60 protein-coding genes and 1 pseudogene (1 of these 61 running past the window's edge) are annotated in these 57,671 nt (G+C 45.0%); 48 read left to right on the top strand and 13 right to left on the bottom strand.

Annotation, left to right across the window (positions count from 1 at the left end; translation table 11 throughout):
- The 7 genes and pseudogenes from WAO38_RS08825 to WAO38_RS08795 all read left to right on the top strand — a co-directional run.
- Positions 1-468, top strand: the 3' portion of a protein-coding gene (locus WAO38_RS08825; RefSeq protein WP_422236297.1) for a FixH family protein. Its footprint begins 39 nt before the window's first position; only the last 468 of its 507 coding nucleotides appear in the window; its start codon lies off the left edge, out of view; it ends in the stop codon at positions 466-468.
- Positions 469-602: 134 nt separating this feature from the next.
- Positions 603-2,951 carry a RecB family exonuclease gene (locus WAO38_RS08820; protein WP_422236296.1) on the top strand — a complete coding sequence of 783 codons (2,349 nt, stop codon included), beginning with the start codon at positions 603-605 and terminating at the stop codon, positions 2,949-2,951.
- Complete coding sequence (locus tag WAO38_RS08815; RefSeq protein WP_422236295.1) at positions 2,941-5,643, top strand: RecB-like helicase; 2,703 nt, start codon at positions 2,941-2,943, stop codon at positions 5,641-5,643. The genes WAO38_RS08820 and WAO38_RS08815 overlap by 11 nt, the downstream gene beginning before the upstream one ends.
- Before the next feature lie 81 nt (positions 5,644-5,724).
- The gene (gene rplM / locus WAO38_RS08810; RefSeq protein WP_299929832.1) at positions 5,725-6,147 is read left to right on the top strand and encodes a 50S ribosomal protein L13; all 423 of its coding nucleotides are present in this window, start codon (positions 5,725-5,727) and stop codon (positions 6,145-6,147) included.
- 9 nt (positions 6,148-6,156) lie between these two features.
- A complete protein-coding gene (gene rpsI, locus WAO38_RS08805) occupies positions 6,157-6,546 on the top strand; it encodes a 30S ribosomal protein S9 (protein ID WP_422236292.1) in 390 nt (129 codons plus the stop codon).
- 160 nt (positions 6,547-6,706) lie between these two features.
- Positions 6,707-7,288 (top strand): annotated as a pseudogene (locus WAO38_RS08800) (methyl-accepting chemotaxis protein); the annotation flags it as partial.
- The gene (locus WAO38_RS08795) at positions 7,280-7,822 is read left to right on the top strand and encodes a CZB domain-containing protein (protein ID WP_422236302.1); all 543 of its coding nucleotides are present in this window, start codon (positions 7,280-7,282) and stop codon (positions 7,820-7,822) included. The pseudogene WAO38_RS08800 and the gene WAO38_RS08795, both read left to right, overlap by 9 nt.
- Positions 7,823-7,837: 15 nt before the next feature.
- Here WAO38_RS08795 and WAO38_RS08790 read toward each other — a convergent pair whose 3' ends face one another.
- Complete coding sequence (locus tag WAO38_RS08790; protein WP_422236290.1) at positions 7,838-9,742, bottom strand: LTA synthase family protein; 1,905 nt, start codon at positions 9,740-9,742, stop codon at positions 7,838-7,840.
- Between the two features lie 118 nt (positions 9,743-9,860).
- Here WAO38_RS08790 and WAO38_RS08785 point away from each other — a divergent pair, with 118 nt between their 5' ends.
- The 12 genes from WAO38_RS08785 to lsrK all read left to right on the top strand — a co-directional run bounded on the left by WAO38_RS08785 (position 9,861) and on the right by lsrK (position 21,264).
- Positions 9,861-11,459 (top strand): phosphoethanolamine transferase, encoded by a 1,599-nt coding sequence (locus WAO38_RS08785; RefSeq protein WP_422236288.1) that lies wholly within the window; start codon positions 9,861-9,863, stop codon positions 11,457-11,459.
- 10 nt (positions 11,460-11,469) lie between these two features.
- Positions 11,470-12,135: a phosphatase PAP2 family protein gene (locus WAO38_RS08780; protein ID WP_422236286.1), complete on the top strand. Its 666-nt coding sequence runs from the start codon at positions 11,470-11,472 to the stop codon at positions 12,133-12,135.
- Positions 12,136-12,246: 111 nt separating this feature from the next.
- A complete protein-coding gene (locus WAO38_RS08775) occupies positions 12,247-13,755 on the top strand; it encodes a peptide-binding protein (protein ID WP_422236284.1) in 1,509 nt (502 codons plus the stop codon).
- A gap of 105 nt (positions 13,756-13,860) precedes the next feature.
- Positions 13,861-14,505, top strand: coding sequence for an HAD family hydrolase (locus tag WAO38_RS08770; RefSeq protein WP_422236282.1), 645 nt, complete (start codon positions 13,861-13,863; stop codon positions 14,503-14,505).
- Positions 14,506-14,627: 122 nt separating this feature from the next.
- Entirely contained in the window at positions 14,628-15,185 is a 558-nt protein-coding gene (locus WAO38_RS08765) for a pyruvate flavodoxin oxidoreductase subunit gamma (RefSeq protein ID WP_422236280.1), read from the top strand.
- 10 nt (positions 15,186-15,195) lie between these two features.
- Complete coding sequence (locus WAO38_RS08760; RefSeq protein ID WP_422236301.1) at positions 15,196-15,612, top strand: 4Fe-4S dicluster-binding protein; 417 nt, start codon at positions 15,196-15,198, stop codon at positions 15,610-15,612.
- A complete protein-coding gene (locus tag WAO38_RS08755) occupies positions 15,612-16,832 on the top strand; it encodes a 2-oxoacid:ferredoxin oxidoreductase subunit alpha (protein ID WP_422236278.1) in 1,221 nt (406 codons plus the stop codon). The genes WAO38_RS08760 and WAO38_RS08755 overlap by 1 nt, the downstream gene beginning before the upstream one ends.
- A gap of 9 nt (positions 16,833-16,841) precedes the next feature.
- Positions 16,842-17,798, top strand: a complete 957-nt coding sequence (locus WAO38_RS08750) for a thiamine pyrophosphate-dependent enzyme (RefSeq protein ID WP_422236276.1) — start codon at positions 16,842-16,844, stop codon at positions 17,796-17,798.
- 108 nt (positions 17,799-17,906) lie between these two features.
- On the top strand, positions 17,907-18,101 hold the full coding sequence (locus WAO38_RS08745; protein ID WP_422236274.1) for a hypothetical protein: 195 nt from the start codon (positions 17,907-17,909) through the stop codon (positions 18,099-18,101).
- Positions 18,102-18,279: 178 nt separating this feature from the next.
- On the top strand, positions 18,280-18,822 hold the full coding sequence (locus WAO38_RS08740) for a DUF2202 domain-containing protein (protein ID WP_422236272.1): 543 nt from the start codon (positions 18,280-18,282) through the stop codon (positions 18,820-18,822).
- A gap of 180 nt (positions 18,823-19,002) precedes the next feature.
- Positions 19,003-19,530 (top strand): DUF2202 domain-containing protein, encoded by a 528-nt coding sequence (locus WAO38_RS08735; RefSeq protein ID WP_422236270.1) that lies wholly within the window; start codon positions 19,003-19,005, stop codon positions 19,528-19,530.
- A 198-nt stretch (positions 19,531-19,728) separates the two neighbouring features.
- Positions 19,729-21,264, top strand: a complete 1,536-nt coding sequence (gene lsrK / locus WAO38_RS08730; RefSeq protein WP_422236268.1) for an autoinducer-2 kinase — start codon at positions 19,729-19,731, stop codon at positions 21,262-21,264.
- Between the two features lie 36 nt (positions 21,265-21,300).
- Here the strand turns inward: lsrK and WAO38_RS08725 are convergent, their stop codons facing one another.
- Together WAO38_RS08725 and WAO38_RS08720 are read right to left on the bottom strand one after the other, a co-directional pair.
- A complete protein-coding gene (locus tag WAO38_RS08725; RefSeq protein WP_422236266.1) occupies positions 21,301-21,606 on the bottom strand; it encodes a putative quinol monooxygenase in 306 nt (101 codons plus the stop codon).
- A 102-nt stretch (positions 21,607-21,708) separates the two neighbouring features.
- Positions 21,709-22,881: a class II aldolase/adducin family protein gene (locus WAO38_RS08720; protein ID WP_422236264.1), complete on the bottom strand. Its 1,173-nt coding sequence runs from the start codon at positions 22,879-22,881 to the stop codon at positions 21,709-21,711.
- 96 nt (positions 22,882-22,977) lie between these two features.
- Here WAO38_RS08720 and luxS point away from each other — a divergent pair, with 96 nt between their 5' ends.
- From luxS to WAO38_RS08700, 4 genes are all read left to right on the top strand, one after another.
- Positions 22,978-23,484 carry an S-ribosylhomocysteine lyase gene (luxS, locus tag WAO38_RS08715; RefSeq protein ID WP_422236262.1) on the top strand — a complete coding sequence of 169 codons (507 nt, stop codon included), beginning with the start codon at positions 22,978-22,980 and terminating at the stop codon, positions 23,482-23,484.
- Entirely contained in the window at positions 23,484-23,786 is a 303-nt protein-coding gene (locus tag WAO38_RS08710) for a hypothetical protein (RefSeq protein WP_422236260.1), read from the top strand. Before luxS ends, WAO38_RS08710 begins: the two co-directional genes overlap by 1 nt.
- Positions 23,783-24,262, top strand: a complete 480-nt coding sequence (locus WAO38_RS08705; protein WP_422236258.1) for a hypothetical protein — start codon at positions 23,783-23,785, stop codon at positions 24,260-24,262. The genes WAO38_RS08710 and WAO38_RS08705 overlap by 4 nt, the downstream gene beginning before the upstream one ends.
- 245 nt (positions 24,263-24,507) lie before the next feature.
- Positions 24,508-24,813, top strand: a complete 306-nt coding sequence (locus tag WAO38_RS08700; RefSeq protein WP_422236256.1) for an STAS-like domain-containing protein — start codon at positions 24,508-24,510, stop codon at positions 24,811-24,813.
- On the opposite strand, the gene WAO38_RS08695 is transcribed toward WAO38_RS08700, so the two are convergent.
- A complete protein-coding gene (locus WAO38_RS08695; RefSeq protein ID WP_422236254.1) occupies positions 24,810-25,646 on the bottom strand; it encodes a hypothetical protein in 837 nt (278 codons plus the stop codon). The genes WAO38_RS08700 and WAO38_RS08695 overlap by 4 nt on opposite strands.
- Before the next feature lie 497 nt (positions 25,647-26,143).
- On the opposite strand from WAO38_RS08695, the gene WAO38_RS08690 reads away from it, so the two are divergent.
- Positions 26,144-26,305: a hypothetical protein gene (locus WAO38_RS08690; RefSeq protein ID WP_422236252.1), complete on the top strand. Its 162-nt coding sequence runs from the start codon at positions 26,144-26,146 to the stop codon at positions 26,303-26,305.
- A 92-nt stretch (positions 26,306-26,397) separates the two neighbouring features.
- A complete protein-coding gene (locus tag WAO38_RS08685) occupies positions 26,398-27,147 on the top strand; it encodes a tRNA (5-methylaminomethyl-2-thiouridine)(34)-methyltransferase MnmD (RefSeq protein WP_422236250.1) in 750 nt (249 codons plus the stop codon).
- Here the strand turns inward: WAO38_RS08685 and WAO38_RS08680 are convergent.
- The 4 genes from WAO38_RS08680 to WAO38_RS08665 are packed head-to-tail and all read right to left on the bottom strand — an operon-like array spanning position 27,122 to position 29,007.
- On the bottom strand, positions 27,122-27,433 hold the full coding sequence (locus WAO38_RS08680) for a hypothetical protein (protein ID WP_422236248.1): 312 nt from the start codon (positions 27,431-27,433) through the stop codon (positions 27,122-27,124). The genes WAO38_RS08685 and WAO38_RS08680 overlap by 26 nt on opposite strands.
- Before the next feature lie 5 nt (positions 27,434-27,438).
- Positions 27,439-28,053 carry a riboflavin synthase gene (locus WAO38_RS08675; protein ID WP_422236246.1) on the bottom strand — a complete coding sequence of 205 codons (615 nt, stop codon included), beginning with the start codon at positions 28,051-28,053 and terminating at the stop codon, positions 27,439-27,441.
- A gap of 12 nt (positions 28,054-28,065) precedes the next feature.
- Positions 28,066-28,749 (bottom strand): tetratricopeptide repeat protein, encoded by a 684-nt coding sequence (locus tag WAO38_RS08670; RefSeq protein ID WP_422236244.1) that lies wholly within the window; start codon positions 28,747-28,749, stop codon positions 28,066-28,068.
- 45 nt (positions 28,750-28,794) lie between these two features.
- Complete coding sequence (locus tag WAO38_RS08665) at positions 28,795-29,007, bottom strand: hypothetical protein (RefSeq protein ID WP_422236242.1); 213 nt, start codon at positions 29,005-29,007, stop codon at positions 28,795-28,797.
- Positions 29,008-29,110: 103 nt separating this feature from the next.
- On the opposite strand from WAO38_RS08665, the gene mnmG reads away from it, so the two are divergent.
- Positions 29,111-30,982, top strand: coding sequence for a tRNA uridine-5-carboxymethylaminomethyl(34) synthesis enzyme MnmG (gene mnmG, locus WAO38_RS08660; RefSeq protein ID WP_422236240.1), 1,872 nt, complete (start codon positions 29,111-29,113; stop codon positions 30,980-30,982).
- Positions 30,983-30,991: 9 nt separating this feature from the next.
- Here the strand turns inward: mnmG and WAO38_RS08655 are convergent, their stop codons facing one another.
- From WAO38_RS08655 to WAO38_RS08640, 4 genes are read right to left on the bottom strand one after another with little or no spacing between them, the layout of a single operon-like run.
- A complete protein-coding gene (locus tag WAO38_RS08655) occupies positions 30,992-31,495 on the bottom strand; it encodes a hypothetical protein (RefSeq protein WP_422236238.1) in 504 nt (167 codons plus the stop codon).
- Between the two features lie 16 nt (positions 31,496-31,511).
- Positions 31,512-32,246 (bottom strand): hypothetical protein, encoded by a 735-nt coding sequence (locus WAO38_RS08650; RefSeq protein ID WP_422236236.1) that lies wholly within the window; start codon positions 32,244-32,246, stop codon positions 31,512-31,514.
- The gene (locus WAO38_RS08645; RefSeq protein ID WP_422236234.1) at positions 32,243-38,923 is read right to left on the bottom strand and encodes a hemagglutinin repeat-containing protein; all 6,681 of its coding nucleotides are present in this window, start codon (positions 38,921-38,923) and stop codon (positions 32,243-32,245) included. Before WAO38_RS08645 ends, WAO38_RS08650 begins: the two co-directional genes overlap by 4 nt.
- 8 nt (positions 38,924-38,931) lie before the next feature.
- Positions 38,932-40,608, bottom strand: a complete 1,677-nt coding sequence (locus tag WAO38_RS08640; RefSeq protein WP_422236232.1) for a ShlB/FhaC/HecB family hemolysin secretion/activation protein — start codon at positions 40,606-40,608, stop codon at positions 38,932-38,934.
- Between the two features lie 400 nt (positions 40,609-41,008).
- Here WAO38_RS08640 and WAO38_RS08635 point away from each other — a divergent pair, with 400 nt between their 5' ends.
- From WAO38_RS08635 to WAO38_RS08595, 9 genes are all read left to right on the top strand, one after another.
- Complete coding sequence (locus WAO38_RS08635; protein WP_422236230.1) at positions 41,009-41,893, top strand: hypothetical protein; 885 nt, start codon at positions 41,009-41,011, stop codon at positions 41,891-41,893.
- 42 nt (positions 41,894-41,935) lie between these two features.
- Positions 41,936-42,436, top strand: coding sequence for a Rieske 2Fe-2S domain-containing protein (locus WAO38_RS08630; RefSeq protein ID WP_422236228.1), 501 nt, complete (start codon positions 41,936-41,938; stop codon positions 42,434-42,436).
- 10 nt (positions 42,437-42,446) lie between these two features.
- Positions 42,447-43,697, top strand: a complete 1,251-nt coding sequence (locus tag WAO38_RS08625; RefSeq protein ID WP_422236226.1) for a cytochrome b — start codon at positions 42,447-42,449, stop codon at positions 43,695-43,697.
- Positions 43,697-44,575, top strand: coding sequence for a c-type cytochrome (locus WAO38_RS08620; protein ID WP_422236224.1), 879 nt, complete (start codon positions 43,697-43,699; stop codon positions 44,573-44,575). Before WAO38_RS08625 ends, WAO38_RS08620 begins: the two co-directional genes overlap by 1 nt.
- 26 nt (positions 44,576-44,601) lie before the next feature.
- On the top strand, positions 44,602-44,997 hold the full coding sequence (locus WAO38_RS08615) for a hypothetical protein (protein ID WP_422236222.1): 396 nt from the start codon (positions 44,602-44,604) through the stop codon (positions 44,995-44,997).
- Positions 44,998-45,120: 123 nt separating this feature from the next.
- Complete coding sequence (moaA, locus tag WAO38_RS08610; RefSeq protein WP_422236220.1) at positions 45,121-46,086, top strand: GTP 3',8-cyclase MoaA; 966 nt, start codon at positions 45,121-45,123, stop codon at positions 46,084-46,086.
- 1 nt (position 46,087) lies between these two features.
- Positions 46,088-46,228, top strand: a complete 141-nt coding sequence (locus WAO38_RS08605) for a hypothetical protein (protein ID WP_422236218.1) — start codon at positions 46,088-46,090, stop codon at positions 46,226-46,228.
- The gene (locus WAO38_RS08600; protein ID WP_422236216.1) at positions 46,216-46,974 is read left to right on the top strand and encodes a 7-carboxy-7-deazaguanine synthase QueE; all 759 of its coding nucleotides are present in this window, start codon (positions 46,216-46,218) and stop codon (positions 46,972-46,974) included. Before WAO38_RS08605 ends, WAO38_RS08600 begins: the two co-directional genes overlap by 13 nt.
- 3 nt (positions 46,975-46,977) lie before the next feature.
- The gene (locus WAO38_RS08595; protein WP_422236214.1) at positions 46,978-47,559 is read left to right on the top strand and encodes a 6-pyruvoyl trahydropterin synthase family protein; all 582 of its coding nucleotides are present in this window, start codon (positions 46,978-46,980) and stop codon (positions 47,557-47,559) included.
- Here the strand turns inward: WAO38_RS08595 and glp are convergent.
- A complete protein-coding gene (glp, locus tag WAO38_RS08590; protein ID WP_422236212.1) occupies positions 47,556-48,773 on the bottom strand; it encodes a gephyrin-like molybdotransferase Glp in 1,218 nt (405 codons plus the stop codon). The two genes, WAO38_RS08595 and glp, sit on opposite strands and share 4 nt — an antisense overlap.
- A gap of 102 nt (positions 48,774-48,875) precedes the next feature.
- Between glp and WAO38_RS08585 the strand changes: the two genes are divergently transcribed.
- The 13 genes from WAO38_RS08585 (at position 48,876) to rpsD (ending at position 57,586) form a co-directional block, all read left to right on the top strand.
- Entirely contained in the window at positions 48,876-49,289 is a 414-nt protein-coding gene (locus tag WAO38_RS08585) for a hypothetical protein (protein ID WP_422236210.1), read from the top strand.
- Positions 49,286-49,954: a 16S rRNA (uracil(1498)-N(3))-methyltransferase gene (locus tag WAO38_RS08580; protein ID WP_422236208.1), complete on the top strand. Its 669-nt coding sequence runs from the start codon at positions 49,286-49,288 to the stop codon at positions 49,952-49,954. Before WAO38_RS08585 ends, WAO38_RS08580 begins: the two co-directional genes overlap by 4 nt.
- A 103-nt stretch (positions 49,955-50,057) precedes the next feature.
- On the top strand, positions 50,058-50,261 hold the full coding sequence (rpmE, locus tag WAO38_RS08575) for a 50S ribosomal protein L31 (protein WP_422236206.1): 204 nt from the start codon (positions 50,058-50,060) through the stop codon (positions 50,259-50,261).
- Positions 50,262-50,349: 88 nt separating this feature from the next.
- Positions 50,350-51,159 carry a 16S rRNA (cytidine(1402)-2'-O)-methyltransferase gene (gene rsmI, locus WAO38_RS08570; RefSeq protein WP_422236204.1) on the top strand — a complete coding sequence of 270 codons (810 nt, stop codon included), beginning with the start codon at positions 50,350-50,352 and terminating at the stop codon, positions 51,157-51,159.
- A 13-nt stretch (positions 51,160-51,172) separates the two neighbouring features.
- The gene (gene rlmB / locus WAO38_RS08565) at positions 51,173-51,850 is read left to right on the top strand and encodes a 23S rRNA (guanosine(2251)-2'-O)-methyltransferase RlmB (RefSeq protein WP_422236202.1); all 678 of its coding nucleotides are present in this window, start codon (positions 51,173-51,175) and stop codon (positions 51,848-51,850) included.
- On the top strand, positions 51,847-52,677 hold the full coding sequence (locus WAO38_RS08560) for a hypothetical protein (RefSeq protein ID WP_422236200.1): 831 nt from the start codon (positions 51,847-51,849) through the stop codon (positions 52,675-52,677). The genes rlmB and WAO38_RS08560 overlap by 4 nt, the downstream gene beginning before the upstream one ends.
- Before the next feature lie 10 nt (positions 52,678-52,687).
- Positions 52,688-53,317 carry a hypothetical protein gene (locus tag WAO38_RS08555; protein WP_422236198.1) on the top strand — a complete coding sequence of 210 codons (630 nt, stop codon included), beginning with the start codon at positions 52,688-52,690 and terminating at the stop codon, positions 53,315-53,317.
- A gap of 71 nt (positions 53,318-53,388) precedes the next feature.
- Positions 53,389-54,612: an LL-diaminopimelate aminotransferase gene (locus WAO38_RS08550; RefSeq protein ID WP_422236196.1), complete on the top strand. Its 1,224-nt coding sequence runs from the start codon at positions 53,389-53,391 to the stop codon at positions 54,610-54,612.
- Positions 54,609-55,868, top strand: coding sequence for a homoserine dehydrogenase (locus WAO38_RS08545; RefSeq protein WP_422236194.1), 1,260 nt, complete (start codon positions 54,609-54,611; stop codon positions 55,866-55,868). The genes WAO38_RS08550 and WAO38_RS08545 overlap by 4 nt, the downstream gene beginning before the upstream one ends.
- Positions 55,869-56,062: 194 nt before the next feature.
- Complete coding sequence (gene rpmJ, locus WAO38_RS08540; protein ID WP_422236193.1) at positions 56,063-56,176, top strand: 50S ribosomal protein L36; 114 nt, start codon at positions 56,063-56,065, stop codon at positions 56,174-56,176.
- A 2-nt stretch (positions 56,177-56,178) separates the two neighbouring features.
- The gene (rpsM, locus tag WAO38_RS08535) at positions 56,179-56,544 is read left to right on the top strand and encodes a 30S ribosomal protein S13 (RefSeq protein WP_422236191.1); all 366 of its coding nucleotides are present in this window, start codon (positions 56,179-56,181) and stop codon (positions 56,542-56,544) included.
- Between the two features lie 11 nt (positions 56,545-56,555).
- Positions 56,556-56,948 carry a 30S ribosomal protein S11 gene (gene rpsK, locus WAO38_RS08530; protein WP_015654589.1) on the top strand — a complete coding sequence of 131 codons (393 nt, stop codon included), beginning with the start codon at positions 56,556-56,558 and terminating at the stop codon, positions 56,946-56,948.
- A gap of 11 nt (positions 56,949-56,959) precedes the next feature.
- On the top strand, positions 56,960-57,586 hold the full coding sequence (gene rpsD / locus WAO38_RS08525) for a 30S ribosomal protein S4 (protein WP_422236189.1): 627 nt from the start codon (positions 56,960-56,962) through the stop codon (positions 57,584-57,586).
- Positions 57,587-57,671: the final 85 nt, after the last annotated feature.

Genomic DNA, 57,671 nt, shown 5'->3' with positions numbered 1-57,671 from the left:
GCAGTTTCTATTGCCGGTGTTATCGGTGCTTGTGTATGGACGATAAAAGTTGCACTCAATAATCCGGTCGAATTGTCCAACTACGGGATGCAAGGGTATCATGAGTATGATGCCAATGCGAACGAAATTATCAATGCTAAGATTGCCTTCGATCAAAATTACACGATTGCCTTTTTAACACCTCAGATCAGTGAAAAAGGTTCAATTCTTGAATATAAAGTGAGTGATAAATCGGGCAATGCCGTTAATGATGCAAAAGTTGACGTCATCCTCACACGTCCGGATATTAAAGAGTTCGATATGAATCTCAGTAATCCAAGCGTGGCAGAGGGGAAATATACTTTTGAGCCTGTCGATCTTCCTAAAGCGGGTCGTTGGGATATCATGGCAAAAGTCTCTGTCGGAACCCTGCAACGTTACTACAACCTCAAAGCGGATACTCGTAACCCGGTTATTTCCGAGTTTTAATCTTCATTACTATATCTTCTCCCCTTTAGGGGAAATTCACTACAATATCCATTATCCACGTTTTATAAACTGACCTATTTTTTATTGCTTAAAACAAGAACGGGTAAATGCAGCACAATTGAGGTAAATTTCGAATGAACAGAGCATGTATCGTATATCCTACCGCGCGATGTATTCGTGAAGCGGTTGCCGCTTCGCAGGAGTGTTTTCTCCCCGCTATGATGAGTATGGGAGAGTTTCTTTCGCGTGCGTATGTATCGGTCGGAAAAATAGCTCCGGATGAGGATTTACGTCTTATAGCGATGCATGAAGCGAGCGATTTTTCGGCTTTTACCGCCTTGAATATTGAACGCAATTTTTTCAGTTTTATTCAAAATTCGGAGTACCTGTTCCGTTTTTTCGAAGAGCTTTCTTCCGAAAAAGTTTCCGTTGAAACACTGCAATCCGTCGATGTGTACGGGGAGTATGAAGAGCATATCGCCATTCTCAAAAGATTACGGGAGCGCTATCGCGAGATCTGTCTACGAGAGGGATGGGCGGATAGGATATTCAGTTCGGATACGGTGACGCTTCAGAATGACTTTTTGTCTAATTTTGACACGATTACCATTGTGGTAGAGGGATATTTGAGCCGTTATGAGATTGCATTGCTGCAAGAGTGTGTAAAACTTGTCAGAGTGGACCTGCTTTATACGACAACCGCGTACAACCGCAAGATGACGGCACGGTTTGAGGAGATGGGATTTAATCTTCGGGAAGGGAAAGAATACCGTTTGTCTCTGAGCGACGCAACGATTGTCAGTGAACAGCCTCTATATCAAAATCGTGATGTTGTATGCGAAGTGTTTCATACGCGACTTGCCCAAATCGGATTTATAAAAGCCTCGGTCGAAGCGTTTGTCGAAGCGGGGATTGCTCCTGAAAAGATTGCCGTCGTATTGCCGGATGAAGGGGCGGCGCAGATGCTAAAAGAGTTTGACAGCGAAGGGAACTTCAATTTTGCGATGGGTGAACCTTTCAGCAATAGCGCTTTGTATCGGGATTTGGAGAGTATTACCCTCTATTTGGACGAGGCCAACGTCTTGAACCGTGAGCGTATACGAAATATTAAATCCGCAACAATCGATTGGTTCCGACTTCATTATCCCCAAAATTTTCATTTTTCACAGCTTGAAGCGCTATTGGAGATACTCCTTGCAGAAGAGAGGGATGATGAATCGATCGAAGTGATCCGAGATGAATTGCACCGCTTCATCCATCTGCGCGAATATCTCGAAAAGATGGATTTTAGAGCGGTATTCCGGATTTTTATGAATCGATTGCGAAATCAGACCATTGATGATACACGGGGCGGAAAAGTCACCGTAATGGGATTGCTGGAGACGCGGGGTGTAGCATTTGAGGGGGTCGTCATTATCGATTTTAATGAGGGGTATGTTCCGCATAAAAGCGAAAAAGATCTTTTTTTAAATACCAAAACACGTGAATATGCCGGATTGCCGAGCGCACATGACCGGGAATCGCTCCAAAAGCATTACTATTCCATCCTCTTTAACCGCGCCAAGAGGGTCGTAATCGGATGCGTCCAAAATGCAGAATCGGTACCGTCGCGATTTTTGCTGCAATTGGGGATTAAAAGCACGCCGTCGCTTTATCGGTACGAAGAGGTACTGTTTCCCGCCGCGAGTTTCAGCGATCGGGTTGTGGAATCGATCGAGGGGGAATACGATTTTACAGCGAAGCCGTTATCGGCGAGCGGGATTAAAACCTTTCTGACCTGCAAGAGACAATTTTATTATCGCTATATTGCCCGCCTGAAGGAGCATGAGTTGCCGCGTGATTTGTCCCAGGAACGGGATATCGGCAATGAATTGCATAATGCGCTGGAGAGACTCTATAGCGATCATGATCGGTTTGACTCTGCCGTGCAGATCAAAGAGTCGCTCCGCACGTTATGGGATGATGCAAAAGTCGATGATCCGCTGGAGCGTCATATGAAACGTCTATGGCTGGATAAACTGGAGCCTTTTTATGCACATGAGGTGTCTCGCTTTGATTCAGGGGTTCGGGTTCTCTATAACGAAAAAGAGGTCAATGTCGTCGTAGAGGGGATTACTCTGACGGGGCGAATCGACCGGATTGATGAGCATAGCGGCGAACTTGAAGTCATTGACTACAAAAGCGGCAAATATCCCGATACGGACAAAGAACCAAAAGAGGGGGATGTCGATTATCAGCTCAGCGTTTATGCCCTTTTAGCCGGAGAGCTAGGCAAAGTAAGAGGGTGCGGCTATTATGATCTGGGAAAAGGGGAATTGAAAACCGAGCAGTATCTGGAGGCCAAAACGGCTAAGCTGCGCGAATTGCTCGCTCAGATGGCGTCTCAAAAAAGCTGGGAGTGGGAGATGTGCGAGGACTTGAACCGGTGCCGCTACTGTCCGTATGTCTATATGTGTCACCGGGAGGTTATGCGTGGAATTTGAACCTTTTTTAGCCTTTGAGGCGAGTGCCGGCAGCGGCAAGACGTTCAACCTCGTCGTCCGTTATCTGAGTCTTCTGTTTATGGGAGAAAGTCCATCCTCGATTGTGGCGTTGACCTTTACCAACAAAGCGGCCAACGAGATGCTGGAGAGGGTCATCATTACGCTCGAAGAGCTGCCGCAGCGAAGTGAGCTAGCCCAAATAGCACGCCTAAGCGGGATCGACGAAGCGACGATTTTAGAAGAGCGCCCGAAGGTGCTGGAGCGTTTTTTACGTTCCGATATCCAAATCTCTACGATAGATAAATTTTTCGGCCGTATTTTACGAAAATTTGCTTTGAATGCAGGGCTGATGCCCACGTTTAAAACGATTCAAAATCACCATGAGACCAAATTGCTTGAACGGTTTTTAAACGAAGTAGAGGTGACAAAGTCGGTCGATGCGCTGGTTCATCTGTCGATTTTAAGCGATAAGCGGCTCGGCGATTTGTTTACGCTCCTCTCCGGACTCTATTCCAAATACAAAGAGCTGGATTTGGATGCGTATGAGCGGGTCAGTGTTCCGGAAGATTCGATAGCGATTGCGATGGATCTTTCTCGCGAGCTCTCAACTCTGATGCAGACGAAACCCCTCAGCGACCGCGCCCGTAAAACGATGCAGATAGAGAATTTCGAGTCGCTGCTGGAAAAAACATGGCTCACGAAGCCGAGTTTGGAGTATTGGGATTTTAAAAAAATCTATGAGCCGTATATGGATGAACTCCTCCACGGTATCCAAAAAGCGGTTGCTTCTCAGATGCGCCGTCGGGAGATCCTCTACTTCAAAGAGCTGTTTTCAATCTTGAAACTCTACATCAAGAGCCGTCAGGCCATGTCGGTGCAGAGCAATGAGCTCAGTTTTGATGACATTACCCTCAATGTCCATACTTTGCTGCGGGAGAAGCTGGAGAGCGAATTTCTCTATTTTCGGCTCGATTCCCGTCTGAAACACCTCCTTCTGGACGAGTTTCAAGATACCAGTGTGATCCAGTTCGATATTCTCCGTCCGCTGATTGAAGAGATTCGCTCCGGCGTCGGAGTAAACGAGGGGGGGAGCTTCTTTTTCGTCGGGGATGTCAAACAATCGATTTACCGTTTCCGCGGCGGGGTGAGTGCATTGTTTCACCAAGTGGCCGAATTGTTCGATGTACGGGTAGAACCGCTGCGGGTCAATTACCGTTCCCGAAGTGAGATCGTCAATTTTGTGAACAGGGCATTTGATGGGAAGATCAAAGGATATGTCCCGCAAATGTCTCCGGATGCCTATGCCGGCGGATATGTGGAAGTGATCACAACCGCTGACCTTCTGGAAACCTTAGGGGCTCGGGTAGCGTTTTTGATCGAAAAAGGGGCGGTTGCGGAAGAGATCGCGGTTTTAACGGCAACGAACAAAGACGGAAGTGCGGTAGAAGAGTATTTAAGTGCGCATGGGTATGACGTGGTGACAGAGACCACCGCGCGGCTCATAGCACAGCGGAGTGTGCGTGCGATTATTGAATATTTGCGCTATTGCTATTTCGGCGAGGAAATCTACCGCTCGAATTGTGCCGCGTTACTAGGACTGGAGAGCGGGAAAATCGAGCGCTCATCCGTCATCGAGATGGATACGGCAGTGATCGCATTTGTCCGCAGGTACAAGATCGCCGATAAAAGTGCGTTGATGTTTATCGAAGTGCTTCGGGGATATCGGGATATCGAAGAGGTGGTTTACGAGATCGATCGACTGGAGACGTCTTCACCGCAAAGCGATCTCAAGGGGATCCGTATCATGACCGTCCACAAATCAAAAGGGCTGGAGTTTGAACATGTATTGGTAATGGATCGGCTGGGGAATGCCCGTTCGCATAGCGATTCCATTGTCTATGAGTATGAGGGGGCACAGCTTCGGGGACTGCATTATCGGATAAAAGGGCGTGAAGCTCTCGACCCGGTCTATGAAAAAGCGCTGGAAACTGAAAAAAAAGCATCGGATGAAGATCAGCTCAATGCTCTCTATGTTGCCCTTACACGCGCTGTCGAATCGCTGATCGTCATAACCAAAGAGAAAAGTTCATGGTTCAGTCCCTTGGAACTGTCGGTGGCTGAGAGGGGTGTTTTGGATATCGAAGAACGTCCTGTAGAACCGGCAGTATCGCAAAAAACATTGAATTTCAAAGCGCTGCAGTTCGGACGGCAGGAAGAGACCCTCCGTACACCTAAAGAGGCGACGCATGATTATGCAGCGGTTCAATTCGGATTGGCTCTGCATTATACGTTGGAGATGATGGGTGACTTTACGTCCGTTTCACTCGATTCCGCACTGGAGTCGACGCGCAACCGCTACGGCGCAGTGCTGCAACGGGGTGCTATGGAAAAGATCCAAGGGCGTATTGGGAAGTTACTGGAAGACGAAACGTTTCGGCATCTTACGCAGGGTATATGGCGCAAAGAGCAGATGATACGCCATAAAGGCGCTCTCGGCGTCATCGATCTGTTGGTAGAGAAGAAAGACGGATGGGTGATTATCGATTACAAAAGCGGTCGTGAAGAAGAGGAAAAGCACCGTGATCAGATACGTCGCTATGTGGAGGCGATCCGCTCTTTGACCGCCGGTGAAGCAGCCGGGTATCTGTGCTATCTTTTGGAAGACGGAATAGAATGGATAGAGTGCTTATAAAAAACTTAATTTAAGCAGACTATAAGTTTATGCTGGTACAATTGCGCCACTATTTATAGAGACTTTAGAAGGAGACTCAAGATGAAATTTACTAAAATTGCTTCACCTGAGCAAATCGACCGTAAATGGGTTTTGATCGATGCAGAAGGGAAAACATTCGGTCGTTTGATGACTGATGTTGCTGCCCGTCTTCGCGGAAAAGACAAACCTTATTTTACCCCAAATGTTGACTGCGGTGACTTTGTTATTATTATCAATGCATCTAAAATCGTCATTAATGGCGGCGGAAAATTGGCTACAAAAGAATACCACACGCACAGCGGTTACTTCGGTAGCGTTAAAAGTGTAAAAATGACAGAGCTTTTGGCGACTAACCCAGAAAAACTCTTTAAACTCGCAGCTCGCGGTATGCTTCCTAAAACAAAATTAGGTCGTGCGATGTTGAAAAAACTAAAAGTCTATGCAGGTGCTGAACACCCACACTCTGCACAGATCGCTAAGTAAGGATAAACGATGGCAAAAACGTATGCAACCGGAAGAAGAAAATCTTCGATCGCTAAAGTATGGCTTGCTCCGGGTACAGGTAAAATCACTGTAAACGGTCTTTCTCTCGACGCATGGCTCGGTGGTCTTGAAGCGAAGAAATTGCGTGTTACTCAACCGCTTTCTTTGACTAAACAAGATACATCAGTCGATATTACTGCGACAACTACCGGCGGTGGTTTCTCAGGACAATCGGATGCACTTCGTCATGGTATCTCTCGTGCTCTTTGTACGTTTGATCCTGCATTCCGTGTTGTTTTGAAACCGTACGGTATGCTTACTCGTGACTCTCGTATCGTCGAGCGTAAGAAACCGGGTAAACGCAAAGCGCGTCGTTCTCCTCAATTCTCAAAACGTTAATCGTTTCCTCCTCAGGCTTTCTGGGGAGTTCTTTCCTCTTTCTCTTTATCACAATTATATAGCAATCTAAAATTATTTATTCATTTTTATTATACTTTAAGCTGCCGCTTATAAATTACCCAATAGAATCTGCGATGTTTTTAATACAAGGACTTGCAAAATGTTTTTCGGAAGTGGCCATAGGCAGATAGAGGTAGAACCTCTCAATGCAAAAATTGCAGAATATGAACGGGAAAATGAGCAACTGCGGTACGAGGTAGAGAGGCTGAAGGAAGAAAACAGCCGTTTCAATGAAAGTGCTGCCATGTCGGAACTGGTCCGTCATTTGACGGATGAATTGACCAATGCGTGCCAGCGTGATTTGACGATATTGCAAAAAGATCTTTCTGAAAATGTCAAAGAGCTTGAAGAGATTGAAGTCCTTAACAAAGACAATCATGCCAATGCAAATGAGATCAACGAAGAAATTGCAGCCCTCCTTCAAACACAGGAGGAACTGATTGGCAACATTACCGAAAACTATGGTTCGGTTTCTCAGTTGAATGAGAGTGTCGGGTCGATTTCTCAAGTGATTAACCTGATTAAAGATATTTCCGACCAAACCAATCTGCTTGCTCTGAATGCTGCAATCGAAGCGGCACGGGCTGGGGAACACGGACGCGGATTTGCCGTCGTTGCCGATGAAGTGCGAAAGCTGGCCGAGCGTACCCAGAAGGCGACTCAAGAGGTGGCCATGAGCGTGCAAAGTCTCAAACAAAATGCGGTTGAAATTCATGAACGCTCCAGTGTTATGGAGAGTATTTCATCGGTGTCGAATGAAAAGTTGGAGCGTTTTCGACTGGCATTGATGGATCTTGGCTCCCGTACAGGAGCCATCCATAACGACTCTACCGATGTCCTTTATTCTGTCTTTATGGTTCTTGTCAAGCTTGACCATCTCTTATTTAAATCAAAAGGGTATAAAAGTGTCTTTACCCTTAAAGTTGAAGAAGAATTCGCCGATCATCATCACTGCCGTTTAGGCAAATGGGCTGAGGGGGGCAAAGGGTCAGAAATATTCGGATCAACATCCAGTTTCAATAAATTAGAAATGCCGCATAAAGCAGTCCACGACAATATATTAGCCGCAATTAATTGTGTCAAATCTAATACATGTGTTCAGGAATCGGGAAATATCCGAAAATATTTTTCCAATGCGGAATCCGCAAGTCAGGAAGTTATTAAAAGTCTGGGTGATATGTTGATGGAAGAGCGTCAAAGCCGGCAAAGACTTTAGTCTCTTGTCCGGTTGCTATTTATTGGCGCGAAAGAGTTTTTTGTTATAGATATCATCCATCACGGTAACAAAAGCGAGCGCGTCTTTTTCGAGTTCGACATCGTGTTCAACAGGTTTGAGATGTTCACCTTCGTAGATAAAGGTCAATGGCTCTTTGTTAGGTTGAATAATGGCTACTTTGTTATGATCGCGCAGGGCAAAAGTATCATTGAACATCATCAGTGAAACTTGGCGCAGTTTATCACTGTAAATCGAATGTCCCAGAACAGGGTAGGTGAGATCAACACCCAGCAGATCGAGGGCTGTTGCCAAAACATCCGGCTGAGTTGCGATTTGGTCAAATTTCTGCGGTTTAAGACCATCCGTAATAATCAATGCGGGAATATGGAACATATTGACCGGTACCAAATCATCCCCGTAGACACGGATATTATGGTCGGCGACGACGACAAAGACCGTATCTTTGTAATAGGCCTCTTTTTTAGCCAATTCAAACAGTTTACCGATAGCGAAGTCGGCATATTTGACCGCATTTTTGACGCTTTTACGCGGTTCCCCTTTAATAAAATCAATTTTTCCGTCCGGCAGTTCGAACGGAGAGTGGTTCGAAGAGGAAAACATCACGCTGACGAATTTCTCCCCGTTGGCCGAGTAGGATTTAAACTTCTCATTGGCTTTTGTCACCAAATCTTCATCACTGACTCCCCAGGTACTGACAAAGGCTGGATTGCTGTAATCTTTTTGTTCGATCACTTCATCGAAGCCGTTACCCATATACCAGCTGCGCATATTGTCGAATCGCCCCTCTCCGCCATAAATAAAACATGATTTGTATCCTAAGGGTTTCAGTAACGATCCCACTGTGAAAAAATCGCTTTGGGACTTGTTTCGTTTGACGACTCCTTCCCCGGCAATCGGCAGCCATCCTGACGTCATTCCGGCAAGGCCGCGGATACTGCGGGTCCCATTGCTGAACAGGTTGGTGAATGCCAAACCTTCATGCGAAAGTCTTTCCATATTAGGTGTTACGCTTGTCTCTCCCCCGCTGAATCCGACAAACTGGCTGCCGAGCGATTCTTGGATAAAAATGACGAGATTTTTAGGTTTTGGAGCAGGAAAATGGGTTGGTTCCATGCGGCTGAAAGGAATTTCGCCTCCCAATGGAATATTGAGTTTTTCGGAAACTCTCGCATAGGCATCTTTTAAATCAATCTTGCCGTAGCTTTTGATCAGATCCCCTGATTCTTTGGTATAGCTGTAATAAGCATATCCGATGCCGTACAGGGAGTTTTTGGCGATCTCATTGGCCATCCGGTTGGTACTGTAAAGGGCATCAGAGATATTGGCGGGACGGTGTCCCAATGAGGAGCGGATACCGATAAAAAGAAGGGCCGCGATAAAAGGGAATAAAAGCATCCGTTTCCATAAGGGAGTTTGAATCGCTTGAACGAGACGCAGAGGCGAAAATCGAAGATAAGCCCAAGCTGTCATCACTAACATCAAGAATGCGGCGATGAGCTGCAGAGGATACTCTTTGAGGATCATGGACGATACCTCTTTGGGGTATTTCAGGTATTCAACAAAAAGATAGTTGGGGCGGACATCGTATTGTGCAACAAAAGGAAAAGTGGCATTTTCGACATACAGAGCTATTAATAAAAAAAAGAGGACGTAGCCGTTGATCAAACGACTGACAGCTTTAGCTGCTATTTGCGGCGTGATAGCGAGTAGAATCGCCGGAATGATCAAAATAATCGAGGTCGCCATCGTGTCGAGTTTCAACCCGTACAAAAAGGATAAAAGGGATTCAGTGAACGTAATATCGCCTAGCCGGTCAAAATAAAGACCGTATAACCCAAGCCGTCCGAGGAAAAAGAGTGCGATAAAGAGGAAATAGATTTTGAGAAGTTCTCGGGTCATGTAGTTTAATCCCTGATAAAATGATGTGAAGTTATAACACAGGATTGCTAACAGTTTGAATTAGCCGCTTATTATCTATTAGAGCTTATAATTCCGTCTTTAATATGGGAGAACATATATGTTCAATTGGTTTAGGACTCCTCGCAGTAGCTGTACAGTTACGATTGCGGTTGCATTATTTTTGGTTATTTTTGCAAACGGGGCATTTTTCAAACATGTATTGGAAGTGTATCCTCCATCCGGTGGAAATATTTTGTTTGTTCTATCCGTCGCGATTGTACTGCTGTGCGTCACGGTGATTACGCTGACCCTTCTTGGCTGGCGCAGTACACTTAAGCCGGTCCTGATCGCCGTTTTGCTGGTGACGTCGATGGCCGCGTATTTTATGGATGCTTATGACGTTGTCATCGATACGCATATGATTCAGAATATGCTGGAGACCAATGTTAAAGAATCTGCTGATCTGCTGAGTTTCAAACAGCTTCTTTATTTTATCTTGTTGGGCGTGATCCCCTCGGTGATTGTTTATAAGATACCGATCCTTCTTGTGCCGCATAAATCGACCATAATGGGCAAGGCAAAAGTGATCGGTATCGCATTGGGTATTATCGCTGTACTTATTTTTTCATTTAGTAAATATTACACTTCGTTTTTCCGGGAGCATAAACCGCTCCGCTATTATGCAAATCCTACCTTTTATCTCTATTCGCTGGAATCCTATATCCAAAAAACATTTTCTCACCCATATACCGGACTGACGCATATCGGTGAAGATGCCTCTATCACAGCCACAGGGGAACCTCGAAAGTTGATGATTCTTGTGGTCGGTGAAGCGGTACGATGGGACCATTTCGGCTTGAATGACTATTCGCGTGATACAACACCGCTGCTTCGCAAAGAGGATGTCGTTAACTTTACCCAGTTTACGTCATGCGGTACGGAGACGGCAGTCTCGGTTCCGTGTATGTTTTCCTCATTTGGACGGGAAGGTTATGAAAAAGAGAAAGCACTTCATACCGAAAATGTGTTGGATGTACTCAACCGCGCCGGAGTCAATATCCTCTGGCGTGACAATAACTCCAATTCCAAAGGGGTGGCAGATCGGGTAACGTACGAAGATTATCAGACCTCAAAAAACAATACGGTTTGCGATGAAGAGTGCCGTGATGAGGGGATGCTGTTCGGATTACAAGAATACATTGAGGCCCACCCGAAAGGGGATATCCTGATCGTACTGCATCAGATGGGCAACCATGGTCCCGCATATTACAAACGCTATACCAAAAAGTATGAAAAATTTACCCCGGTCTGCAAGACCAATCAGCTCGAGCAATGTACAACGGATGAAATTACGAATGCGTATGACAATACGATTCTTTATACCGATACGTTTTTGAGTCAGGCGATCACCCTTCTAAAGGAAAATGATGATCGTTTTGCGACCGGAATGTTTTATTTGAGTGACCATGGCGAATCGTTGGGGGAAAATGGTCTTTATTTGCACGGATTCCCCTACGCCATTGCACCCGAAGCTCAAAAACATGTTCCGGCGGTGATGTGGTTCGGTAAGCAGTTTAAAATCGATAAATCTAAAATGATGGCAAGCGCCAAGCTTCCTCAAACCCAAGATTCACTCTTCCATACTCTTTTGGGATTTATGGAGGTCAATACATCGGTTTACCAGCCGGAACTTGATTTATTGCATGTCGCCCGCTAAAAATATTGGGGTGACCGCCCTTGTATTAGCCGTGACAATCCTTTTTTTCGGGTTGAGCGGAATGGATATATGGGTTCAAAAACATTTTTATAATCCGCTGACGCATCGATGGATACTCGATAGCGATAATGCAGTTCTTCGATTTATTTTTTATGACGGGATTAAACGTCTTTTGATTATTGTTGCGGTTCTTTTGCTCTTTGGACTGATACTGGGGTGGAAACGTCCCTGGATGAAACCGTATCGGCGAGGATTGATGATTGTGGTGTTATCTTCGATTACCGTTCCTCTTTTCGTCGGTTCGTTAAAAGCGGTTACCAATATCCCCTGTCCTAAAAATCTTGATATCTTTGACGGAACCTATCCTCATACCTGTGTCTGGGAAAAATATTCAAGCGAGTTTTGTCACACAGAGAAGCAAAAGTGTTGGCCGGCAGGGCATGCAAGCGGAGGGTTTGCTCTACTGTCTCTGTTTTTTTTATTTCAAACCCGAAAAGCCAAGCTGGCAGCGGTTTACGGGGCAATGGTGATCGGCTGGAGTATGGGGACGTATAAGATGCTGATCGGAGATCATTTTTTAAGCCACACCACGATCACGATGATTCTGGCATGGCTCATAATTTTGCTGATTGCACGGACCGTTGACTATGGGATAGAAAAAGGCAAACCGGATTAGGCGGTATAGCTATCTTTGAGCTTCTATTTTTGTATGCATTGATGCATAATAGTAGCGTATTTTATATGAGTTTTTAAAATGCTATAATCCTATCAAAAAAATAGGCTGAGATTGAAATTTTTACTCCTTATTTTGCAGAGCGTATGGCTGATCGCTTCGACGCTCCACCTCAGTGCCTCCTCCAATCCCGCGCGGCTCAATCCTCTGATCGCGACCGATTCCGCAAGCTCGTCCATTGCCGGATTTTTGTTTAATTCATTGGTGAAATACGATGAGAGCGGACAGAAAATTATCGGCGATCTGGCGGAGTCGTACCGCTTTGTGACACCGACCGTCATAGAGTTTAAACTGCGTCACGGAGTGAAATGGCATGACGGAAAATCGTTCACTGCCCGTGACGTCCTGTTTACCTATGAATTGATTCAATCTCCGAAAACGATCACCCCTTATGCGTCTGATTTCAGGGTTATCAAAAAGGTGGCGGCGATCGATGATTATACGGTGCGCGTGACGTATGAAAAACCGTATTTCAAAGCATTGGAGATCTGGATGATGGGGATCGTCCCGCGTCATATCCTGAGCCGTGAAAACGATATTATGGGTTCTTCCTTCAACACGGCCCCTATTGGAACCGGACCGTATGTCCTCAAAAAACTGGAGTTTTCCAAACAGATCGTTTTGGAAGCGAACCCCCATTATTTCGAGCATCGCCCTAAAATAGATAAGATCGTATTTCATGTCATCAGTGACCCGATGACACGGTTTTTGATGCTGAAATCGGGACAAATCGACGTAGACGCCTTGGAACCGATGCAGTATGAGCGGCAGCTGGACAAATCGTTCCATAAACGTTTCGCCACGTTGGAGCTTCCGTCGCATACCTATACGTATCTGGGGTTTAATCTCAGACTTAAAAAATTTCAAGATCCGAGAGTCCGTGAAGCGCTCTCCTTAGCGATTGATCGAAACGCCTTGATCGATGTATTGTTTTTGCGGCACGGCAAGGTGTGTACCGGCCCTTTTTTACCGGGAAGCAAAGGATTCAATGACCGAGTCAAAGCACCAGAACGCAATCTTGCGAAAGCCAAAGCCCTTCTTCGGGCCGCGGGCTATAATGCATCGCATCCGTTGGAATTTGAGATCGCTACCTCCAATTCCAACGCTATCCGCCCATATGCCGCCGAAATTATGCAGCGGCAGCTGCTGGATGCGGGGGTCAAAGTTACCCTTCGGGTGATGGAATGGCAGGCTTTTTTGAATACGGTTGTATCGCCCAGAAAGTTTGAGACCGTTTTGTTGGGCTGGTCGCTCTCGCTCACCCCCGATCCGTACGCACTATGGCATAGCGATAGTGACGTACCGGGTGGATTTAATCTTGTCGGATACCACTCGTCACAGACAGACAGACTGATAGAAAAGATGGAGGGGTCCACGGATCCTGAACGTATTGCCGCATTGCAGCGGCAAATTTTTGCGCAGATTGCCGGGGATAACCCCTATCTGTTTTTAGTCATTCCCAACGCAATCAATGTCTACAGCCGACATATTTCGGGCATAAAACCGAGTATTAACGGTATTTGGGAAAATTACATCGATTGGGAAAAAAATGAAAAACAGTAGGCAATTTTGGGCTTTCCGCCGAGGACATTGTGCCCCCTGCGAGTAAACACAGCGTTAGCGCAGCCAATCGGGATACATTCTGATGGCGTTTCTAAAAGGATATGAATGAAGCCAATAATTTTATTTGATTTAGACGGGACATTGATCGATTCTACAGAAGCGATTTTGGAAAGTTTTTATCATTCGCTTAAGGTACATGCCTTGGGATTGGAGGTTACCGATTCCATGATAACTTCGCAGATAGGGCATCCGCTGGAAGTCATGTTTGCCGGAGTCGGTGTCGACAGTGGGTTAATCGAGACACATGTGCGTACCTATAAACTCTATTATCGTGATATTTCCCGCCAAAAAACCTTTCTGCTGCCCAACTCTCTTGAAGCCATACGGGAAGCTTCGGAATTTGCGAGATTGGGAATCGTCACGACCAAAACGGGGGTGTACTCACGAGAGCTTATGGAGCATTTCGGTGTTATGCATTATTTCGATGTTTTGATCGGCTTTGAAGATGTCGAAAATCGCAAGCCGCATCCCGAACCGATTCATAAAGCGTTGGAAAAAATGGAAAAGAGCGATAAGGGAATATGGATGATCGGAGATACCCGGCTTGATGTAGAAGCATCTCATCGTGCCGGGATCGAATGTGTAGCGGTTACAAGCGGATATGATAATGCGGAACAATTATTAACATTAACAGATATTATAAAATCTGATGTGCTCGAAGCGGTCCGCTACATCGCTCAGCGGGGATGAAAGTAACAGTTTTCCTTTCTATTCGGAGCTCATGGAAACTGAAAAGCTACATTTAAGAGCAACTTTCATAGAATACACGTATTGATAAAATTCAACTTAAACTTAAGTCAGAGGGAGATTTCATGCTAGAAATTCGATGGCATAGTCGAGCCGGACAAGGTGCCGTAACAGGTGCAAAAGGTCTAGCAGACGTTGTATCCACCACCGGTAAGCATGTTCAGGCATTTGCGTTTTACGGATCAGCGAAACGCGGAGCAGCTATGACGGCGTATAACCGCGTCGACGATAAAGTGGTTATGAACCACGAAAAATTTATGAGACCTGATTACGTTTTGGTTATTGACCCTGCATTGGTATACGTAGCGGACATCACGGCGAATGAAAAAGATAATACTATCTATATTGTTACGACCCATATGAGCACGGATGAGCTTATTGCTTCTCAGCCGAAGTTGGAAGGGAAAAAAGTCTACACCGTAGACTGTATTAAAATAGCCCAGGAAACGATCGGAAAAGCAATTCCGAATACACCGATGTTGGGTGCATTGATGAAAGTATCAGAAATGTACGATATCGAGTTTTTCAAAGAGAGTATGGTGAAAGTTCTTAAAAAACTTCCCCAAAAAATTATCGATGCTAACATGATCGCGATTCAACGCGCGTATGATGAAGTGAAATAAGGAGCACATGATGGAAAAACAAGGATGGGATGGGTTCGAAATCGGTGCCATGCTCCGATCATTTGACGGAGCGACACGGGATATTGCAACAACGCTTCCTGAAAATCGCCCTTATTCGGTATCAAATTCATTTACGGCCAGTGTCGCTGACTGGCGTATTGAAAAGCCTTTATTTAACAAAGACTACTGCATCGATTGTCAGTTTTGCTGGATCTATTGTCCGGATATGTCGATTATCGCCCGCGATAAAAAAATGATCGGAATTGATTTTGATCACTGTAAAGGGTGCGGAATCTGCGTCGAAGTATGTCCGACAAATCCAAAGTCATTATTGATGTTCCCGGAACAGAAAGATGAAGAAGCTGCCCTTGCCGAATGGCCTAAAAAAGAGAAAAAAGACCAATCAGAAGAACCAAAGGAAGACTAATGGCTGATACTATGGAACTACGCGATATTGAAGTCTGGGATGGTAATATGGCAGCAAGCCAAGCACTTCGTCAAGTGCAGGTTGATGTTGTTGCCGCTTACCCGATTACTCCATCGACTCCTATCGTAGAAAATTACGCCGGTTTTACGGCAAACGGCTATGTAGATGGCGAATTTGTTATGACAGAATCTGAGCATGGTGCAATGTCATGTTGTATCGGTGCCGCAGCTGCGGGCGGACGTGTAGCGACTGCTACCAGTTCACAAGGTTTCGCTCTCATGGTTGAGACCCTTTATTCTGCATCAGGAATGCGTTTGCCGATCGTTCTTAACGTCGTAAACCGTGCTATCGGTGCACCGCTGAACGTAAACGGCGACCACTCTGATATGTACATGGGTCGCGACAGCGGTTGGATTCAGCTCGATTCGTATTGCCCGCAAAATGCGTATGATTTGAACTTTATTGCTTTCAAAGTATCGGAAGATCACGATGTCCGCTTACCGGCTATGGTTCACCAAGACGGGTTTATGACATCCCATACAGCGCAAGGTGTTCACACTATCAGCGATGAAGACGCTTTCAATTTCGTCGGTGTTTATAAACCGATGAATGATATGCTCGATCTTGACCATCCGGTAACCCACGGGGTACAAACGGAAGAAGATTGGCATTTTGAACACAAAGCGCGTCAGCAGCATGCTTTGATGACAGCGGTTATCCCTAAAATCCAAGCAGCATTTGACGATTTTGAAAAATTGACAGGCCGTAAATACAACATTGTTGAGTCTTACGATATGGAAGATGCGGAAGTGGCAGTCGTCTGTATGGGTACATCGGTTGAAACGGCACGTGAAGTAGCTGAAGAGATGCGTGCGCAGGGTATTAAAGCAGGTGTTGTCGGTATTCGTGTATTCCGTCCATGGCCGTTGGAACAACTTGCGGCAGTGCTCAAGGATGTAAAAGCTATCGCAGCATTGGATCGTTCAAGCCCGCATGGTACCGTAGGGGCCCTTTTCAATGAAATTTCAGGGACATTGTTCAATACGGATACGAAAGCGGTTCTGACGAACTACATCTACGGATTGGGCGGACGTGACTTGACCAAAGCACACTTAGTGAGTATCTATACAGATCTCAAAGCAAACGCGGATGCGGGTAAAGTTACCACTCCATTGCAACAGTACATCGGTCTACGCGGACCGAAACTCTCTTTTTTCTAAGGGGCTCCTATGTCAGAAATTAAAAAAATTAAAAACCTCAAAGATTTTTCCACTTCGGCGGATCGCTTTGAAGGGGCCAACCTTCTTTGCCCGGGCTGTGCCCACTCGATTATTGTTCGTGAAGTCTTGAACGCAACGAACGATGATTTGATTCTTGCGGCATCGACAGGATGTTTGGAAGTTTGTACGGCAGTTTATCCGTATACTTCATGGGATGCATCATGGATCCACATCGGATTTGAAAACGGTTCGTCTGCGGTAGCAGGTGCGGAAGCAATGTATAAAGCGCTTAAAAACAAAGGGCGCCTAAAACAGCCGGATCGCGTACCTAAGTTTGTTGCTTTCGGCGGAGACGGTGCAACTTATGATATCGGTTTCCAATGGATTTCAGGATGTTTCGAACGCGGGCACAACATGATGTACGTTTGTTTGGATAATGAAGTCTATGCAAATACCGGTGGACAACGTTCATCATCTACACCGATCGGTGCATCGGCAACGACGACTCCTGCCGGACGCGTGAGCTACGGTGAGAAGAAAAACAAAAAAGACATGATGGGAATTATGGCGGCACACGGTGCTCCATACGTCGCGCAAGTCGCTCCGAACAAATGGAAAGATATGGTCGCAAAAATCCAAAAAGGATTTGCAGCAGAAGGCCCGGTTTTCATCAATGCGATGTCGGCATGTACAACCGAGTGGAAATTTGCACCGGAAGATACAATCGCGATTTCTGATTTGGCAACCGATTCATTGGTATTCCCATTGTATGAAATCATTAACGGTACAGAGTTGAACATCACTTACCGTCCGAAAAATATTATCCCGGTACGTGATTACCTCGGTGCGCAAGGGCGTTTTAAACACCTTTTCACCAAACAATACGAATACCTTCTCGATGAGTGGCAAACACGCGTCGATAAAGAGTGGGAACGTCTTCAGCGTCGGGAAGAGGCTCGTGTCTAAAGACACGAACCCTCACGCCTTTTTCACCTCTTTTATACAACCGTTTCTTGGAACTCTCTTTGCTTTATCACTGTCAATAAAACAATTATGGGATGAATAATGTATCGTATGACTTACAATCACACCGGAGTGACCGGATGTTCAGCGCGCGGAATAGCCAAGCGTGAAAGTGAGCAGGAACTGCAAGAACTGGCAGAACAGCTAAAAGACTCAATTTGCAATGTCCGCATTGAAAAAATTAAAGACGAAATAGATAAAAACCTTCCTATGGGAATATTCGTCAATATGAAAAAACTCCGTTAGCTTATTTTCTAACTCCATCATGGCGTAATAAGAATTGGCTTCACTCTTTCTTTCAGGCTCCTATATATAATGCTCTGACGGAGATCGCGGAAATAAAATATTTTTTTTTATTTTATACAATTATTTTCTCATAAAACATTTGTACCATAGTCTGTGAGTACAAAAGAAAGGAGTGGTAATGTATAAAAAAATATTTCTAGGCCTCTCATTAGTGTTGGTAGGAATCATTTCAGCCATCATCATAAGCGGGTCTTTGTTTGCGAAAAGTACCGTAGAGTTGGCAGATGCTCAAAAAGATGCATTGCTTTTTATGTATCAGGAGGAGAAACTGGCACGTGATGTGTATATAGTTCTCGGGCAGAAATATCCGGCGGCCAATACTTTTGCAAATATTCAGCTCTCAGAACAGCAGCATATGGATGCCGTCGAAAAGCTCTGTGTGAAATACGGGGTTGACATCTCTCAAGTGGATGAATCGGCTATCGGTGTTTTCATCTTGACGGATCTTCAAAACCTTTACAATACACTCATCGCACAGGGATCAGTCTCATTGGATGAGGGGCTAAAGGTTGGGATAACGATTGAAGAAAAGGACCTTACCGATATCGTGACCTATGAGGAAGGGATGCCGGATGATGTGGTGAAAGTATTTGAAAATCTGCGCGCGGGTTCATTGAACCATCTGAATGCCTTCCAAACTGCTCTTTTAGCTGCAGAATGATTGTCTCTTTTGCAGTACAGCATAAGTGTACTGCAAAAATGGGGCAGACCGTATCCATAAAATTTCCAACTAAGTGATTGGGTGTTGTATATTCAATATTCAGTACTCAAATACTCAGGCAATTAACACTTCACTAACACTCTAATGTTATATTTTTCAATCATAAAAAAAAGGTCAAACATGAAAAAAAGTATCAGAGTAGCCATATTGGCACTATTTGTTATTGTAGGGTCCTTGTACGCTAAACCTGCTACGTCTGGCGGATTGACGGATACACAAAAAGCGTCACTGCTCTTTATGTATCAGGAAGAGAAAGTAGCGCGGGATGTGTATATTGTTCTCGGACAGAAATATCCGACCGCAAGTACTTTTGCGGATATTCAGCTCTCAGAACAGCAGCATATGGATGCCGTCGAAAAGCTCTGCGTGAAATACGGGGTTGATATCTCCCAGGTAAACGAATCGGCCATCGGTGTTTTCGTATTGCCTGATCTGCAAAACCTTTATAACATCCTGATCGTTCAAGGATCTACATCTTTGGTAGAAGGATTGAAGGTTGGGATTGCGATTGAAGAGAAAGATATTACCGATATCGTCGCTTATGAAGAAGGAATGCCTGCTGATGTGGTGAAAGTATTTGAAAATCTGCGTATAGGTTCGTACAGTCACCTGAGTGCGTTTCAAGCTGCACTCACCGCTGCACAATAACCGATCCTGATGCAGTACCGTTTGGTACTGCATGATCTCTCATCCCTTTCTACTCATAAATCTATTATCCTGCTAAAATAAGTTTTCTATACTTTAATCAAACAATAATATCATGTAATGGATGCCTTTATTAGGCGAATAATCAAACTTGATAATTCAGAATTCTCCGGAGTCGGAAGATCAATCAAAGGATACAGAATGGGTCAACGCTATTTTCTTGTACTCGATGCGGGGACGGGAAGTATCCGTGCCATAGTCTTTGATACCCTGGGAAATCAAATCTCTGTTGCACAGTATGAGTGGGAACATATCGCTGAAGCAAATGTCACAGGATCGATGGGATTTGATTTTAAGAGCGGATGGGAGCTGGCCAAACGGTGTATCCGCGAATCGATTGCCAAAGCACAAATCAACCCTTCGGAGATTGCCGCTATATCGGCATCGAGCATGCGGGAGGGGATTGTTGTTTATGACGGTGAAAAACATGAGCTTTGGGGTGTCGCAAATGTGGACAGCAGAGCAGGGGAGGAAGTCGCCTATCTCAAAAATACCTATCCGTCATTGGAACAGGAGAGTTACGCCAAGAGTGGCCAAACTTTTGCCCTCTCAGCCGCGCCGCGCCTTTTATGGCTGAAAAACAATCGCCCGGCCCTTTATGAAAAAGCCCGATTTTTTACGATGATCAGTGATTGGATACTCTTCAAACTGTGCGGAGAGTTGGCGTCTGAGCCTTCCAACGCGGGAACGGCGGGAGCATTTAGTCTGCAAAACCGTCATTGGGAAAAAAGCGAGTTCGAGCAATGCGGGCTCAACGATTTGTTTGTTCCGATACGCGAGAGCGGAGAGATTTTAGGAAATGTGAGTGCCCAAGCCTCAGAGGAGACGGGACTGAGCCGCGATACGCTCGTTGTGATGGGGGGCGGTGACGTTCAAATCGGCACAGCCGGATTGGGCGCTTCATCTTTGGGCGATGCGGTAGTCTTGGGGGGGAGCTTTTGGCAGCAGGTAGTCAATATCCCCAGCGATGCTAACCTCGCTCAGGATATGTTATTGCGAGTCAATCCGCATGTGGTCCGGGGAATGTCCCAGGCTGAGGGGATCACCTTTTTTACGGGTCTCGTCATGCGCTGGTTTCGAAACAGTTTCGGATGCGGAAAAAGCTACGGCGAGCTTGAAGCGCTGGCAGCCTCCGTACCGATCGGATCGTATGGAATCACACCAGTCTTTAGTGATAGAATGAATTACGGCGAATGGATACACGCGTCTCCGTCGTTTATCGGGCTGGGGTTGGATGAGAGCAAATACCATATCGGTTCGATGTTCCGCGCGCTGGAAGAGAATGCGTGTATCGTCAGCGCGATCAATCTGGAAAACATCAAAGCTTTCAGCGGAGTTTCGCCGACCTCGATCACGTTTGCGAGCGGGGCTTCCAATGGAGCACTCTGGTCTCAGATACTGGCCGATGTCACCGGCTTGGAAGTAAAAGTCCCGGTAGTTAAAGAGGCAACGGCTCTGGGGGTAGCGATGGCGTGCGGTATCGGTGCGGGAGTCTATAAAAGCTTCGAAGAAGCGGGAAAAAATATCGTCAAAATGGAACGTTCTTACGAGCCGAATTTAGGTAATTATGCAGAGTATCAAGCGATCAAAGAACGATGGATGAAAGTCTATTCCAAGCAGATGGAGTTGGTTCGCGAGGGGACACTGGAGCCGATGTGGAAGGCTCCCGGACTATAGCACGCAAGCATGCGCAGACTTTGTTCCGATGGCGTGTTAAAAAGAATAGGCTTTTTCGTCGAGGAGGTCTAGCTCTTCAGTATATTTATCATCGACGAACGGCTCGTAATGCGATTTGTAATACGCGTAGTGCTCCGTGTGTTTATGCCCCTCTAACGACTCCTCATCCGCCCAGGATTCGACGGCGAAGAATTTGCACGGATTGGTTTGGGATTGAAAAATGTAGTAAAACAAACACCCCGGCTCTTTGAGTGAGGGTTCTACCATATCTTCGAGCAGTTTTTTGACCGTAGCAATATGCTCCTCTTTGGCGATAAAGGTCACTTTTTTCGTAATTTTCATATTTTTCCTTTTTTATTTAGTTTATACGCCATCGGAATACATCCCGATTGTACGCTAACGCCGGGTTCCCTTCTGCGGGAAGCTCGCGCACAGTGAACCGTGCTATTTCTTTAGTTTTGCCTGTTCTAATTCCCAATATTCCATCGCAAAGACTTGCGACGGGGTCAATGATTTCCACCCGCCGAGCTGTTCGGCACTGAGAATCGCGGTAATGGTGTGCTCTACGATATCGGCGATAATCTCAGACTCTTTCGTATCTTTACCCAAGGCAACGGCACCAAGCCCTTTGATAATAGCGTAGCGCGGCGCGAGATCGAGGCAGATGTGTTCTTGGGATGCGTGGAGATTAAAATATTCCTGATACGCTTGGACAAAGGCCGCGATCCCCGAAGTGATATCGTCACCGATCAATGCAGGGAAGGGTTTGATGCGGATAACGTGTTCGGGTGTCAGTTCCCCGTTATGCAGTATCTCTTGCAGATTAGGAAGCAGGCTGAGCGCTTTGGCTCGGGGGGAATCGATTACATTGGCGACAATCGCAGAGCCGCGCAGAGGTTCAACCTCTTTAATGAGGGCTTCTATCAAAAGAGGATCGGCACGGTTTTCTCTTACGTCACTCGGGAGGGTTACGTGTGCTTTGAGATACTCTTCGGCAACACTCACGATATCAATCATCTTCTCATAGGCCACCCGTGCATCGTTATCAAAGGTGAAAACACCGTGGTTCATCAAAATCATCCCGTCCAAGCTATTCCAGTCGATGTTACGGGTGAGATCGGCAATATATTTAGCCAGTTCAAAGCCCGGCATCACGTAATCGACGAGGAGCATATCCGCTCCATAAAGCTGTTGTACCAAAGATTTGCCGTTAGGGGTATTGGTCAGCGTGACGACGGCATCGGCATGGGTGTGATCCACGAAGTCAAAGGGGATAATGGCATGCAAAATCGCTTCGATGGAGGGATTCGGGAATGTTTGGTCGCTCATTGCGGCACGCTGCTCTTTTACCATTTGGGAATCACTCAGTGTTTCGCGTTGGGCCATGGTGATCAGTACGTCCAGATCGACAGGGGAAAACCCCGGTTTTTCGATCGTGTCGAGATTCCATCCGCTTCCCTTGACATAGAGGGTATTGCCGATTTTAACAGAGGTGTTCCCTCCGCCGTGGAGGACTAAATCCTTGCTTTGCCCTAAGAGCTGAGAGGTGTAGACACGCATCGCGAGAGGATCATTTCGGTAGTGGGCGGCTACGGTATCGTCAAAGAGACTTTTCATAATGTAAGATCCTTGTATTAGTCGTCAAATTATAGCGATGCAAGGATGAAATATGTTACTATTGCCACAATTAAAGATCATATTTCAAGGATTATCATGCCGTTACTCGATAGCTTTTGTGTAGACCACACCATTATGCCCGCTCCTGCCGTTCGCCGTGCCAAAGGGATGAAAACTCCGAAAGGGGATGATATTACCGTTTTCGATCTCCGTTTCTGCCGCCCGAATGAGGCAGTTCTTTCGCAGGAGGGGATTCATACATTGGAACACTTGTTCGCAGGGTTTATGCGTGATCACCTCAATTCAGGTTCGACCGAGATCATCGATCTCTCTCCGATGGGGTGCCGTACCGGATTTTATATGAGTGTGATCGGATCGCCGAGTGAAGAGGATGTCGCCGATGCGTGGGAAGCGTCGATGAAAGATATTCTCGAAGTTAAATCTCAAGACGATATCCCTGAACTCAATATTTACCAATGCGGTACCTATAAAATGCACTCCCTCGAAGATGCAAAAGCGATCGCGGCAGAAGTGCTTCGCAAAGATATCGATATCATGGATAACGAAGCGTTGAAACTTGATCTTGCGAAGGTAGAAAAATAATGATCCTCTTGTTACCGATCGATGGTGATGATACCCAAGAATCAGAACTGACCGGGATTCTATCAGCAAAGTTTTGGGCAACGGTCGAGATCGAAGAGGGGCGTGTAATCGAAATAAACTTTTATACGGATCGCTCAACAATCGAGGCGCCATGCGATGCGGTGATCGTCACGAATAACTATGAACCGGTGATGGAGTTTCTGGATCAGCAGATGATGGTATTGGTTGCTCACTCTCAGCGCACTATCGATGATATCGTCGAAGCGTATCTTTTCCGAGAGTTGCACGACTTGTCTTTATGATTACTGCGCTTCTTCATCCGACACCGCATACGAAAATTATGGTGGTAACGAGTCATTTGGACTCTATGGCGGAGGAATTAGCCGGTTTTCTTTCTCCCTATGATGGGTCGATTGACCTTTCACTTTTTCCGGGAGAGCATCAAGCATTAGAGCATACGACATTTCATAAAGTGTTTTCGCTCAAAGATTATAAATCTCCCGCAGGGGGAGTGCCTCGTGATTACGCCGCAGTGATCGTGCAGGACGTGTTGCACTTACATGAATCTCCAAATAAATTTCTCCAGCTGATTTACCGCACACTGCTTAACGCCTCCGAAATCATCATTGTCCAGAAAAATGGTTCTATGGGTATCGCTGAGGTCGAATCGCTGCTTGATCAGGGGGAGTTTCGGGCGATCAATGCGATTACCGATCTCATCGAAGGATATGAGATCATCGTTGGAAAAAAGATGCATATGTGGGGAGCGGGTCTGTAGGAATATTTTTTGCATTATTAGAACGATACTATAGGTGATGTTACTAACGGTAAAGTTATAAATGAATTTATAGGTTAAGACGTAACTATTTGTTAAGATATAACCGATATACTTATCGTTATAATAAAAGAAGAGTCATAATATCAGCGTTAATGTTAATTAAGCAGATGCGGATATAATTCCAAATCAAAAAAATATGTTCAGTATGAACATTAATAGGTTAATAACCTTAGAAAGAATTAAAAATGCCAAGCATAGTAATCAATGTAAAAAGCGTTACCGGTGGTTTCGATTTTATTGGGTCACGTGGAGCTGGTGAAATTATTCGTGAAAAAATGAAGCCTGTACTTGATAAAGATGGTCAAGTTACTCTTGATTTCGCAGGAGTAGAACAAGTTACTCAGTCTTTTATAGATGAATTTTTTGGGATATTTATTCGAGCATTTGGAATTGAATATATCCGTGGAAAAGTAAAACTTGTCAATGAAACTCAGGGTATAAAAGATACGATAAATATTGTAATTAAATACTCTAAAGAACGATCAGCTTAAACATAAAAGTCCTCATCTTCTTCTTCGAGGGCTTCTTTCCATAAATAGTTTTTTCGAAAATAATCCATATCATAGTTAATATTTGCTTCTTCGAATTCGAATGCAACGACAACCCCATTCCATGGTGGTGATAACGTTTCTGTAGAATAAGATCCATTTGAATATCTAAGCAAGGCATCATTGGAAATAATAACAAATTTACCACCTGTCATATTTAAGATCTCATACATTGCATACAGACCAAATCCTGCATTTTTATGAGCACCATACATTACTGCTTCTGTAGAAGTAATACCTTTTTGCAGAGCTTTTATTATTGCTGCTAACTCATTATCGACATCATCGAAATTAAGGAGTAAGTTTCTTAAAAATCCTACCCCTCTATCAGCAACTACAAACTGTATTTTTCTGTTAGATGGGAAATACTGAGCCATTGCATATCCACCTACTGACGAGTGTGAATGATCAGCTACATTGTTCATAAGTTCAGTAAAAAGGTATTGTAGATAGTCACGTAAATCTTTCTGATCCTTTGGAGAAAGCTCGTGAAAGTTCTTTAGCATAATTTGTGTTATATGATTGGCAATTTTATCAACATCAGCTCTTTGAAAAATACATTCAATAGGACTATATGACTTATGACTTTGATATTCTGATAGTATCATATTTCGAATATACCCATTGCCAATATTGATAGTTAATTTTTCATGATTTTGATATGCACGTATCATAGCTGCAAAAATAGGTTCTGCCCACGCTGGGCTTCCAAAATCAGTATTTTTTTCACTAAACAAATGAAGATATTCCCCTATGTTATCAATAGTTACGCGCATTAATCTACCCTTGTGTTCGTAAAAGAACTTCCTTGATTATATTGAAATGTTCGTTAAAATGATTTTTACCTCTTCGACACCGTATGCTGAATTATCTTCCTCATCCCGATGAACATGAGAACCAATTCCCTTAGAGAGGTAGCAGTAATAAAGATATAGCCACGATAAGCAATACTCTCTGAAAACATTGCCGAAGCGATCATGCTGAGTATAAGGAGCAACGCCCTGCTGAAACGGCGATGATCGCTTGTTTCTCTTTTGTATCCATATTTTCCGCTTTGTTAAATAATGAGCACCATTATAGTTTAGGAAAGTAAAAAGATATAGTTGTCATGAAGAATTGCGGCGGAGAAACGGATAAAATATTTTTGGGAATGAATAAAGTACGACAAAATTGTTGTATTTTTTATTATTCTCGCCGGATTGGTGCAAAGAGAGGATAAAAAACCGGGAATAATTGATGTATTCATAGGGATATCTTATACAAAGGATAAGCCATGTATGAATACGATGTAGTGGAAATGAACGATTCCAATTTCAACCATCTGGTCCATCATTTCGATGAAGAGGTATGCGAAATAATCGGATACGCGCAGGAACTCGGTGCGCTCGGATTTCATGCCGAATATGACGGGGATATCTACTGGGACGAGCGTTAAAACACCGAGGTGCTGCTTTATTACAAGTGAGCATCATTATAATTTGGGCAGGTAAAAAGATATAATTTTGCTAAACGAAAAAAGGTTCGGTAATGGCAAAAGAGTGGGTACAGAGCGAAGACGGAAGTTATACAGCTTATAGTTCCGAATATGACGAGCATTACCATTCGACGAAAGACGGTGCTCTCAACGAATCGCTCAAAAAACATATCGAGCCCGCTTTTGCACTGCATCGTGAGAAAGATCATCTGCGCATCATCGATATCTGTTTCGGGCTTGGGTTTAATACTCTATTGAGCCTCTATTACCGTGACACCTATTATCCTGACACGACGCTCGAAATCTACTCTCCCGAACTCGACGGCGATCTGGTCGCTTCTCTCGTCGATTTTCCCTATCCCGAAATCTTTGAGCCGTACCGTAATATGATCACCGACATCGCGACACTCGGCGGATATGAGGATGAGCGGACGCAGATCACGGTTGAAATCACCGATGCACGTAAAGCGATGCGGGATTTGGAGGGGGAATGGGATGTGTGTTATCAAGACGCTTTCAGCCCCTCGGTCAATCCTGCCCTCTGGACGCGGGAGTATTTCGCCGATATCGCGCGGCTGATGGGAGAGGAGGGAGTAGTGACGACCTATTCGACGGCACTCTCTACGCGGCTGGCTCTGTATGAGAACGGATGGAATGTCTACCTGAATTCGGGTGAGGGGTATCGCAATGCGACGATCGCTTCACGACGGGAATTGAAAGAATATGAGAAAGTCGATATGGAGCATAAGATTCGGTGCAATCCGGATACCAAATCCCTTAGCGACGAAAATCTGGCTCTTTAAAACGGTAATGTTCGATTAAATGGCGAAGACGGTTCTCGTTGAACCGCCAAAAGTGCTTAGGATCAAACTTCGGATGTTCCGTCATTTTTTGATACAGCTCTTCATCGGTAAGTGAGGGATGGTCACGGTCCGTTTCGACTAATATGCGCTCTAGAAGTTCCACCGATTCGGGAGTCGTGTCATCGTCTGCCAAACGTTTTTTCGGTAAAAAAAGATAGACTTTATAGAGCGAGAGAATCAGTCCTGCGACGAATGCTCCCATCATGATCCATTGTATTTTTGTCATAGCGGTTAATAGAGTGAACTGATATGATCGATGTCATTCCAGCTGAGATCTTTTTTGGAGGATGAGGTGAGAATATGACGCATATAGCGGGCAAACACGTCGGTTTCGATATTGACGCGGGTCCCTTTTTTATAGGTGCCGAAAAGAGTTTCTGACATAGTGATCGGGATAATGGTGAGACGGAAAGCGTCTTTCAACACTTCGTTGACGGTCAGGCTGATTCCGTCGATCGTAATAGAACCCTTCGGCGGAATCAGAGGGATAAATTCCGAATCGATATGGACAACGACATCATAGCTGTTGCCGTTGTTGGTTATCGAGTCGATGGTGCCGATCGTATCGATGTGTCCCTGGACGATATGCCCTTCAAACCGGTCTCCCATCATCATGGCAGGCTCGATATGGACGCTTCCGGAGAGCTTTTCGGTAGCGATATGGGAGAGGGTTTCGGGGGAGAGTTCAACAGTGAATCCGTCACTCTCGATGCTGACGACAGAGAGGCAGGTTCCGTTGATGGCGATAGAGTCTCCCAGTTTAGGGCGGTGGGCTGCTTTGAGCGACAGCCGGTTGCCGCCGAAACTCTTCACCTGTGCCATCTCCCGAATCAATCCTGTAAACATAATGCCCCTTTGTTAAAATACAATCTTACCCTCTTCTTGCAAAGAACGGATAATGCTTTTCGCTTTTTCATGACCGTTATAGGCCGCTTTTCTACACCATTCCAGTGCGATATCATGATCAGCTTCACATCCCAGACCCTGATCGTAAAGAAGTCCCAGATTATACTGGGCTTCAGGGATATCCATTGCTGCGGCTCGGGAAAAGCAGATAAAGGCTTTCGGATAATCCTGAATAACCCCATGCCCCTCTTTGTACAATACGCCGAGATTATTAAAGGCATTTGGATTACCGCGTTTGGCCGCTTCTTCGTACCAAAAGGCGGCTTCGGAGAAATTCTGGACACATCCGATTCCCCGTTCCAGTGAGAGTGCGGCTTCATATTGGGCTTGCGCAAAACCTAGAACCGAAGCGCGTATCAGGAGTTCATGTGCTTTGTATTGATCGTGGGCAACAACGATTCCATCCGCTACCATGAGTGCAAGGTTGTAGATGGCGGCAGGCTCATCCAGCGCCGCGGCTTGGAGATATAGGTGATAAGCCCGCTCTAGGGAGGATTCCACTCCCAGCCCTTTTTGGTGCATATAGCCGAGTGATGAGAGGGCGGTAGGGTTGTTTTGAAGAGCTAATGTTTCGAACAGTTCCAAAGCCTCTTCGTATCGCTCGCTATTAAAAGCGTCAAATGCGTTTTGGATCATACAGATAACCTCGTTTAATTTTCCGGTGATTATAGCAAGGCGGCCTTAACGACGTACTTTTCGCTCATTTCGCTGTTTTTCTTTAAGTTTTGTGACAACATCTTTAAGTTCCTCTTTTTTCTTGAGGAGCTCATCTCGGATGAGGTACTCGTCTCCGCCATCTACCTCAGGATCGTATTCGAGAGGCTCAGGCTTGTAGTTTTTGAGAAGCTCTTCTAGTGTTTTGGCGTTTGCGGCATCCATGGTGTCACCCGTCATCAAAATATTTTCTTAATTGTAGGCTATTTTTCCTTTGCATTTTTATAGGTTTCAACAATGGTAGCTATAATTGCATTTATAATTTACGCAAAAAGAAGTAATAATGAATTATGACGTTATCGTCGTCGGCGGAGGACACGCCGGAATCGAAGCCGCACTTGCCTCTGCGAGAATGGGTCAGAATACGCTTATGCTCTCCATGTTAGCCGAGCAGGTAGGGGCAACCAGCTGTAATCCTGCTGTCGGCGGATTGGCAAAAGGGCATTTAGTTCGAGAACTTGATGCCCTCGGCGGTGAGATGGGGCTGTTGACCGATGAAGCGGGAATCCAGTTTCGCATCCTCAATATTACCAAAGGGCCTGCCGTCCGCGGAAGCCGTGCACAGATCGATATGGACCGCTACCGTGTCATTGCGCGGAACAAGATCTTGACAACCCCGAACATGTCGCTGATTCAGGAGACGGTGAACTCGCTGATTATCGAAGAGAATACGGTAGTCGGTGTCCGAACCCATCTGCTCAATGAATACCGGGCTGCGCGGGTCATCATCACAACGGGGACATTTTTGAATGGCGTTGTCCATATCGGAGAGATCACCCAAGAATCGGGGCGTTTCGGAGAATTTCCGGCTAAAGGGCTGAGTGATTCGCTCCGCGCGGCGGGACTGAATGTCGGACGTCTTAAAACGGGGACCTGTCCCCGTGTGGACAGTTCCTCCATCGATTTTTCCGTCATGGAGATCCAAGACGGAGATGAGCTTCCCAATCCGTTCAGTTTCCGTACCGACCGCGAGGAATTTGCCCGGACGAAAAAGCAGCTCCCTTGTTATATCGCCTATACGAATGAAGATACCCACAGCCTGATCGAGGGAAATTTCCATCGGGCTCCTTTGTTTACCGGTCAGATCGAAGGGGTAGGTCCGCGTTACTGCCCGAGCATCGAAGACAAGATCAACCGTTTCCGCGATAAAGAGCGCCATCATCTCTTTATCGAGCCGCAGACGGCGGAAAATACCGAGTGTTATATCAACGGAATGTCTACCTCTCTTCCTCCCGATGTTCAGCGCGCGATGATCCACTCGGTGCACGGGATGGAGAATGCGAAGATCGTCCGTTACGGCTATGCGATCGAGTACGATTATGTCGATCCGACAGAGTTGAAACACACGCTGGAGACGAAAAAGGTCAAAAACCTCTATTGCGCCGGACAGATCAACGGGACGACGGGATACGAAGAGGCAGCGGCTCAGGGGATGATGGCGGGAATCAATGCCGCATTGTCGCTGCAGGGGAAAGAGCCTCTCATCTTGCGCCGTGATGAAGCCTACATCGGTGTATTGATCGATGATCTGGTGACCAAAGGGACGAAAGAACCGTATCGTATGTTTACCTCCCGCGCCGAATACCGCCTCCTTCTTCGTGAAGAGACGGCTGATTTGCGTTTGGGACGCTACGGCCATGCTTTGGGACTGATCGATGATGCTCAGATGGAGCGTATTGAGACGAAACGGCGTCAAATCGAGGAAGGATTGGCCCTTTTGGAAGAAACGATCTACACCCCGAACAAAGAGTTTTTAGCCTTTTTGGAATCGATCGACGAAGAGCGGATCAATGACAAAATAGCCGCCGCTCAGCTCGTGTCGCGTAAAAGTTTTACTTTGGAGAAACTGGTCCAGTTGCTTCCGAGTTTGGGAGAATTGGACCCATATATCCAAGAACAGGTGTTAATCGAGGCAAAATATGCCCGTTATGTGGAAAAACAGAGCGAAGATATCGAAAAAATGTCGCGAATGCTCCATATTGCCATCCCTGAGAATTTTGATTTTAAATCGGTTTCGGGACTCTCGAATGAGATTGTCGACAAACTCGGTAAATTCAATCCGCCGACGCTTCAAGCCGCATCACAGATCAGCGGTATGACCCCGGCGGCATTGGATATTTTACAGATTTATATCAAGATGGCTACTAAAAAGTAGCCTGTCCCTTTAAATCATCAACTTACGAAAACTTTGCAAACACCAACGCCCTTCTTCTTTTACTAGATCAATCTGTACAGCAATATTTTTTTGTTTCTCGGAAGTCAATGTAGCTGAAAATCTTAATTCGTTCTCATCTGTACTGCTAAAATCATAAATTTTCGTCACATCTAAACAGATATTATTTTCCGCAACGATATCACCAAAAGGAAATTCTATCTCCGCATTAGTCTCATTTGGAGTAAAACTAAATAACGCCCCTTTTAGATATTTTTCACTTCCGCTGCAAACTGCTTTGTTTAATACACCATACACTGTAGGTTGTGCTTCATCTATGATTTGCAGCAATTCAGGATTATTAGGCAATTGAGCCGTTTGATCATAGTGCACCCGATCCTGTAGATCATGTACACTTACATAGTTCAAACCATCCATCATTTTTAATGCCGTTTTTGTTTGACTGCAACCTGTAAATATTATTGCCATTACTAAAATCCATGCTGATACTTTCATTGTCTTCTCCATTGTTTTATTTCTCCCATCCGTCTTTGATATATAAACTGTCCAATATCCGCTGTGATCGTTTTTGAAGGTCTTCGTAGGTGTATTCGTTTGCTAGCGGTTCGAGTTCTTTGGAAAGGTTTGGGACGCGGGTATAGGTAAGATCAATAGAAACTTTCTTAACCACAGTTCGTTCAGAATTGAATTTATAACAACCATAATGTTTTTTACGCTCCCCAAGTTTTTCATTGTAAGATTCATTAATTAAGCATATATACTTTTCTTTCCCATGTGTTTCATAATGCAAATTTACGTCTATGGTCTCTCCATTCGGTTTTGTCCTTTGTAAAGGAAAATTATTTATTTTATTTTCAATAGATCTCTCTCTCTCAGTATAAGGATAAATTGATGAAGAAAATTCTACGTCATAGTGAATAGATCCAACTCCTTTTCCACTTCCAACAGGATGTTGATTTAATCCAAGAGAGATATTTTCTCCATTGTACATGTTCATACCATACCAACCACCCATCTTTATAAAATCATCTTGTTTAACGATCGGCATGGAGACATCGAAATACTTTGATGTAAGTTTCAGGTTATTGGCTTCTTCGACACTGTCAATTTTAAAAAAAGTGGGAGGGTTATTTCCAGCTAATCTGGCAGATAAACCATTATAAGTATCAACCGCTCTTTGGGCACTGCATCCTGACAACAGTGTAAATACCAATAAAATCAGTACATAGGGAATAGTTTTTTTCATTGCTTATCTTTCGTATAGAGATTGAGATCGACATTCAAGGTTTTATAATAATCTGCAAGTGGAGTTTGTCCAGCATCTGTTTTTGGGTTATAGAAATTTTTTATATCCTGGGTTACACTCTCATCCCCACATCCAATGATACACGGATAGTAGGAGTGCGGAGACGGATTGTTTTCTGATGGGATAAATAATGACGGTAGTCTCAGTAAAGACTCTCCGATATTGAGCAGCACATTATCACTCTGATTGACCCCCGCTGATTGCCAGCCCAACAGGCTCCCGACCAAATCTTGCGGGTTCACTTGGGAACGAAATACATTTGATATTTTGCCCTGATCTTTTCCAAAGCGTGTTTCAATACCTTGCGTTCCTCCATAAATCTCCGTCACCAAATCCGCTGCAACATTATGATTTACCGGAGAACCCGCATACCCTACGAGCAGTTGGCTGTTTGGATTGTTTTTCAAAATCTCTTTGAGATCATCTTTGTATAGATTCATACCGTTGTGGGTCATCATCGTCCCTTGGGAATGTGCTCCTACCGTAAGGTTTCCGTTAGTGATCGTCGCCATTTGATCGATCACCTCGCCTGTTTGTCGCGACCCTCCGGTTCCTAAAACACTTAGTCCCGTATTAGATGTCAAATGATCCTGTACATCTTCGATAAAGTCTCCTACGATACCATGTGTTTGGTTGTAGTTAAGTACACTGTTTGCTCCCCCCTGTTGGGTTTGCTGGTTATAGATCGCTACATCAACAGGGTTAAACATCCCGTTGGTAAAGAGATGATCTAAATTCGCCGCTTTAATTGCTTCAGAACTAATATGAATCTTATAATCTCTAAGCGGATCGCCATCAATAGGTTGTTCGTCAATACGTACTGCTTTGTTAGGGTTTGTGGTATACACGTGAATCTCTTCGCCGGTAATTTTATTCGTTTGAATCACTTCTTTTATATCTGTTTCGGGAATACCCATCGCCAATAGCTGCTGTTTATCTTTTAGGATAATCATATTTCGATTATCCCCTGTCAGCTGTGTAGCGATCTGGGTGATATACCCTCCGCCATTTCCTTTGGATGGTAACAAACCTATTCCTCCTGCTGCATCCAATCCTTTACCGACCACGCCCGCCAAGCCTCCGCTATCTCCATTCGGTAGGTTTTCCGTAATCTCTTTGTAAACGCTGAGTCCCATATCTTTTGCCGCTTGTTTCCAGTTTTGGGCTGTCTGTGTAGGATTGAGCACCGAATTGATTGAGTTTTGGCTTGCATAGATGTCGTAGTTCTCACTCTCGTCTTTGGTGATCTGTTGAGCTTTGGTAATGTCACGATTAAGAGTAGTCGGTAATGACTCTTGGTCGAGAGCGATCGTTCCTCCTCCGATGGTTGCGCGGTTGATCTGCTCTTTATCGCTGTTGGCATATCCTGCTTCGAGAGTCGCTCCGGTAGTCCCTTTGCTATCGGCCTGGAATTGCGATGCGGAGATGTTTCCGATTCCGATATTCATCGAGGTCGATGTATCGTGATCGCTGATATCGCTTGTGCTGAGTGTCCCGGTTGCCAGATGGACGTTATTCGCATCATTGCCGTTGGCATCTTTGGTAGCGATGATCGCTCCTTGCAGGTCGGTATTGCCTCCGACCGTAATATCGACTTGCTTAGTCGCAATAATACCCGTCTGTTCCTCCACCCATGCTTTGGAACTGCTGGATTTGCCTGCACCGACACTTCCGCTTCCTGCTGTACTAAGGGATATGCTCTCACTGTCGCCTTTGGAACTTCCGGTGTCTTGGACGCTAATGAGGTTTAAATTTCCTCCGACATTTGCACTCACGGTATCACCGGATACATGGGCCCCTTGGAGCGTTGTATCTCCTGAGGTGTTGAGTGTGACGTCATTTCCTATGATGTAACTATCACGCTGCGTCGTATCGTTAGAACGATTTTTGGACTGGGCATACGATGCGTCAACCTGACCTTCTCGTGTTCCGAATAAAGTCACTTTGAGCGAGCCCGATTTATCCGATGATGAGGAAGATGCGTTTTGCGCGGAGGATTTAAGAATAATATTTTCGGCATTCATCGATACTTTATTTCCTGCCATGACATCACTGCCTGCAACGGTGACCTCTTCGCCGGCATCCAACGTCACATCATGCCCGGCAGCGATTGTGGAGCTTTGTGCGGAGGTACTTTGAGCGGATGTTTCACTTTTTGACATCTCGGCAACCGCATCGAATCCGGCGCTCACCGAATGGGAAAGGGTATTTGTCACGAGATCAACGGATTTGAGTACTTTTGATCCCGTACTTACAACATTATCTGAATCGGGGAGAGACTGAATCGTGTCGGCTAATTGTTTGGCTGCATCAGTAACGTGTTGTTCAACTCCTACTTTTATTCCCGCTTTGAGTTCCTTGTGAACCTGATTTTTATAGGCCGTTGCGTCTTGAGAAAGGATATTGATATTTTTATCGGCTTGGATCAAAACATCGTTATTGGCGATAATATCTGACGCAAGAACATTGGTGTTGTTACCAGAATGCACAGTAATATTATCACCGAGCAGCTGTGAACCTACCTCTTGTGTTTGCCCTTCTCCTAATTTATCGGATTTAGTGATTACTCCGGCAAAGAGTGACGCTTCGTTCATATTAAGCGTTACACCGATTCCTGCTTTGGCAGTTGATTCTTTGTGATCGTGGCTAGCGGATTCCGTTGCAGAGAGGATATTTATGTCTCTTTGAGCATTCACATCAATCGTTGAAGCAACGATATTTGATCCGATTGATGTCACGTCTTGTCCCGCTTCTACTGCTATCGTTTTTCCACTCAGATTTGAGCTTTTTTGAGTGATATTGGCTTTGGCATCTTTTGTTTGTTTCTCTTCGGCAACAGTTAACATGCCGTCACTAAAGCCTAAACTTAGCCCTGATTTTTTGCTGTAGTGCTGCTCTGTATTTTGTTCTTCATCTGATAAAATATTGATATTATGAGCCGCTTTTATACCAAGTGCATCCCCCGCACTCACATTCGACGCCACGACATTAATGTCTTTTCCCGAATTCATGATGATATTTTTGGCTTCGGTTTTCACGGTCGCTTCGTGGAGTTTCACCGCATCGGTACTGTCAAGCGATGCAGAACTGACCAAACCGCCGAGAGAGCTTTTGGACTCTTGGTGAAGTTCTGCTTCACGGTAGGCTTTGGCGAGGACGTTGATATCTCCTGCCGCGTCCACTTGGATATTTTCCGCCGCTTTGAGATTTGCGGCTTGAAGGGTGGTATCTTTGCCGCTGGTGATACTAATGTTATTTCCATTAATACTCGAAGAGACAACATTCTCTTTGAGCGTCATATCCCGTTTGCTGGATGAGCTGAAAGTTGATTTATTATGCGTTTGGACATCCATAAACTCACGATCATTGGCGGCGGTAACGTTGACGTTTTCTCCTGCATTGATGGCAACATCCGTCCCTGCAACGCTAGAGGAGTGGAGGGTCACATCCTGAGCGGCATTGATACTGACGTCACCCCCTGCGGCAAGGGTCGAAGCGTGCTGTTTTACCGACTCGATCTCACTTGAACCGTTTTTCGTCCTATTGGTGTAATGGGAATTTTGCTCCAGGGCGCTCAAGGTGACATTCTCACCTGCAAGGACGACATTTCCCCCTGCAGCTGTTTCGGCTCCTGTGAGGGTAATATCCTGAGATGCGCTTAAGAGCATATCTCTTTTGGATTGGATGGTAGCACTCTCTCCTACAGTGCCGAGAGTTCCCGTGGTTCCGTTTTGATTAAGGGTGATAGTTTTTAGAGCGGTTTGTGAGACAATGTTTCCGTTGTCACTGACGAGGGCGACGTTATTCCCGCTGATTTTTCCACTAGTATTGGTGATGTCGCCCTCTGTATGCAGAAGCATATCTCCATTACTTCTTATAGCTCCGCCGCTGTTGGTGATCGTGTCGGCTTGAGCAAGGAGAGTTCCTCCTGCTCTGAGCTCACCGCCGTTGTTTAACCCCTGTGCTACGGCAAGCGCCATATCGCCTCCGGCTATGATCTTACCGCCCGAAGTCAGCTCTTGGTTTTTCAAAGATGCGAGATAAACGACGGGAACGAGGACATGTTGACCCGAGACCACCTGATCTTCCATCCAGACGATATCACGATTAAGGGCAGCAATTTGGGAAGCCGATAGACTTACTCCAAGTTCTAGATGTAAATCGCTACTGACCGCAAGCGCATTATCCATCAGCGCTTGGTACTGCGTTGTGTCCGAACCGAATCCGGCAAGATACCGCTCACCCGTGAGACGAAATACGGCGTCACGTACCAAATCGGTCTCATAACGGGCATCCCCGAGACGTTTGGTGTTGGCTGCGGTATCGAGATGCAAACGGCTCATGATGTAATCCGAGCTGATAAAGGTGTTGTAGTCCGCATAAAGGGGATTAGACTCGATCAAGTACGGGAGAGAGGGATTGGTTACGGTAACGAATTGAGAGTAATTTCCGTTTGGAAGGGTATATTGAGAACCTACGGAAATATCATTGAAGTGCGATGATGCAGGAATTCCCTGTGAAGATGTATTGGTCGGTACGCTACCCTCTATGACATCAGCGTTATTAATACTGATTAAGTTACCATAAATATTCCCGCTTGCTTGAATGGTAGAGTAGACGTGGTCAGTAATAGTATCAGTATGGTTCAGTGCTCCCCAATAGCTATCATTATGCCAATGGCATCCACTCCAACCGCAACTTTGATGTTGACGATCGTAATAGTATTGGGTTTCAACCACGTCATGGGCATCGATCGAAGCTTCATTATTTACCGAACCGCTTAGATAGAGATCGCCGTTTGTTGCTATCATTGAATAGCGGTTATAGATTGCCGCATTGATCGACATATCTCCACCGGCTAAAATATAGGAGGGGACATACTCTGTTTTATCAATCGTATCAAGCCATTTTTCAGCATACAAGGTATTCGAATTAAAAATGACACCTACCATACTTTCCACGTAACGCGATACATGATTGGTGATTATCGTCGGTGTTATATTCGAAATATTTTCCACTGCCGTTGATTGAATTAATATATTTCCATCGGCTTGAATCGTTGCGGACTCATTTCTGAGGGTACCTGTATCGTGGATGTTAATTGAACCTGCTGATTTGATTGTAGCATCTGCTGTATTGCGAAGTGTATTCGATGCACTTAGATCGATTGCATTGGCACTGTAAAGTACTTCATTATTAGTAATCGTGTTAGCATGTATACTGAGCTGATTGCCTCCGATCATTCCGCCGTTGTTTATCAATGTTTGAGTATCAACCGATAGCGTAACAGCTCCTTTCATCAATGCATTGTTGGTTAAAGCGGTTGTCTCGATTTGTGCTATGTCAGCAATAATATTCTGCTCATTGAGCAACGTCGGTGTGCGAAGTGATAAAAGACCGGCATTAATTGTCCCCAAGTTATGCACCGAATGAGACATATCCAAGATCGCATTCTGCGATTCGATGAGAGCTCCGTTACCGTTAATCATATCTGTAGCGGTTGCATTCAAACCGCTATATGCCGATAGTATTCCGGTATTGCTCAGGGAATTGGATATATTCAGGTTCATTGTATCGCTGTACATCGTACCGCTATTAGTCATATCTCCTGCACTGACATCCACTTGCATTCCGACAAGGTCACCCTCATTGGCAAGGTTATGAGATGCTATTAAAGTAACGTGATCGGCACCTGTTCGCTCTTTAAGCGCTATGGAATCTGAATGAGACTGAACACTCAGAGTATTTTCGGCAACGGCGCTTCCGAGGATAATATAACCATCCGCACTTAGGCTAAGGGAATCGCTTGCATACGTGATCTGGGGGAGATTGACACCAACCCCTTTATCGGTTCCGACCAGCCGGATCGTATTGGCATAGATCCCTCCCAATGCACTCGAATCGATCGAATACCCGCTGCCCGAAACGCCGTCGGATGTAACCGTGCCGTCAGTCGCAATATGATTTTCTCCAGTCACGACATCGAGTTTTTTGGCATATAACGCGGCATTTAACTGAAGTGTTTTCGTATAGAGATCGACACGGTCGATATTATCTGCATTCAGCCCTGTCCCCTCAACTAAAATATCACCGCGCTGTACATGAAACCCACTCAGCGTATCACCGTTTAGAACTGCCGTTCCGGTAGTCAGGGTAGCACGCGGGGAATTAATAAATCCGCCTCCATTTACCGTGATCCCGTTCGGGTTGGCGATGATGACATCGGCACTGTGCCCCGCAACTTCCCCATACCCTCTCAAAAATGAGCGATTAGTTCCCGTCACTTCGTTTAATATCACCCGTGCGGGAGTCGTTCCGAGATTGGCATTTCCCTGAACCCATCCCCCGAGCTGAGTCGATACGGCACTGGTGGCATTATTGAGAATAATACCTGAGGGATTAATGTTAAAGTCGCTAAATTTATTATGCGACAAACCGCTCAAATTAGGAGTGACGATATTGATAAGAGGGATACCGTTAGCGGTCGACTCTATCATCGCCTGATATTTCTGTGCCGCAGTAGTATCGACGACGATTCCGTCGGCATAAAGCGCATTCCCGAGTAATACCGCAGAGAGGATACATGAGATCGATTGCCGGTAAAGGTGTGTAAACATGATTGCTCCTAAAAATTTGCCGAAGCACTGATACCGATGAATGGATCGGTATCAAACGTTTTGTTCGGGGATGAGAGAGGGATAGCATGGTATATATCCAAGGCAATAGAGCGATAGCGGCCACGTAATCCGAAGGTTGCAGATGTGAGTGTTCCCCCGGCTGTATCGACCCCCGATTTTATATGTCCGATGTCATAGGCAAGATAGGGTGAGATGCTCGGTGAGACTTGAAACGTCAGATCATTACGAGCGTACCATCCGCTGTCACCACTGATGTTTTGAGTTTGGAAACCACGGACACTGTACGCGCCGCCGATACTAAGTTGCTCAACACTGTAGAGCAGATCATTGCTGTATTGTGCGTATCCTGAGAATTGGTAGTTTATCGGGAGTTTTGTATCGAAATATTTGGTTCCCCCTACCGCTAACGTCCATTTGGCGAAATCATTTTTTAGTGTGCCGTCTGTCGTAGGGTTAAAGATTTCCAGTCCGTGATAATAATCGATGAGGCTATACATTTCCCATGAAGGCTGTTGATAGACGTATTTGATCCCCGCTCGTCCAACACTTAGATTATAGGTGGAGGTATCAATAACGGTTGTATCGATTTTACTGAGGGTTTTTTTCTGCGCTACTGCACTGCTTATCTCTATACTGTGATTTCGAGTATGAAAGAGTTTATAGGTTGTTCCCAGCGAATAGATTTCACTCTCTCCGTGGGAAATATACGAATCATTCAGCCCTATAATCGTTTGACTGTAGGTAAAGCGGGATAATGAAGCTTCCCAAAGCCATTTTCCCAAAGGGACACTATACGTATAGGTGTTGCCGAAACTCTTTTTCCCCGTCTGCTGTTTATCGGTCGTATTCATATTGATGGAGAAAATGTCGCTGAATCCGAAAAAGTTTTCCCATACAAATCCGCCGTAGAGTTGAAATTTTCCCGTTGCGTCCGAACCGTAGTTATTCATTCCAAGTGAGCCGAAAAATGGGAGCGTCTCGTTTGACCTTAGAATGATGTCGGTTGCACCCTCTTGAGTTGCAGGAAGCAAGTTCATGGTGGTCTTATTAGAGCGAAGGCGATTGACGTGTCCGATGGAACTTTCCAAATCTCCCAAATGGAGAGTTTCGCCCTCTAAGCCTATAAACGCACCGGAGGTTTTAGAATTATCCGTTATGACATGGGCAATCTTCCCCTCTAGAGCATAAAATTCAACCGTCCCGTCGGATATATCCTGAGGAACCAAATAGACACGTGAAGTAATATAGCCCTTGTCAATGTAGCGTTGAGTCAGGCTTTTTGCCAAAATATATAATGATTGTATACCGTTACACCTGCCGATGTAGGGTTCGATATATTCTCTTTGCTCAGCACTGCCCAATGATGTCATGTTTTTTATCAGTATTGATTGCGTTACAAAGCAGACCGTATCATTCTTATCTTTCGAGATATTTGATTCGGGGGTTATGTGCTCAGATGAGGGGATCGTAGTATCAATATTTTGGAGTTTTTCATAAATTTGGCGTTGCTGTTCATTCTGGAGTGGAGTATCAATTGATAGTGCGGAAAGGGGCAAATATCCAATGAATAATATAAATAGTAATTTGAACGGTTTCAGTATAACAGCCTTTATATATAGATCAATTTGATGATGTATAAAATTAATTAAAACATAATACAACATTTATGGCGACTTTATGCCTGTAATATTAAAAATATCTTTAGAAAATAAAGTGATTTTTTAGAAAAGAAAATATGTAAAGATTGCATATGGGCGGTAAATAGGCGTAAGAGTTATGATTAGTTATTTAAAATCTTAATAAAACAAAAAATAATTCTATTTATTGCTATATGTTACAAAATGCTACATTCATTAAAAAAGGCTAATTTTTTCTCTTCTTTCTATGAATGTAGCTCTGTGAGAAATCGAACTTTAGGAATCTTCATAAATAGTCATTTGAAATTCCCTTAACTATATATAGAGTAAAATAAATTTTTACAATCGAAGGTATGTACGCAAATTTTTGATTATCAAACTTTATGAAATACTACATGGCTCAACGAAAAAATTAAGGGAATCTATTATGCGTTATTTTTATTACGTCCATACGGGACACCGTATCGGGCTCGACCGTTTTCACCGCGCTGCGGCAATTTTGAATGAACTTCAGGACATCGATATTACTTTGCTCTGCTCGGATTTCCGTATTGCCGCAGAGGCAAAAGAGTATGGGATCAAGCGCGCCGTAGGGGTGGATCTTGTCCGGAATATTCCTCAGATCGCTCAGCACGGCGACAAGATTATATTTGATTCCGCAGAGCTTAATCCGACATTGTTAAACGATATGACGCAGTTTTTCTCCACGTTCATCCGTATCAGCGATGATCCGTCCGATACCAAACACCCGAATGAATTTTTACTGTCGCCGTATCTGGAAGGGGAGGATATCTGCAAAGCCGTTATGGTACATGAACGTTATTATGAGCAGCTTCCCAAAACGATTCCTCTCGCCTTTTTCTTCGGAGATGATGATTATGAAAAAGATTTAGAAGCGAATCAATCCCTTTTTGCCCCGTATAAGATGGATTTATTGATGGGTTTTTACCATTTTCTCGGATATGAAAACAGCCTCAAAGAGAGTTTTGAAACGATACATGAGACTGAAGATTACGATGACGTAATCCGAAAAAGTGAGGTTTTGGTCAGCGGATCACCCCAAGCGGTGCTCCAAAACTTAATAAGTGGCGGTAAACCGATTTATTTACAACGGAGCGATTATCCTAGAGATTTTATTCCGTTATTTGAATCACTTAATATCCCGATTATTGACGGATTTAGCCCAGAACAGCTTATGCAAGCCCTTAATAAGGCTTCATCAAATTCTTATCACATCATCGACAAAAGTAACAGTGAAGTAATCAAATTCATAAGAAAAACTTTCGATTTAGTGAAACTTAAACCTTTTTAACTTATGATAGAGGGTTAAATTTCCAAACTAAGTGAGATGACAATGATGGATGAAAGCAGAAGAGGGTTTGTCGGAAAAGCCTTTGGTGCCGTTGCCGCTGTCGGGGGAATTGCCTCCCTCATCGCGATGAAGAAAACGTGGGATCCGCTTCCGAGCGTTATGTCAGCCGGTTTTACGACGGTAGACGTATCGGGCTTAGAAGCCAACAAATTAGAAATCGTCGTATGGCGCGGTAAACCGGTGTTTATCTTGAAATACAGCGAAGATATGAAACCAACCGATGGCCGCAGTGTCAAAATCGGTGATTACTATTACTCTGTCATGATCGGATTATGTACCCACTTGGGTTGTATTCCGGGGTATGAAGGGGATACAAAATTATTTAAATGTGCTTGTCACGGCGGTGAATACTCTGCTGATGGTGTCAACACATTCGGACCACCGCCTCGTCCGCTAGACATTCCTCCGTTCAAACTTGACGGTGTGACGCTTGTATTGGGCGATGAAGGCCCTGAATACAAAAAAATGACGGCGAAAGCGTAGGGGGCAGAGAATGGCAGAATTTAAAAAAGCAGACTCGATGCTCGAGTGGTTTGATCAACGTTTAGGTGTCATCAACTTTGCAAAAGTGATGATGAGTGAGTATTGGATTCCTAAAAATATCAATTTCTTGTGGGCAATGGGTGTATTGTTGACCGTATTGTTTACCTTTTTGGTCGTTTCCGGAATTTTTCTTTTGATGTACTACAAACCGGATGCCAATATGGCATTTGACAGTGTTAACTACACCATCATGCAAGAAGTGGCGTACGGCTGGTTGTTCCGTCATATCCATGCCGTCGGCGCATCGGTTATTTTCTTGATTATTTATATCCATATGTTTACCGGTATCTATTACGGCTCTTATAAAAAAGGGCGTGAGATGATCTGGATTTCAGGGATGCTTTTGTTCATGCTTTTCTCAGCAGAAGGGTTCAGCGGATACATGCTTCCATGGGGTCAAATGTCTTATTGGGCAGCGTATGTTATTACGGAAATTTTCGGCGGTATCCCTTTTATCGGAGATGAGCTGGTTATTTGGATTCGCGGTAACTTCTATGTTGCGGATGCGACATTGACCCGTTTCTTTATGCTGCACGTATTGTTGATTCCACTTGCGATCATCGGTGCAATCGTGTTTCACTTTTATGCCCTTCGTTTCCCTCACGTTAACAACGAACAGGGTGAATTTTTTGATTTCGAAAAAGAATCTGAAAAATATCTTGCAGGCGATAAAAAACATTCTAAAGTTATCCCTTTCTGGCCGGTATTCTTGTCAAAAGATATTTTTGTTTTGGGTGTATTTTTAATTTTCTTTTTCTATTTGGTGTTTTTCCATTACGGTTTTGCGATGGATCCGATCAACTTTGACAAAGCAAACGGTCTTAAAACCCCTACCCATATTTACCCTGAATGGTATTTCTTGTGGAGCTATGAAGTATTGCGCGGTTGGTTCTTTGAAATTGCCGGTATTTCAGGTAAAGATCTCGGATTGATGGCATTTGGATTTGCGAACATTATTTTCCTTGTATTGCCTTGGTTGGATCGTTCTCCAATGGTTAAACCGGCAAATCAACGCCCTTATTTCAAATACTGGTTCTGGTTGATGATCGCTGACTTGATGGTATTGACCGAATTCGGTAAATTACCTCCGACCGGCCCGAATGCATGGGTAGGTTTCGGTGCATCATTGGTATTTTTGCTATTGTTTATTGCATTGCCGTTTATTACCAAAGCAGAAGCTAAAAAAGTGAAGGGTAAATAATGAAAGAATTTAAAATTTTAGCCGTCATTATTGCTCTTGTCGGCATCACTTATTATGGGATTGAGCCGTATGCACACAGTGTGATGCATCCGGCAGTTGCTCCGGCTGATTTTACGTTCCAAGACGTTAAAAATGTTGACACATCGATTGCAGGGGATGCTGCAAACGGTAAAGTAATTGTTGAAGCTAACTGTATCGCATGTCACGCGATCGAAAAAGCAGGTTATCCTGCTGTTATGCCGAATGCGGATTCTGCAGCATCATACGGTGTTGTACCGCCGGATTTGAGCCATTCAGGACGTATTTACGACAAAAACTACTTGGCAAATTTCATTTTTGATCCGGTAACGGCGATGCATTTGCAGCACAAATATAACCCTGAGAGCGGAAAAGCGTTTCCGATGCCGTCTTACAACTGGATGAGTCCTCAGGAAATTATGGACGTTGTCGCGTATTTGCAATCGGTTGCTCCGAAAGTAACAGACGATCAAGCCGGGCATAAAATTACATATGAAGCAGCATGCGGACGATGTCACAATATGCAATACGCAGGGATTGAAGCAACGACTCCTGCAGACAACCTTAAAACGTATATGGGTACTACACCACCGGATTTGTCTCAGTACATTAAAAGCCGTGGCGAACACTATTTACACAGCTTTATAAATGATCCTCAAATCTTGCTCAAAGGGACATCTATGCCACGCGTAGGGTTGACCGAAAAAGCACAGGAAGAAGTGATCGCATATATGGAAGAAGTGGGTGATTCGAAAAAAGCAGAGCGTGAAAGCCTTGGAATCTGGGTAATGTTATACTCGGTTATTTTTGCGCTTCTAGCTTATTTATGGAAACGTAAAATTTGGGAGGAGGTACACTAAGGTGTACCTTTTCTGAGGAGAAAAAGATGAAAATGATAAAAATTTTAGCTCTCTCTGCACTTATTGCTACCGGCGCAATGTCAGATGATACCTTGGTTCTTAATATGGGTCAAATGGAAAACGGTTTGAGCAATGTTCAAAAAGGTTTCCTTTACAATGCTCCTGCGTTGATTAAAAGCGGAGTAGCGGATATCCATAAAGCGAATGCTCTTTTTCACGATATGGACGCAACCAAAAAATATCTCCCTAAAGAGAAACAGCATATGAGCAATATCGCATTTAACGCTTCTAAGCGTATTGATAGCGCTTCTGCTGATTTGTTAAAAGCATTGGATAAAAAAGAGTATACGAAAGCGCATCAGTCGTATTCGGATATTATCAATGCCTGTGGGTCGTGCCACGCAGTCGTTCGCGGCTGGTAAGCATACAATCGTAAAACCCCTCAGGGGGTTTACCTCTAATCTCTCCAATAAATAAAACTCCAAACAACTTTTCGATACACTCGCGTCATGCTCCTAATCATAGGAATTTTTTCAAGGACAGTTGTGTTAATAGATAGCTATGGCCGAACGGTCGATTATTTGCGTGTTTCGGTGACAGAACGATGTAACTTTCGGTGCCAGTATTGTATGCCCGAAAAACCATTCTCATGGGTTCCGAAAGAGAACCTTCTCAGCTTCGAAGAGCTGTTTGAATTTATTAAAGTATCGATAGACGAGGGGATTAAAAAAATCCGTATTACCGGCGGTGAACCGCTGCTTCGCGAAGATCTTGATAAATTTATCAAAATGATTTACGACTATAAAAACGATATTGATCTGGCGATGACCACAAACGCTTTTTTGCTTAAAGGCACAGCTCAAAAACTCTACGATGCAGGTCTTCGGCGGCTGAATGTCTCGATTGATTCTCTCAAACCGGAAATTGCCGAAACCATCGCCAAAAAAGATGTTTTACGCCAAGTGCTCGAAGGGGTGGAAGAGGCGCTTCGCGTCGGCTTGAAAGTCAAAGTCAATATGGTTCCGATGAAAGGTCTGAATGCTGCTGAAGTTCTGGATGTTTTAGAATACTGCAAAGACCGGGGGATGGTCGTTCGGTTTATTGAGTACATGGAAAATGTTCATGCCGAAGTGGACATCAAAGGGATGAACAGCTCTGAGTTGCTCGAGATCATCGGAAAGCGTTATTCGTATGAAGATGAAGGGTTTGACGGACATTCTCCATCGCATTATTACAAACTTGCAGACGGATATGAGTTCGGTATTATTGAACCGCATAAGGATGATTTCTGTACCAAATGCAACCGTATCCGCCTCACGGCGGAGGGGAATCTGATTCCGTGTCTTTATTTCGATGAAGCTATGAGTATCCGCGATGCGGTGCGTCGGGGAGACATCAAAGAAGCGGCATTGGTCCTTAAAGAGGTAATCCGAACGAAGCCTGAAAAAAATCGTTGGGGCGAAGGAGATACCGAAGCCTCAAGCCGCGCATTTTATGAGACGGGAGGGTGAAATGCTCTATTTAGTAGAACATTTTTATGACCATTTCAATACGACGATTGAACGCGTCCAAGCGTCTACGTTAACACTGGGTTTTACTCAGCGTAAGGCTCAAAAAGCTACGCTTTCGACGGAGCTAAAATGTTATATTTAGTAGAACATTTTTACTCAGTTCAGGGTGAGGGAAAGTATACCGGTGTACCGTCACTTTTCTTCCGCTTCGGAGGATGTAATCTCAAATGCGAAGGGTTCGGCTGTACGGAAGTTGCTCCGGATGGTTCCGAAATTCTTGGATGCGATACCGTGTATGCGGTCGATCGCCGATCCTTCGGGGAGCTGTGGCAGGAGATCGAAGAGCTTCAGACGCTTATCTGGATTATGAACGGCTATCGTTTGCCGCCGCATGTCGATGTCGTTTTGACGGGAGGGGAACCGCTCATTTATGCAAACGAGCCGGTTTTCGTCGAATTTATCGATTATCTCATCGGACATGGACATCGGGTGACTTTTGAGACGAATGCGACGATTTCACCGGATTTTAAACGTTTCCCTTTTTACAAAGAGGCGACTTACGCCCTGTCGGTCAAACTCTCCAACAGCGGCGAGCCGATAGAAAAACGTCTCAAATTTGATGCAATAACAGCGATCATCTCCGAAGCCAAAGAGTGTTTTTTCAAATTCACGGTCGATGAACCTTCCCTGATTTCGCACATCGAGTCTGAGATTGACGAAATCATTGCGATTCATCCGTATACGCCGGTTTATTGTATGCCGCTGGGAGGGGATAAAGCCCATATCGAAGCCAACTGTGAAGCGGTTATCGAGTTTTGCAAACGGCGCGGGTTTATTTACTCGGATCGACTGCATATCCGCATCTGGGACCAAAATCATGGAGTATAGTTTATGATCATCCGAAAGCTTTTTAAATTTGAAAACGCTCATGTGGTTCGCGGCTGTTCGACGCAGCGGTGCCGTGCATCGATTCACGGCCATTCGTACAAAGTCGAAGTGTTGTTTGAGTCTAAATACCTTGATCACGGCCAGATGGTCTACGATTTTGGATTGATGAAGCAGGGGATGAAAGAGCTGATTGACAGTTTTGACCATGCGGTAGCGATTTGGGACGGAGACGATGGCGAGTATATCGAAGCGATGAAAGCGCATTCGAACCGCTGGGTAATGCTGCCGGTTTCTCCGTCGTGCGAACAGTTCAGCCGGGTCATTTTCTTGATGCTTGATCAGCTTTTGCAGTCAACGCAGATGATCAACGGGGAACGGGGGGTGAAACTCAACAGTATCATCGTTCATGAGACCGAAACGGGATATGCCCAGGCATTCAGCGAAGATGCCTATTCCGATGTTATGGGAAATATACCGCTCGCCTCGATCGGGTTCAGCGATGAAGTGCGCCAAGGGTGGAGTGATTCAGGGCTGTGGGAAAAAGTCTTGTCCGGAGAGAAGTTTCTAAATCCTGCTACCGTTTAAAGGGTGACCAGAGAGTTCTGAGCAGCAGAACTCATGCACCAGCGTGTCGGAATAATTTTGACGACATCCCCTTTTTCAAATCCCTCCACACTCGCATCCACCATCATATAAGCATTGGCCAGCGAAAGCGGCAGAACCATCCCGGGACCGAACTTTTGGCTTGGGGTGAAGCTTGAACCGTCAAACCATCCGGGGATGAGCGAACGTCTTCCCTTTTTCATGGTAAAAGATTCTGCCATATGGGTCGAGAGGGTACTGATATATTTATCGCTTCGACCGCTGAGAGATAGAATGGCGCTTTGTCCGAAGAGTTCAAAGCACAATGCCGCTGCGAGAGGATTTCCGGGCAAATTGAGGACAACGGTATTGCCGATACGCCCGAATGTTGTCGGTTTGCCGGGTTTGATGTCAACCGATTCAAAAGCACCCTCAAATCCCAGAGAATTAAATGCCTCTTTGGTAAAATCGGCATCTCCCACGCTCACTCCGCCGGACGTAATGATCAAATCGGCATTCAGTGCACGCTGAATATGTGCCTGTACCGATTCAAGGGTATCTTCGGCGGTTCCGGTAAAGATAACATCGCATCCGAGCTCTTCGGCACGTGCGGCAAACGTCGGGGTATTGGTATTATAGAGTTGATTGGAACCCAGTGTCTCATAATGCATTTTGAGTTCATTTCCTGAGGAAAACAGGGCTACGCGCGGGCGGCGGTAAAGTTTTACATGGGTAATCCCCTGTGAAGCCAAAAGGGAAATATGATGGGCATGGAGCATGGTCCCCTCTTCGAGCAGCGTCATCCCCGCCTGGATGTCTTCTCCTTTGAGGCGGATATGCTGCGAAGGTTTGATCGATGAGGGGAAGGTGACTTGATCTCCATTCACGACGACATCTTCGATGGGGACGATCGCCTCACACCCTTGCGGAATTTTGGCTCCGGTCATAATCCGGATACATTGATCTTCTACCATACGGATTTCACTGCCGTCACCGGCAAAAATGACACACGACTGCGTCAGTATTTTTCCTGCATCTAAAGCACGTACGGCATAACCGTCCATGGCAGAATTATCAAAGGAGGGGAGAGAATGCGAAGCGGTGATGGTTTCGGATAAGACACGATGGACACTGTTTTCGATCGGCGCTATTTCCGTCCCTAAGGGCAATGCAAGTTTATAAACCAGATTGAGTGCCTCTTCTACATTAATCGCCATTAAATCTCCTTCGAGTGTATCCTCACCCTAATGCATTAAACGTTCGTCATCGGGGAGCGATTTAGATAGTCATTATAGGCAATTTAAGGTAAAATCCCCTTTATGGAAGCTATGTATACAACCGGACTTAATATCCACTATTTCGGAGTGATTGTGTTGATGGGGGTAGTCGTGTTCAACATCGTGATGTTGTCACTCTCCCATCATATTATTCGTTACAGCAAACGGATGCGGGTCGTTATGCCGATTTCAGGGTCATTGATCGCTTTGATCCTTTTTACCGGTGCGGTAATGATGGCGGCAAAGCATCTTAACTTTACGTTCGCGAATGTTGCGATGATCGTGATTGCTATCGTAATGATCATACTCGAAGCGAAACGGTATAAAACACTCAAACGTCGAACCGACATCACCCAAGAAGGCGCTTTCGGGCAGTATAAGCAAAAAGCGTTTCGTTTTTTGGGCATTGAGATGAGTTTGCTGATCGCTATTACCTTGTGGATGATGGTGCAATGAAATTTCTTCTACATAATGATGTCGGAGCCGATGAATTCACTGTCAGCGGTGAGGATTACAAGTATCTTATCAAAGTAAGACGCCATAGAAGCGGTGATTTAATCGCCTTTCGTTCCCGTGAGCGTTTGAGTGAAGAATATCGCTACCGTTTGGAACGGACAGACGGGCGGAATGCTTATTTCACACTGCAAGGTCATCAGCATGCACCGTGCGAGAGTGCGCGAAAACTCCATATCGGTTGGTGTCTGATCGATCCGAAAACGATCGAGAAAACGTTGCCGATGCTGACCGAGCTGGGTGTAGCGAAAATCACGTTTATCCATTGCCGCCGTTCACAGCAAAACTTTCGGCTCGATTTTGAGCGGTTCAACCGTATTATGGAAAGCTCGATCATGCAATGCGGACGGAGCTCTTTGATCGAACTCTCCGAGTCGCCGAATTTGAGCACATTTTTAAAACTCCAACCCGAAGCAGTCATTTTTGATTTTGGCGGTGAGCCGCTGGGTACGGAAGAAGCGATTGAAACGGTGGTGATCGGCTGTGAGGGAGGGTTTGATGAGAGCGAACGAAAGCAATTTGCCGATTATCGGGTACGGCTTTTCCCTTCACCGATGATTTTACGTTCTGAAACCGCCTCGGTAGCGATCGCATCACGGTTATTGTAAAAAAAGAAATTTTCCGTTATAATTCGCTTCCAATTATCCGCCCCCGTACGGATATAAAACTATACAGACCGACGTACAACGCCGTCGATCACAAGGCAAAATTATGAAAAAAGATCTTCACCCTAACGTTGTAGAGTGTGCAGTTAGCTGTGCATGTGGCAATACTTTCACAACAACCAGCACTAAAGAATCGATCCGTGTCGATATCTGCAGCGAGTGTCACCCGTTTTATACCGGTTCAGAGCGTCAAGTAGATACTGCCGGACGTATTGATAAATTCAAAAAACGTTACGCACTTAATTCGTAATTTGAGCGCCAAAGGGACTTTCCCTTTGGCTACGCTTGCCGCTTAGGCACTGAAGCTGGCCTCTTCGAGGCAGAAATTGAGAATAACAATGCTGTCTCTTGTCCCAACCCCGATCGGCAATATCGCTGATATCTCCCTACGTTCTCTTGATGTTCTCTCCAATGCACAGGTAATGCTATGCGAAGATACCCGTGTCACGAAAAAACTGATCCATCTTCTCAAAGAACGTCATGAACTAACGACGTGCGAACCAAAATTTATCAGTCTCCATTCTCACAACGAAGCTGATTTCATCGGTTCGCTGACACCCGATTTTTTCGATCAAAACGTTGTGTATGTCAGCGATGCCGGGATGCCCGGGATTAGTGACCCGGGACAGATGCTGATACGCTATTGTATTGACCATGGGATTGCATATGACATTTTACCCGGAGCGAATGCGGCATTGACGGCTTTTGTCGCCAGCGGTTTTGTGGAGACGAAAATGCTTTTCTTCGGATTTTTGCCTCATAAAGGGCATGATCGTGCCTCGGCGCTTCAAGAAGCACTGTTCAACGGCTACACGACGATACTGTATGAATCCCCTAAGCGATTGGATAAGTTGCTGTCGGAACTCTCCGTTGCCGTTCCGGAGCGTCAGATATTTTTGGCGAAAGAGCTTACCAAGCGCTATCAGCGCTTCTATCGCGGCAGTGCCTCGGAATTGATCCCTCAAATGGAAAAAGAGATTCGCGGCGAGTGGGTAGTGGTCATTGAAGCTTCTGAAGCCAAAGGATCATCTTTGAGCGAACAGGATATTCTTGCGCTGGATATCCCCAAAAAAGCCGCTTCCAAACTAATCGCCAGACTCACCGGCGAAAATCCCAAAGAGTGCTATCAACGCCTCTTACAATCTTAGGATATAATACTTCATGCTTATTTATGGAAAACAACCGGTTTACTACGCAATAGAACGTCATCGGGACCGTATCAAGGTCCTTTATTTGGCAAAAGAGGTCGATAAAAAAGAGTACTCTGCACTCATGAAAATGGGTTTTGAGATTAAACGGATCCCTGAAAAAGCGGCACAGTCTATGGTGAAGGGGGGAAATCACCAAGGCTTTATCGCCGAGATTTCTCAGGTCGTTCCGTACGCTTCTCCATTTTTGAAAAAATGTGATTTCGTTGTCGTTTTGAGTTCGATCACCGATATGGGAAATATTGGCTCGCTTATCCGAAGCGCATACGCGCTCGGTGTCCAAGCCCTTGTAATCAGCGGAATCAAAGAACCGAATTTGGAAGCAATGATCCGTACCAGCAGCGGGGCAGCTCTGGATTTGCCGTTGGTGATTGTCCATAATATTCATGATGTGCTGCATGAGCTGAAACAATCAGGATTCCAAATTTACGGAGCCGTTATGGATGGCGGAGATATTCGTGAAACGGCATTTGCCGCTAAACGTGTTTTGGTCTTGGGCAACGAAGGCGAAGGGCTCAGCGGCAGAGTCCAAAAAAGCCTGGATGTCGGTGTCTCTATACCGATGGCACATGATTTTGATTCTTTGAATGTCGGTGTTGCCGGCGCAATTTTGATGGAGAGAATGAGATGAAACAACCGAGCACGTTCGAAGATTTACAGGCTCTCGGAACCGAGAAAATTCATGAGCGTACCCATATTTCCCGGGATAAAATAGAATTGGTAATGACCAAGTCTTACGGCGAAATCGGACGCGTTCAGTTTATGGGTTATATGTCAATTCTAGAGCGTGAATACGGAGTAGATCTCACTGCTCTAAAAGAGGAATATACGGAATATCATAAGATCAATACCAATCTGCTGAAACCGAAATCATCGGTCATCTTGCAATCGGCGGCAAACTCAAAACCTAAATGGATAGCGGCGGGGATTGTGCTGATTTTGGTATTGATGGTCGGCGGATACCTTTTACAGGGTAAGATGTCGGCTGAACCGCAAGATGGAGTTATGGAACTTTCTGCGGTGGCGGTCCTTCCTGATGATGTTAATGTGACCGAGAACAATGAAACCAATGTGAGCAATGAAACCAGTGTGAACAGTGAAACCAATGTGACAACTCCGGCCGTGAGCAGTGAAACAAACCAAACAGTTGCGAAGGCCTCACAACCGTTAGCCTCAGGCAAAGAGCTTGCTATCCGTCCGGTTTATAAAGTATGGTACGGAATGATTGACATGGCAAGCGGCAAGAAAATACAAAATGTCACTGCCGAGCCTATCATTATTGATACCAGTAAAAATTGGTTGATTCTTTTAGGACACGGGCGTGTAGAAATCGAATCTTCAGCCGGGAAAACTCTCCTGCAAGAGAATAATACGGTTCATTTCCTCTGTGAAAACGGTAGTTTGAAACAAATCAGCCGGAACGAGTTTATTGAGCATAACGGCGGGAAAAGCTGGTAAGCAATTATTGATGAAACGTTTTATATTCCTCTTTTCCTTTCCCCTTTTCCTTTTTGGAACAACTATCAGCACGCAGATTACCTTTACCGGCGAGCCGATGGTGAGCCTGCGAACCATCGTTCAAGCATTCAATGCCATCGGTTACAAGCTCGATGTAGAGTCACTGTCGGTTCAGAGCAGTACGGGTGACCTTCGCGCCACTGTTATGGGGAATAGACCTTTTGACCCTGCTGTTTTGGCCGAGAATCTTAAAGAGCAGAACATCCGAATCGATCTCGCTCATCTGGATGGGAATATACTTACTTTGGGACTTGATACGCAAAAAGCCCTTTGGAATATCCCTTTGCTCGGCAGTGATGAGGGGACTGAACTGAAGCGTTCGGGAAATGCACAGTGGTTTCGTGTCGATGAAGGGCAGCACATACGGATTCAGTCTCCGTACGGGAGTGATTGGTACCCTGAAATCGCTGTTTTGGATGCTTCAATGCACATGTTATACTCCCTGCGTTCCCTCTCTTCCGAAGATGAGTTTCGATTTGAACTTCCATCCGGCGGCTCTTATCTCAAATTATCCAATACACAAGGGATGAAAGTGCTAAGAGAAGGGATGTGGATTGAGTCGATGAGTCCTGGGCGATAAGTGGACATATTATATAAAAACTAAGTCTCTTATGCTAAAATGGCGCAATTTTTTAATCACAGGTTGTAGCCATGTTTGATGAAATCCAATTTGACCGGATTAAACGCCTTCCAAAGTATGTATTCGCAGAAGTCAATGAGCTTAAAATGGCGCGTAGACGTGGTGGGGCAGATGTTATCGATTTTAGTATGGGAAATCCCGATGGAGATACCCCGCAACATATTCGTGAAAAATTGATCGAATCGGCACAGAAAACCAAAACACACGGTTATTCGGTTTCTAAAGGGATTCCAAAACTGCGAGGGGCGATTTGTGACTGGTATAAACGCCGTTACGATGTCGATCTCGATCCTGAAACCGAAGCGGTTGCAACCATGGGTTCCAAAGAGGGGTATGCGCACTTAGCCTATGCCATTACCAATCCGGGTGATGTCGTCGTTGTACCTGATCCTACCTATCCGATTCACTCGTACGGTTTTATCCTTGCAGGCGGAAATGTCCAAAAGATGGAACTGCCGTTCGATGAGGACTACAAGGTAGATGAAGATCTTTTCTTCGAGCGTTTGGAACAGGCATTTCATGTTTCTTTTCCAAAGCCGAAATATCTGGTTGTCAATTTTCCCCATAATCCGACAACAGCAACGGTAACGCAAGAGTTTTACGTCCGTGTGGTTGAGATGGCAAAACGGGAGCGTTTCTACATCATCAGTGATATCGCTTACGGTGATTTGACATTCGGAGGGTATAAAACGCCGTCAATTCTTTCGGTTCCGGGTGCTAAAGACGTTGCCGTCGAGAGTTTTACCCTCTCTAAAAGCTACAATATGGCGGGATGGCGTGTCGGCTTTTTTGTCGGAAACGCAAAATTGATCGGGGCCCTCCAAAAAATCAAAAGCTGGTTGGATTACGGAATGTTCACTCCGATCCAAGTGGCGGCAACAATTGCCCTTCAAGGCGATCAAACCTGCGTACAGGAGATTACCGACAAATACGATCACCGTCAGGATGTTTTGATTGAAGCATTCAACCGTGCAGGATGGCCGGTGCGCCGAAATCAAGCTTCAATGTTCGTATGGGCAAAAATTCCTGAATGTGCACGTCATCTGGGAAGTCTGGAGTTTTCCAAACGTTTGCTTGTTGAAGCGAATGTCGCGGTAGCACCGGGAATAGGGTTTGGAGATTACGGCGATGAGTATGTCCGTATTGCATTGATTGAAAATGACAAACGCATCCGTCAAGCAGCTAAAAATATTAAACAATTTTTGAGTACTCTTGACTGTAAAGGCGCCGAGTGACACGTGTCGGTGTGATCGGGGTCGGTACGGTAGGACGTGCCGTAGTTCAGATCTTAGAAGAGAACAAAACGATTATTACCGCCCGATCGGGTGATGAAATCATCGTGAAAAGCGGTGTCGTACGCAACCTCGAAAAAGCTGCTGATCTCGGTATCATACTTTCCCAAAACCCGTATGATATTGTGGATGATCCTGAAATCGATATTGTCGTCGAATTGATGGGCGGTGTTGAGCTGCCTCTGGAAGTCGTTAAAAAAGCACTCTTAAACGGCAAAGCGGTAGTAACGGCCAACAAAGCACTTCTTGCCTATCACCGGTATGAACTTCAAGATATTGCCGGAGAGATTCCTTTTGAATTTGAAGCGAGCGTTGCAGGGGGAATCCCGATTATCAATGCATTGCGCGACGGACTTTCTGCGAACCATATTCTCTCCATCATGGGGATTATGAACGGCACCTGTAATTTCATGCTGACAAAAATGATGAACGAAGGGGTTGAACTCGCAGAAGTGCTGGACGAAGCACAGCGTCTGGGGTATGCTGAAGCGGATCCGACATTTGATATCGGCGGATTTGATGCGGCTCATAAGCTATTGATCCTCGCATCCATAGCGTATGGTATTGATGCCAAGCCCGAAGAGATTCTGATCGAAGGGATCGAGGGGATTACCCCCACGGATATTGCCTTTGCCAAAGAGTTCGGCTACACGATCAAACTTCTAGGCATCGCAAAACGAGACGGAAGTGAAGTAGAACTGCGTGTTCATGCGGCACTTGTGGATGAAGATGCAATGATCGCGAAGATTGACGGAGTCATGAACGGGATCAGTGTCGTCGGTGACCGAGTCGGAGAGACACTTTATTACGGCCCGGGTGCAGGCGGCAATGCGACAGCGAGTGCCGTAGTCGCCAATATTATCGATATCGTCCGTTCCGGCAAACGCTCCCCGATGCTCGGCTTCAACCATCCGCTCGAAGAGGGGCTGCATCTCAAGAGTCAAGGGGATATTTGTTCAAAATACTATCTCCGTCTCAGAGTATCCGATAAGCCGGGTATTTTGGCACAGATTACGAGACTTTTCGCAGACCATATGATCTCCATTGAAGCGGTCATCCAACGCCCATCCGAAACGGAATGCGCTCATTTGTTATTTGCTACGCATGAGGCAACCGAACGGGCACTGCATACATTAATGATTGAACTTGAAACACTTGATGCTGTTTTAGAGTCTCCTTTTATGATACGAATCGTGTAAGCACCATTCGTATCCTCCTTCCATTTTATACCTTAATAAAAATTTAACCTTATTTACTGTAACATACGCGTCCACTTTGCCCTATCGGACAAATAGAATTGAATGTTTATAACTGCTGTTAGAGTAGTTACAAGTATTGGTGTGATCAATTCCACCTACGAGAAGCAAGTGATTTAAATCAACGGAGCATACCGATGAAAGTACGTTCTTCAGTGAAGAAAATGTGCGACGATTGTAAAATCGTTAAGCGCAAAGGGGTCGTTCGCGTAATCTGCAAAACCCCAAAACATAAACAAAGACAAGGATAAGCATGGCCCGTATCGCTGGTGTGGACTTACCTAAGAAAAAAAGATTGGAATATGCTTTAACGTATATCTATGGTATCGGATTGCATACTTCACGTAAAATTTTGGATGCAACCGGTCTCGATTACAACAAGCGTGTATTCGAACTAAGCGAAGATGATGCGGCAACACTTGCCAAAGAAATTCGTAATGTTGTTGTTGAAGGTGACCTTCGTAAACAAGTTGCTATGGACATCAAAGCGTTGATGGATCTCGGTTCATACCGTGGTCTTCGTCACCGTAAGGGTCTCCCATGCCGTGGTCAAAAAACCAAAACCAATGCACGTACACGCAAAGGTAAGAAGAAAACTGTCGGCTCAGTTACAAAGTAAGGGATTAGAGTATGGCAAAAAGAAAAGCAACCCGTAAAAAAATTGTAAAGAAGAATATTGCTAGAGGTATCGTACATATCTTGGCATCATTCAACAATACCCTTGTAACGGTTACAGATGAAATGGGTAATATGATCGCATGGAGTTCGGCTGGTGCCCTTGGTTTCAAAGGTTCTAAAAAGTCAACTCCGTTTGCTGCTCAACAAGCAGTAGAATCAGCGTTGGAAAAAGCAATGGTCCACGGAATCAAAGAAGTGGGAATTAAAGTTCAAGGACCAGGTTCTGGTCGTGAAACAGCAGTTAAAAGTGTTGGTGCAATCGAAGGTTTACGAGTTTCATTCATGAAAGACGTTACTCCACTACCACACAATGGATGTCGTGCGCCTAAGCGCCGACGCGTCTAAGGAGCTTAGCAATGGCAAGATATAGAGGACCCGTAGAAAAAATCGAAAGAAGATTCGGTGTAAGCCTTGGACTAAAAGGTGAGCGTCGTCTTGCAGGAAAAAGTGCCCTTGACAAGCGTCCATATGGACCTGGCCAACATGGTCAACGCCGCACAAAAATTTCTGAGTACGGTACACAACTTCGCGAAAAACAAAAAGCGAAATTTATGTACGGTTTGAGCGAAAAACAAATGCGTGCATTGTTCGGTGAAGCAAAGCGTCGTACAGGTAATACCGGTACAAACTTGGTAATGCTTCTTGAGCAACGTCTTGATAACGTTGTTTACCGTATGGGTTTTGCAACGACTCGTCGTTTCGCACGCCAATTGGTAAACCATGGTCACGTAATGGTTGACGGCAAACGTGTTGATATTCCATCTTACCGTGTAAAACCGGGTCAAAAAGTGGAAATTCACGAGAAAAGCAAAAAGAACAACCAAATCGTTCGCGCTATTGAGTTGACTAACCAAACTGGACTTGCAGCATGGGTTGATATCGATCAAGAAAAAGCGTTCGGTATTTTCACACGTCTTCCAGAGCGTGAAGAGATTGTTATCCCTGTTGAAGAACGTCTAATCGTCGAGCTTTACTCGAAATAATCATTAAAGAAAGGGCGTTCAGCATGAAAAAAATTAAGACATCACCGCTTCTTCCGAAAGAGTTTGTCGTCGAGCAAATCAGCGC

It is taken from the genome of Sulfuricurvum sp. (assembly GCF_049277495.1).
Taxonomy (GTDB): domain Bacteria; phylum Campylobacterota; class Campylobacteria; order Campylobacterales; family Sulfurimonadaceae; genus Sulfuricurvum.
The sequence above is the reverse complement of the archived record's forward strand: the minus strand, read 5'-3'. Positions and strand labels throughout refer to the sequence as shown.

Coding starts and splice junctions, on each gene's coding strand:
- WAO38_RS08820 (WP_422236296.1), top strand. CDS start 603: ATGAACAGAGCATGTATCGTATATCCTACCGCGCGATGTATTCGTGAA.
- rplM (WP_299929832.1), top strand. CDS start 5,725: ATGAAATTTACTAAAATTGCTTCACCTGAGCAAATCGACCGTAAATGG.
- rpsI (WP_422236292.1), top strand. CDS start 6,157: ATGGCAAAAACGTATGCAACCGGAAGAAGAAAATCTTCGATCGCTAAA.
- WAO38_RS08795 (WP_422236302.1), top strand. CDS start 7,280: ATGAGCGTGCAAAGTCTCAAACAAAATGCGGTTGAAATTCATGAACGC.
- WAO38_RS08790 (WP_422236290.1), bottom strand. CDS start 9,742: ATGACCCGAGAACTTCTCAAAATCTATTTCCTCTTTATCGCACTCTTT.
- WAO38_RS08785 (WP_422236288.1), top strand. CDS start 9,861: ATGTTCAATTGGTTTAGGACTCCTCGCAGTAGCTGTACAGTTACGATT.
- WAO38_RS08770 (WP_422236282.1), top strand. CDS start 13,861: ATGAAGCCAATAATTTTATTTGATTTAGACGGGACATTGATCGATTCT.
- WAO38_RS08765 (WP_422236280.1), top strand. CDS start 14,628: ATGCTAGAAATTCGATGGCATAGTCGAGCCGGACAAGGTGCCGTAACA.
- WAO38_RS08760 (WP_422236301.1), top strand. CDS start 15,196: ATGGAAAAACAAGGATGGGATGGGTTCGAAATCGGTGCCATGCTCCGA.
- WAO38_RS08755 (WP_422236278.1), top strand. CDS start 15,612: ATGGCTGATACTATGGAACTACGCGATATTGAAGTCTGGGATGGTAAT.
- WAO38_RS08750 (WP_422236276.1), top strand. CDS start 16,842: ATGTCAGAAATTAAAAAAATTAAAAACCTCAAAGATTTTTCCACTTCG.
- WAO38_RS08745 (WP_422236274.1), top strand. CDS start 17,907: ATGACTTACAATCACACCGGAGTGACCGGATGTTCAGCGCGCGGAATA.
- WAO38_RS08740 (WP_422236272.1), top strand. CDS start 18,280: ATGTATAAAAAAATATTTCTAGGCCTCTCATTAGTGTTGGTAGGAATC.
- WAO38_RS08735 (WP_422236270.1), top strand. CDS start 19,003: ATGAAAAAAAGTATCAGAGTAGCCATATTGGCACTATTTGTTATTGTA.
- lsrK (WP_422236268.1), top strand. CDS start 19,729: ATGGGTCAACGCTATTTTCTTGTACTCGATGCGGGGACGGGAAGTATC.
- WAO38_RS08725 (WP_422236266.1), bottom strand. CDS start 21,606: ATGAAAATTACGAAAAAAGTGACCTTTATCGCCAAAGAGGAGCATATT.
- WAO38_RS08720 (WP_422236264.1), bottom strand. CDS start 22,881: ATGAAAAGTCTCTTTGACGATACCGTAGCCGCCCACTACCGAAATGAT.
- luxS (WP_422236262.1), top strand. CDS start 22,978: ATGCCGTTACTCGATAGCTTTTGTGTAGACCACACCATTATGCCCGCT.
- WAO38_RS08710 (WP_422236260.1), top strand. CDS start 23,484: ATGATCCTCTTGTTACCGATCGATGGTGATGATACCCAAGAATCAGAA.
- WAO38_RS08705 (WP_422236258.1), top strand. CDS start 23,783: ATGATTACTGCGCTTCTTCATCCGACACCGCATACGAAAATTATGGTG.
- WAO38_RS08700 (WP_422236256.1), top strand. CDS start 24,508: ATGCCAAGCATAGTAATCAATGTAAAAAGCGTTACCGGTGGTTTCGAT.
- WAO38_RS08695 (WP_422236254.1), bottom strand. CDS start 25,646: ATGCGCGTAACTATTGATAACATAGGGGAATATCTTCATTTGTTTAGT.
- WAO38_RS08690 (WP_422236252.1), top strand. CDS start 26,144: ATGTATGAATACGATGTAGTGGAAATGAACGATTCCAATTTCAACCAT.
- WAO38_RS08685 (WP_422236250.1), top strand. CDS start 26,398: ATGGCAAAAGAGTGGGTACAGAGCGAAGACGGAAGTTATACAGCTTAT.
- WAO38_RS08680 (WP_422236248.1), bottom strand. CDS start 27,433: ATGACAAAAATACAATGGATCATGATGGGAGCATTCGTCGCAGGACTG.
- WAO38_RS08675 (WP_422236246.1), bottom strand. CDS start 28,053: ATGTTTACAGGATTGATTCGGGAGATGGCACAGGTGAAGAGTTTCGGC.
- WAO38_RS08670 (WP_422236244.1), bottom strand. CDS start 28,749: ATGATCCAAAACGCATTTGACGCTTTTAATAGCGAGCGATACGAAGAG.
- WAO38_RS08665 (WP_422236242.1), bottom strand. CDS start 29,007: ATGACGGGTGACACCATGGATGCCGCAAACGCCAAAACACTAGAAGAG.
- mnmG (WP_422236240.1), top strand. CDS start 29,111: ATGAATTATGACGTTATCGTCGTCGGCGGAGGACACGCCGGAATCGAA.
- WAO38_RS08655 (WP_422236238.1), bottom strand. CDS start 31,495: ATGAAAGTATCAGCATGGATTTTAGTAATGGCAATAATATTTACAGGT.
- WAO38_RS08650 (WP_422236236.1), bottom strand. CDS start 32,246: ATGAAAAAAACTATTCCCTATGTACTGATTTTATTGGTATTTACACTG.
- WAO38_RS08645 (WP_422236234.1), bottom strand. CDS start 38,923: ATGTTTACACACCTTTACCGGCAATCGATCTCATGTATCCTCTCTGCG.
- WAO38_RS08640 (WP_422236232.1), bottom strand. CDS start 40,608: ATGTTGTATTATGTTTTAATTAATTTTATACATCATCAAATTGATCTA.
- WAO38_RS08635 (WP_422236230.1), top strand. CDS start 41,009: ATGCGTTATTTTTATTACGTCCATACGGGACACCGTATCGGGCTCGAC.
- WAO38_RS08630 (WP_422236228.1), top strand. CDS start 41,936: ATGATGGATGAAAGCAGAAGAGGGTTTGTCGGAAAAGCCTTTGGTGCC.
- WAO38_RS08625 (WP_422236226.1), top strand. CDS start 42,447: ATGGCAGAATTTAAAAAAGCAGACTCGATGCTCGAGTGGTTTGATCAA.
- WAO38_RS08620 (WP_422236224.1), top strand. CDS start 43,697: ATGAAAGAATTTAAAATTTTAGCCGTCATTATTGCTCTTGTCGGCATC.
- WAO38_RS08615 (WP_422236222.1), top strand. CDS start 44,602: ATGAAAATGATAAAAATTTTAGCTCTCTCTGCACTTATTGCTACCGGC.
- WAO38_RS08605 (WP_422236218.1), top strand. CDS start 46,088: ATGCTCTATTTAGTAGAACATTTTTATGACCATTTCAATACGACGATT.
- WAO38_RS08600 (WP_422236216.1), top strand. CDS start 46,216: ATGTTATATTTAGTAGAACATTTTTACTCAGTTCAGGGTGAGGGAAAG.
- WAO38_RS08595 (WP_422236214.1), top strand. CDS start 46,978: ATGATCATCCGAAAGCTTTTTAAATTTGAAAACGCTCATGTGGTTCGC.
- glp (WP_422236212.1), bottom strand. CDS start 48,773: ATGGCGATTAATGTAGAAGAGGCACTCAATCTGGTTTATAAACTTGCA.
- WAO38_RS08585 (WP_422236210.1), top strand. CDS start 48,876: ATGGAAGCTATGTATACAACCGGACTTAATATCCACTATTTCGGAGTG.
- WAO38_RS08580 (WP_422236208.1), top strand. CDS start 49,286: ATGAAATTTCTTCTACATAATGATGTCGGAGCCGATGAATTCACTGTC.
- rpmE (WP_422236206.1), top strand. CDS start 50,058: ATGAAAAAAGATCTTCACCCTAACGTTGTAGAGTGTGCAGTTAGCTGT.
- rsmI (WP_422236204.1), top strand. CDS start 50,350: ATGCTGTCTCTTGTCCCAACCCCGATCGGCAATATCGCTGATATCTCC.
- rlmB (WP_422236202.1), top strand. CDS start 51,173: ATGCTTATTTATGGAAAACAACCGGTTTACTACGCAATAGAACGTCAT.
- WAO38_RS08560 (WP_422236200.1), top strand. CDS start 51,847: ATGAAACAACCGAGCACGTTCGAAGATTTACAGGCTCTCGGAACCGAG.
- WAO38_RS08555 (WP_422236198.1), top strand. CDS start 52,688: ATGAAACGTTTTATATTCCTCTTTTCCTTTCCCCTTTTCCTTTTTGGA.
- WAO38_RS08550 (WP_422236196.1), top strand. CDS start 53,389: ATGTTTGATGAAATCCAATTTGACCGGATTAAACGCCTTCCAAAGTAT.
- rpmJ (WP_422236193.1), top strand. CDS start 56,063: ATGAAAGTACGTTCTTCAGTGAAGAAAATGTGCGACGATTGTAAAATC.
- rpsM (WP_422236191.1), top strand. CDS start 56,179: ATGGCCCGTATCGCTGGTGTGGACTTACCTAAGAAAAAAAGATTGGAA.
- rpsK (WP_015654589.1), top strand. CDS start 56,556: ATGGCAAAAAGAAAAGCAACCCGTAAAAAAATTGTAAAGAAGAATATT.
- rpsD (WP_422236189.1), top strand. CDS start 56,960: ATGGCAAGATATAGAGGACCCGTAGAAAAAATCGAAAGAAGATTCGGT.